We start from the raw sequence: 56,686 nt of genomic DNA, 5'->3' as shown, positions 1-56,686 counted from the left end.
CGCTGTCCGGCGAGTACGGCATCGGCGTCCGTGACGGGAAGTTCTGCGCGCACCCCTTCGTCCGGCACCTGCTGGGCACCTCCGATGGAGGTTGCGAGGACGGCACCGCCTCGGCGGTCCGCGCCTCCATCGGCATCGGCAGCACGCAGGAGCACGTCGACCGCCTGATCGAGGCCCTGCGCGACCTGGTCAGCCGCTGAGCTCAGCGGTTGGGCGGCTTCTGCTGGTGCGGCTCGTCGGACACCAGGGCGTCGATGTCCCTCATGTCCTCGTCGTTGAGGTGCCCGGGACGCGGCGCGTTGGGCTGCCTCGGCACGTTGGGCTGCTCGGCCTCGCCCTCGGGCCGGGCCGGCGTCGTCGGGCCGCCCTCCGGCCCGACCTGCGTGGCCGGTCCCTCGGTGACGACCGTCGTCGGCTCGGCGCGGCGGGCCGGCCGGTGCGCGGCGAGGTCGTCCTCGGCGATCTGGCGTTCCCTGCGGCGGCGGTACGTCGAGTGGAAGATGCCGTCGAGGCCGATGCGGCCGCCGCCCAGCGCCGCGAGCATCAAGGACAGCGCACCCAGCGCGCCCGGCAGCTCCCATCCCCCGCCTTGCGACAACACCCCGTGGCCCGCGTGCACGAAGACGATCGCGCCGATCATGTCGATGAGCAGCAGCAACGCCACCGGCCGGACCAGCAGGCCGAGGATCAGCAGCGCGCCGCCGACCAGCTCCACGATGGCGGCGAATCCGGCCGACAACTCGGGCAGGGGCACGCCCATCTCCCGGAACTGCCCCGCCGCGGCACCGAGCCCGCCCTGCCACTTCTGCCAGCCGTGCGCCACGAAGATCACCCCGAGTACCACCCGGGAGATCAGGGCCGCCACATCAAACAGGACTCTCTTCACAGTGCTTTCTCCCCCCGTTCCCGGTATTGATCCCCATGTCTGGCTTCGGGATGCGTTGCCATACGATTCCTTGACCATCCCCCACGCTGGATCGCCCCGTGGGACGGTGGCAGCATGGGCCCTATGACGGAACGCGTGGTCGGGATCGGCGCCGGCGCGAAGGAGCTGGCGACCGAGGACATGATCCTCAACATCGGCCCCCAGCATCCCTCCACGCACGGCGTGCTCAGGCTCCGGCTCACCCTCGACGGCGAGCGCATCGAGACGGCCGAGCCGATCATCGGCTACATGCACAGGGGCGCGGAGAAGCTGTTCGAGGTCCGCGACTACCGCCAGATCATCATGCTCGCCAACCGGCACGACTGGCTGTCGGGGTTCGCCAACGAACTGGGCGTCGTGCTGGCCGCCGAACGGCTGCTCGGCATGGAGACGCCGGTCAGGGCCGTGTGGGCGCGTACGCTGCTGGCCGAGCTCAACCGGGTGCTCAACCACCTGATGTTCCTCGGCTCCTACCCCCTCGAACTGGGCGCGATCACCCCGGTCTTCTACGCCTTCAACGAGCGCGAACGCATCCAGGCCGTCATGGAGGAGATCTCCGGCGGGCGCATGCACTACATGTTCAACCGGGTCGGCGGCCTCAAGGAGGACCTGCCGCTCGGCTGGCTCGACCGGGTCGCCGAGGCCGTCGCCGAGACCCGCCGCCGGGTGCCCGACATCGAGGGCCTCATCCTGAACAACGAGATCTTCCTGGCCCGCACCAAGGGCGTCGGCGTGCTGACCCGCGAGCAGATCCTCCAGTACGGCGTCAGCGGGCCCATCGCGCGCGCCTCCGGCGTGGACCTCGACCTGCGGCGCGACGACCCGTACCTGGCCTACGGGGAGCTGCCGGTCACGGTCGTCACCCGGCGCGACGGCGACTGCCATGCCCGGTTCGAGGTGCTGTTCGAGCAGCTCAAGGTCTCGCTCGACCTGGCCGACGCGTGCGTCGCCCGGCTGCGTGAGCTGCCTCCCGGGCCGGTCAACCAGCGCCTGCCGAAGGTGCTCAAGGTGCCCGAGGGCCACACGTACGCGTGGACCGAGAACCCGCTCGGCATCAACGGCTACTACCTGGTCTCCAAGGGCGACAAGACGCCGTGGCGGCTCAAGCTGCGCTCGGCGTCGTTCGGCAACGTCCAGGCGCTGCGCGAGCTGCTGCCCGGGAACCTGGTGGCCGACATGATCGCCATTCTGGGCTCGATGTTCTTCGTCGTGGGTGACATCGACAAGTGAGCACTCCCGAACGCGACAAGTACGTCGACTGGCTGCGCGCCCTCAGCCTCATCGTCGTGGTGGTCTGGCACTGGGCGTTCACGATCCTGGAGTGGAAGCCCAGCGGGCCCGAGCCCACCAGCCCGCTCGGCTTCACCTCCGGGTTGTGGATCCTGACCTGGCTGCTCCAGGTGCTGCCGCTGTTCTTCTACGTCGGCGGTCACGTGCACCTGCTGTCCTGGAACCGGGCCCAGGCGCGTGGCGTCGGCATCGGGGCGTTCGTGTGGCGGCGCATCCGCGCGCTGTCCCTGCCCGCGCTGTTCCTGTGCGGCGTGTGGATCTCCGTCGGGGCGATCGTCACCTGGGCGTTCCACGTGGAGTGGATGTGGCGGGTGGTGCTGCTCGTGCTCAGCCCGCTGTGGTTCCTCGGCGTCTACCTGGTGCTGATCGCGCTGCTGCCGGTGGCCCTGTGGCTGCACAGGCGCTACGACGTGCTGGCCCTCATCTGGCTGGGCGGCTCGGCCCTGGTCGTCGACGTCGTGCGGTTCCGCTACGGCTACGAGTGGGCCGGCTGGCTCAACATGATCATTGTCTGGGGCCTGGCCCACCAGGCGGGCTTCTTCTACGACCGGATCGTCGTCCTGCCCCGGCGGTACGACGTCGGCATCCTGTGGACCGGCCTGTTCGCCCTGATCGGCCTGGTCTACTCGGGTATCTACCCGGGCTCGATGGTGGGCGTGCCGGGCGACAAGTGGTCGAACATGGCGCCGCCCACGTTCGTCATCGTCGCCCTGCTGATCTTCCAGATCGGCCTGGTCGAGGTGCTGCGCCCGGCCATGGAACGCGTGCTCGAACGCCCCCGCTGGGCCCGCGCCAACTCCTTCATCAACCGCTACGCCCTGCCGCTGTTCCTCTTCCACACGACCGGCATGGCGATCGCCTTAGGGCTGTCGTGGTGGTTGTTCGGCAGCCTCGGCACGAAGATCCCGCCCGACCTGAAGTGGTGGCTGGAGCGGCCGATCGCCATCATCGGGCCGCTGATCTGCACGCTGCCGGTCATCTACCTCTTCGGCCGCCGCCGCTAGTCGGAGTTACGGTCGTCGGAGTCCTTCGGGATCCGGCAGCAGTGTTCCAGGTACAGGGCCGCGCAGACGAGCACCACACAGGCCACGAACGACCCGGCCGCCACGAAGAACTCCGAGCGCGGCGTCTCCCGGTCGAAGAGCTCCAGCGTGTACGCGGCGAACCCGGCGAAGATCCCGGCGAACACCGCCCCCGCGTACGCCGACGCCTTGGCCAGCGCCGCCAGCCGGGCCACCGCCAGCGGCTCGACCGGCTTGGTGTCGGGCTTCCTGGCGATCCTGGCCTTGGTCACCCATCCGCTGTAACCCTCGCCGAGGGCGAGCAGCAGCACGGTCGGGATGGCCGTCCAGGGCAGCAGGAACGCGCCGTAGAAGTGCCGGACCGCCGCCCAGAAGATCAGGGCGACGACGACGAGGAGAGCGGCCAGGTGGCCGGGATGCGTCGGCTTCAATCGGGCCTCTGCAGCTTCAGGTCGTCACGCAGGCGCACGCCGTGCCGGTCGAGCCCGGCGAGCAGGTCGGCCACCCGGCCCCTGCCCGGCACCGTGGCCTCGGGGTCGATCACCGACCAGGGCACCAGCACGAACGCCCGCTCGTGGGCCCGGGGATGCGGCAACGTCAGCTCCGGGTCGTCGGACACGGTCTCGCCCACGACGATCAGGTCGACGTCGAGCGTACGCGGCCCCCACCGCTCCGCGCGCACCCGGCCGAAGGCGTTCTCCACGCCCAGCGCCCGCTCCAGCAACGTACGCGGCGGCAGCGCGGTCTCGGCGACGACGACCGCGTTGAGGTACGGCTCCTGCCCTCCCGGCCCCCCGACCGGGTCGGTCTCGTAGACCGGAGACGCCTTGACGAACTCCAGGCCCGGGGCGTCGAACAACGTGTCGATGGCTCCCTGCAACGTCTGGAACCGCTCGCCCAGGTTGCTGCCGAGAGCGAGGACGGCCTTCATGCGCGGCTCCGCTCGATCGTCACGATCACATCGTCGAACGGCAGCGGGATCGGCGCCGCCGGTTTGTGCACACTCACCTCGACCTTGTGCACCAGCTCGCTGCCCAGGCAGACGTCGGCCAGCCGCTGGGCCAGCGTCTCGATCAGCTCGACCGGCTCGCCCTCGACCACCTCGACCAGCGCCTGGGCCAGCTCGCCGTAGTGGACGGTCTTGGTGAGGTCGTCGCCGGCCGCCGCCGGAGCGGTGTCGAGGAACAACGTCGCGTCGATCACGAACTCCTGGCCGAGCTCCCGCTCGGCGGGCAGCACGCCGTGTCTGCCCCTGGCCCGCAGGCCCTTGAGAGCGATGCGGTCAGACCTCAAGCTCGCCCTCCTCGTCCTCGTCGTCGTCTCCCTGGAGCACCGGGGAGCCGTGGTGCATCCACAACCGCCAGCCCTGCGAGGTGCGGATGTAGACGTTGCTCGCCACCACCTTGCCCGCGGCGAAGCTGGACTCACCCTCCTCGCCCGCCGTCAGGATGTTCTCCACGCAGGTGAGCACGGCCACGTCGCCCAGCACGGTGGTGTTGACGTCGGTCAGCACGAACTGGATGTAGGTGGTGTTGGCCATGATCAGCGCCCACGACCGCAGCACCTCCGACCGGCCGCTCAGCAACGTCCAGCCCGGGTGGACGCAGCTCACCTGGTCGTCGGCGGTGTCCTCGGCCCAGATCTCGGTCATCTTGTCGAGATCGGCGCTCTCGATCGCGGTGTAGAACTCCTCGTTGACCGTCTCTATCGCGGCAGTGTCGACGCTCATGTGCCTGCTCCGGCTCTCTTCCATGCGGCCGCCACGCGCACGGCATCGGCATTGGGACCTACCTCGTGCACGCGCACGCACCAGGCCCCCGCCTGAGCCGCCAGCGCGGTGACCGCCAGCGTTGCGTCGTCGCTCCTGCTGAACGGGCGGGGCGCGCCGTCGGGGCCGGCCAGCAGCCGCCCGAGGAACCGCTTGCGCGAGGCCCCGATCAGCAGCGGGAAGCCCAGCTCGGCGAGCTGCGGGATGCCGGCCAGCAACGCCCAGTTGTGCTCGGCGTTCTTGGCGAAGCCGAGGCCGGGGTCGAGCACGATCTGCTCGGGGGACACCCCCTCGGCCAGCACGAGATCGACCCGCTTGCTGAGCTCCTCGCGCACCTCTGTCACGACGTCGGCGTAGACGGCGCGGCTGTCCATGTCATGGCTGTGACCGCGCCAGTGCATCACCACGTAGGGCGCTCCCGTCGCGGCGACCACGCGCGGCATCTCGGGGTCGGCCAGGCCGCCGCTGACGTCGTTGACGAGCCTGGCGCCCGCCTCGACCGCGGCCCTGGCCACCTCGGCGCGCATCGTGTCGACGCTGACGGCCACGCCCTCGGCGTCGAGCGCCCGGATCACCGGGACGACCCTGGCCAGCTCCTCCTCCAGCGACACCCGCGCGGCGCCGGGACGGGTGGACTCACCGCCCACGTCGACGATGTCGGCCCCCTCCCGCACCAGGTCGAGCCCGTGCCGGACGGCGGCCTCCTCGTCGAACCACAGGCCGCCGTCGGAGAAGGAGTCGGGGGTCACGTTGACCACGCCCATGACGAGGCACCGCTCCGTACCGCCCGGCACGTTGATGGGCACGCTAGTCATGGGGCAAGCCTAGGCGTTCCCCCACACCTGCCGACATCTCGGGTCCCCAGTTGTGGATAACGATCGTCACCTGCCGAGAATCAGCGCCATCGCCTCGGAGCGGGTCTTGTCGCTGGTACGGAAGTCGCCGCGGACCGCCGACGTGACCGTCTTGGCCCCCGGCTTGCGCACGCCGCGCATCGTCATGCACAGGTGTTCGGCCTCGACCACCACGATGACCCCGCGCGGCTCCAGCACCCGCATGAGGGCGTCGGCGATCTGCGAGGTCATGCGCTCCTGCACCTGCGGGCGGCGGGCGAAGACGTCGACCAGCCGGGCCAGCTTCGACAGCCCGGTCACCTGGCCACGCTCGTTGGGGATGTAGCCCACGTGGGCCACGCCGTGGAACGGGACCAGATGGTGCTCGCAGGTCGAGTAGACCTCGATGTCCCTGACCAGCACCATCTCGTCGTGGTCGACGTCGAAGACCTTGTTGAGCACGTCTTCGGGGGTCTGGCCGAGCCCGGAGAACTGCTCGGCCATCGCGCGGGCGACCCTGGCGGGCGTCTCGAGCAGGCCGTCGCGGTCGGGATCCTCGCCGATGCCGTAGAGGATCTCGCGTACGGCCTTCTCGATCCGCCCCAGGTCCACCTCGTGCTGGGTCACGCACTGTCTCCGGACTGGAAGGCGTCCTGGTGGCCGGAGGTGAGCGAGCCGTTGGCCGACTGCTCCTTCGGGGTCAGGATCGGCGGGCGGTCGGAGGGGAGCCGCTTGCCGTAGCCCGCGTAGGAGGGCCGGTGCTCCTTGACGACCACCGGGGCGAAGATCTGCAGGACCTGCTCGCGGGAGAGGGTCTCCTTCTCCATGAGCTCCAGCACCAGGTTGTCGAGCACGTCGCGGTATTCGACCAGGATGTCCCAGGCCTGGTCGTGCGCCGTCTCGATCATCCGGCGGACCTCCTCGTCGATGGAGGAGGCGATCTTCTCGGAGTAGTCGCGCTCGTGGCCCATCTCACGGCCGAGGAAGACCTCGGCCTGGCCGGTGCCGAACTTACGGGCGCCGAGCTGCTCGCTCATGCCGTACTCGGTCACCATGCGGCGGGCGACCGCCGTGGCCTTCTCGATGTCGTTGGAGGCGCCGGTGGTGGGCTCGTGGAAGACGAGCTCCTCCGCCGCGCGGCCGCCGAGCAGCATCGCGAGCTGGTCCATCATCTCGGACCTGGTGGCCAGGAACTTGTCCTCCATCGGCAGCGTCATCGTGTAACCGAGCGCGCGACCGCGGGACAGGATGGTGATCTTGTGGACCGGGTCGGAGTTGGGCAGCGCGTGCGCCACCAACGCGTGACCGCCTTCGTGGTAGGCGATCATCTTCTTCTCCTTGTCGGACATGACCCGCGACTTGCGCTCGGGCCCTGCCATGACACGGTCGATCGACTCCTCGAGGACCTCCATCGTGATCAGCTTCTGGTCGGCCCGCGCGGTGAGCAGGGCCGCCTCGTTGATCACGTTGGCCAGGTCGGCGCCGGTGAACCCGGGCGTGCGGCGCGCGATGACATCGAGGTCGACGTCGGGTGCGAACGGCTTGCCGCGGCCGTGGACCTTGAGGATGCCCTTGCGGCCCTCCAGGTCGGGACGGTCGACGGTGACCTGCCGGTCGAACCGGCCAGGACGCAGCAGCGCCGGGTCGAGGATGTCGGGCCGGTTGGTCGCGGCGATGAGGATCACGCCGCCCTTGACGTCGAAGCCGTCCATCTCGACGAGCAGCTGGTTGAGGGTCTGCTCGCGCTCGTCGTGACCGCCGCCCAGGCCGGCGCCGCGGTGGCGGCCGACGGCGTCGATCTCGTCGATGAAGATGATCGCGGGGGCGTTGGCCTTGGCCTGCTCGAACAGGTCGCGCACGCGGGAGGCGCCGACGCCGACGAACATCTCGACGAAGTCGGAGCCGGAGATCGAGTAGAAGGGCACGCCCGCCTCGCCCGCGACCGCGCGGGCCAGCAGGGTCTTGCCGGTGCCGGGCGGGCCGTAGAGCAGCACGCCCTTGGGGATCTTCGCGCCGATCGCCTGGAACTTGGCCGGGGCCTGCAGGAACTCCTTGATCTCCTGGAGCTCCTCGATGGCCTCGTCGGCGCCGGCGACGTCGGCGAACGTGGTCTTGGGGGTGTCTTTGGTGATGAGCTTGGCCTTCGACTTGCCGAAGTTCATCACCCGGGAGCCGCCGCCCTGCATCTGGTTCATGATGAACAGGAAGATCAGCACGATGATGACGATCGGCAGGAAGCTCACCAGGATGCTGAGCAGGAAGTTCTCCTGGGGCACCTCGGTGGTGAAGCTCTTCGTCTTGTTGGCGTCGACCTGGGCCTGCAGCTCGTCGGTCAGCTTCGCGCCGTAACCGCTGACCCAGTTGGCCTGGATCAGCTTCGCCGGGGCGTCACCCGGCCGGACGACGATCGGCTTGATGAGGGTGAGCTCGACCCGATTGTCCTTGTCGACGACCTTGGCGCTGGTGAAATTGCCGGCGCGAATCTGCTGGAGGACCGTGGACGTGTCGGCCTGCTTGAAATTGCCCCCGCCGCTCCAGAGCTGGGTGACGAGCAGGAGCAGCACGACGATGCCCAGGATCCACAGCAGTGGCCCACGTGTAAATCGCTTGAGATCCATCCGATGCGGAACCCCTTGCGGGCCCGTCCCTTCCTGACCATGGCCTGGAACCCCGGGCTGGCCCGGGGCCGCGGCATCCGACACCGCGACTTCTGACTACCCGAAGGGGACTTGCGGTCACCCTTCCGGAGTCTGAAGGTACACCGGCATGGCGCACGGAGGGACCCGCCCGCTACACCGGTCTTGCCCTATCAACGTACGTCACGTTGCGCGATGTTCCCGGCCATGGCCGGGATTACTACTTATAAACGTGCGGCGCGAGCGTTCCGATGAACGGCAAATTGCGGTAGCGCTCCGCGTAGTCGAGCCCGTAGCCGATGACGAACTCGTTGGGAATGTCGAAGCCGACGTATTTCACGTCCATCGGCACCTTCACCGCGTCGGGCTTGCGCAGCGCGGCGCAGATCTCCAACGACGCCGGATTGCGCGACTTCAGGTTTTCCAGCAGCCAGTGGAGGGTCAGGCCCGAGTCGATGATGTCCTCGACGATCAGGACGTGGCGGTTCAAGATGTCGGTGTCGAGGTCCTTCAGCACCCGCACGACGCCGGAGGACTTGGTGCCCGCGCCGTAGGACGACACCGCCATCCAGTCCATCTGCACCGGCACGTGCAGGGCTCTGGCCAGGTCGGCCATCACCATGACCGCACCCTTCAGCACGCCCACGAGCAGGACGTCCTTGCCCGCGTAGTCCTCGTCGATGCGCCCGGCAAGCTCTTTGATCTTGGCCTGGAGGTCGTCCTCGGGGATGAGGACCTTCTCCAGGTCTTTGCCCATGTCGGCAGCGTCCACCTGTGGTTCCTTAAACGATGGGACTGATGGCGAGTATCAGGGTGCCATACCGCCGAACTGCGGACAGACCTCCGGGTAGATCCACCGCCTTCTGCCCGTGCCATTGCGTGACCAGCCGATCGACCGCCAGCACGTGGGTGGCGGAAAGCGCGCCGGACGGCGTGCCCGCCGCGATGGCCGCGCGCCGCAGCACCCTGCGGCGCACCGCGTCGGGCAGTTTCTCCAACTCCGGCACGGACAGGATGACGGACTCTCCGATATCGCTAAGAGCGCAATTCGGGAACGCCGATTCGGCCCACTGGTCGAGGGCGTCGGCGTCCTCCCGCGCCATTCCGGCGGTCCGCGCGAGCGCCTCGGTCACCCCCGGGCCGAGTTCCTCGTCGAGCATCGGCAGGATCCGCTTCCTGACGCGGACGCGGGTGTAGCGGGGGTCGTCGTTGTGCGGGTCGTCCCAGGGGACGAGGGACATGGCCGCGCAGGCGGCGACCGTCGTGGCCCTGGACAGGTCGAGGAAGGGCCGGCGGTAGCGGCCCGCACGGGCGGCCATGCCGGAGATCGAGCGCAGCCCGCTCCCCCTGGCCAGGCCCAGCAAAACGGTCTCGGCCTGGTCGTCACGAGTGTGGCCGAGCAGGACGGCGGCGGCCCGCAGGCGGTCGGCCGCCTCGGCCAGCGCGGTGTACCGGGCCTCGCGGGCGGCGGCCTCGGGACCGCCGTCGGTGCCGACGGTGACGGTGAGCACCTCGGCCGGGGCCAGGCCGAGGCCGGCGGCGATGCCGGCGACCTGCCGGGCGCGGTCGGCCGAGCCCGGCTGGAGCTGGTGGTCCACCGTGACCAGCCCCGCGCGCAGGCCGGCGCGGGGGGCGACGAAGGCCAGTGCCGCCGCCAGGGCCAGCGAGTCGGCGCCGCCGCTGCACGCGGCCAGCACCAGCGCGCCGGTGCCGGCGAGGTCGCTCAGCGCCTCGCGGACGGCCCGGCGCACGTCGGCGACGGCTGGACGGGGACCCACAGGAGCCATTGTCCCGGCCGCCGGAACCGGCCGCACGCCATGCGCCCGGGTTCCGCGGGACGGGAGGGTCAGGCGGGCAGGGCCGGGGTGCCGATGACGCGGTGGATCCAGGCGTCGGGGTCGGCGATCTCGGGGGTCGTGGGCAGGGTCTCCGGGGAGGTCCAGACCTTGTTGAAGCCGTCCATGCCGACCCGGTCGACCACCTTGCGGACGAACGCGGAGCCCTCGGCGTACTGCTTCATCTTGACCTCGATGCCCAGCAGGCGCCGCACCGTGCGGTCGAGCCGGGAGCCGCCCTCGCGGCGCTGGGCGAACTTGGCGCGGATCTCCGAGACCGACGGGACCACCGAGGGGCCCACGGCGTCCATGACGAAGTCGCCATGGCCCTCCACCAGGGTCATCACGGCCGTCAGGCGGTCGAGGATCTCCTTCTGGGCGGGCGACTGGATGGCGTCGATCAGGTTGCCCTCGCCGCCCCTCACCACGTCGGCCACCGTGTCGGCGGCGCTGCGCAGGCGGTCGAGGAGCGTGGGCAGGTCGAGGTCGGAGGCGAGCAGGAACTCGGTCATCTGCGACCTGACGTACTCGCGCAGCCAGGTGACGCCGGTGAACTGCACGCGGTGGGTCTCCTCGTGGAGGCACACCCACAGGCGGAAGTCGCGGGGCACGACGTTCATCTCGCGCTCGGCGTGGACGATGTTGGGCGCCACGAGCGTCAGGCGGCCGGTCGCCTCCTGGCCGGTCGGGTCGGGCGGCAGGAACAGCTCGTACTGGCCGAGCACCCGGGAGGCGAGGAAGGCGAGGACGGCCCCGACCTCGACGCCGGTGATGCGCGAGCCCACCGCGGTGACGATGGCGGGCGGCGGGTTGTCTCCGCCGCCCATGCGCTGGGTCAGCGGTTCGAGGACCACGCGGAAGCCCTCGACGTTGGCCTTGATCCAGCCCGGCCGGTCGACGATGGTCGCGGGCTGCGGCGCGGTCTCGGTGTGGATCTTCGTGAACTCGCGCACGTGGCCCTCGGCCTCACGTGACAGCGTGCGGAGCTCGGCGACGGCCTGCCTGGCCTCCTCCTTGCTCACCTGAGGACCGGGGCGCACCAGGCGCGTGCCGGTCGTGACGGCCAGATCCCAGTCGATCACCTGCATGACGTCCACCGTACGTTGTTCTCGTCACGCCTGCGAAGAAGCGGCGGTCAGGATCGCGCGACGATCGCGGCGAGCCTGTCGAGCACCGGCTCGGCGTTCACCGGCACGTCGTCGGCCAGGAAGGCGAAGGTGACCAGCCGGCCGTCTTTGGTGGTGGCCAGGCCGGCCAGGGTGTTGACGTTGTTGAGCGTGCCGGTCTTGGCGCGTACGAGGCCTACCTGGCCCTTGCTGTCGGCGCGGGTGAAGCGCCTGCCGTTGCCCAGCGTGCCGGAGAAGCCGGCGATCGGCATGCCCGTGTCGACGGCCCGCAGCTCGGGATGCCCGGCCGAGCCGGCGATGGCGATGATCCTGGCCATGGCGTCGGCGCTGACCCGGTTGCGGACGGACAGGCCGCTGCCGTCGGCCACGCTGACGCCCTTGGTCACGCCGAGCCGCCGCATGACCCCGATCACCGCCTCGGCGGCCCCGGCGTACGACGCCTCCTTGCCCTCCTTGATGGCGACGTGCCTGGCCAGGGCCTCGGCCATGTCGTTGTCGCTGTGGGTCAGGGTGTGCTCGACCAGGGCGTACAAGGGGGCGGAGTCGACCTTGCCCAGCTCGGCGGCGCCCGCCGCGGCCCGTTCCTGGCGGATGTCCTTGGAGACGGTGACGCCGTACCTGGGCAGCAGGCGGGCGAAGGCGGCCGCGGCGGTCGCGGCCGGGTCGGACACGCGGGGCCGGGCGCCGGGGCGCTGGCGTCCCTCGTCCATGGCCAGGGCGTGGACGGGGGCCGCCTCGCCGTCGGGCACGTAGTTGGGCTTCCAGCCGGGCGCGATGGCCGGCCCGGTGAACAGGCTGTCGTCGTAGGAGAGCGTGACCTTCCTGACGCCCTTGGCCTTCAGCGCGGCAGCGGTCCGGGAGGCCAGGGTGGCGAGGGAGGCCTGCTTGGGGTAGCCGGGCCTGGCCGACGGTCCGGCGAGCAGCGGGTCGCCGCCGCCCACCAGGACGATCGCGCCGGGCGCGCGGCCCTGGACGACGCGGGTGGAGAAACGGGTGTCGGGGCCCAGCGAGGCGAGCGCCGCGGTGGTCGTGACGATCTTGTTCGTGGAGGCCGGGGTGATGCCCGTGTCGGGGTTGGAGGCGAAGATCCGGCCGCCGGTCGCGGCGTCGAGCACGACCGCGCCCACCCGGCCGCCTAGTGCTTTGTCACCCAGCGCGTCGGTGAGCTGGCGGGTCAAAGTACTCTTAGTCGGGAGAGGTCCGTCTCCTGACGTCGCCGAAAGCTGGGCCAGCACAGGCCCCGAGGTGACCACGGGGGCGGGGGGGATTCCCCGGGGAGACGCCGTCGGCCCGATCGGTGACGGCTGCCTCGTCAGTGCGCTCAGGTTGAAGTCGCTGGTCATGGCGTAGACGCCGATGACGATCGTGACGATCTGGAGCACGGCGAGAGTGGCCAGCATCATCGAACGCTCGTGCCGCGCCACGTCGCCTGACCTCTCTCCTGGTGTTCGCCTACGAGACATTAACGCCCAGCCGGGACTTCCCGGGGGCCTTGAGCGGAGGAACCGCGGTGGAGTTCGACGTTGTCGTTGAGATTCCCAAGGGGCAACGGAACAAGTACGAAGTGGACCACGAGACCGGAAAGATCAGGCTTGACCGGCTCCTGTTCACCTCCACGCAGTACCCCGCCGACTACGGCTTCATCGAGAACACCCTCGGCGAGGACGGTGACCCGCTCGACGCGCTGGTGCTGCTCCAGGAGCCGACGTTCCCGGGGTGCTACATCACCTGCCGCGCGGTCGGCATGTTCCGGATGACCGACGAGAAGGGCGGCGACGACAAGGTCCTGTGCGTGCCCTCGACCGACCCCCGGATGCACCACATCCAGGACATCCACCACGTGTCGGAGTTCGACCGGCTGGAGATCCAGCACTTCTTCGAGGTCTACAAGGACCTTGAGCCCGGCAAGTCCGTCGAGGGCGCCAACTGGGTCGGGCGCATCGAGGCCGAGGCCGAGATCGAGCGCTCGTTCCACCGGGCCAAGGACGCGGGTCACCACTGATCCTCACCGGGGCCTGGTGGCGCCCACCAGGTCCCCTCTCCAGATCGGGGCGACCCGCACCACGTCGCCGGTCTGGGGCGCGTGCACCATCTGGCCCTGGCCGACGTAGATGCCCACGTGGTGGATCGTGCCGGGGTCGTCGGTGATGCGGCCGAAGAAGAGCAGGTCTCCGCGGCGGAGCTGGTCCAGCGGCACGTGCGGGCCGGAGGTCCACTGGGTTCCGGTCCAGTGGTCCAGGCGCACGCCCACCTGTTCCCAGGCGCGCATGACCAGGCCGGAGCAGTCGTAGGTGTCGGGGCCCGCGGCGGCCCACACGTACGGTTTGCCGAGCTGGGTCAGCGCCCAGTTGGCGGCCAGGTTGCCGCCCGCCGACCCCGCCGCCAGGCCGGCCACCGACAGGGCCAGCGCCCGCCGTCTGGCCAGCAGCTCGGCGTGGCTGCGGGCGGCGTTCACCCGGTGCTGGAGCTGCCGCCGCTCCACCCGGAGGGTGCGCGTCTCGCGGCGCTGCCGGGCCACGGCCGCCTCCGCGGCCAGCTTCGCCCGCCGGGCGCGCTCCGAGGCGGCCTGCCGGGCGTCGTAGGCGTTCTGCGCCTGGGCCCGGAGGATGGCGGCGACCTCCTGGGCGTCGCTCATCCTGCGCAGGATCTGGGCGCGCTCGTCGCCGAGCTGGCCAAGCACGCTCGCCCGGTGCAGGAAGCCGTCGACGCCGCCCTCGTCGATGAGCATGCCGACGATCGGGTCCATCGGCGTCATCCCGCCGTAGCTCTGCGCCGCGAGCAGCGCGACGGCCTGCCGGGCGCGCTCGGCCTCGGCGTCGGCCGCCGCCTGACGCGCCTGGGCCTGTGCGTACGACTGCTCGGCCTGTCGGGCCCGGACCAGCTCGCCGTTGTACGCCTCCACCTGCCGTTCCACGGCCGCCGCCAGCTCGTCGAGCCTGGACTGGGCCGCGGCCAGCCCGGCGCTGGCCACCCCCAGCTCCTTCGAGCGGACGCGGGCGGCCTCGCGCGCCTTCTTCACGTCCTTGGCCGACGGCATGGGGTCGGCCAGCACCGGCGGGCCCGGAGCGAGCGGACACAGAGTGGCCAGCAGGACGCACGCCAGGAGCCCAGCCCGAAATACGCGCATAGGTCCCCCCGGAAACAGATGGTTACTCTATGCACACAGTTCCCATCGGTTTCCTGCACGTAACGTCATCACCGCAGGCGGAAGAGCCGTTCTATCCACGGACGGATGCCGGTGACCACCGGCCGGGCGGCCCGCGGGTAGGTGAAGACGGGGGTCTGGACGCCGTACGCGGCGTGCAACTCGGCGGCCTTGCACCAGTCGGTGGTCACGCGGGCCGCGGCCCACGCCGCCGCGATGGCCGGTCTGGCCTCCGGATGGCGGTCGTAGGTCTGGAAGAGGGTCATCGCGGCGTCGGCGGCGGCGTGACCGTCGCGCGGATAGGCGGTGCCCGCCAGGTAGGGGGCGGTGACCCGGCCGCCGTGGCAGGTGTCGAGCACCCAGGTCCAGTTGGCCGTCACCAGCCCGAGCACGGGCTCGGGGACGTCGGCGGCGGCGCCGTACATGCGTTCCTGGCGGGGGCCGGTCAGGCGGCGGGCGTCCCACATCCACTCGAGCTCGTCCGGCTGCGGGCCGCCGGCCAGCCAGGACAGCACCGCCAGGCCGCGCGCGGTGCGCAGGCGGCACAGGTCGAGCACGTGGCGCAGCATGCGGGGGCCGCGGTCGAGCCAGGTCGGCCAGTCGACGCGGTGACCTCTCGGCACCAGCTCGGCCACCCGCCCCGGGACGGGCAGCGGGCAGACCCGGCGCCCCAGGTGCGGATCCTGGCGCACCTCGAACGCCTCCAGGGCCCGCTCGGCGAGCCGGTCCTGGTGCGGCTTCCACGCCTCCACGGGGTGCTCAGCCGCTCTCGACGGGGGTGACGGGCTGCTCGGTGGGGGTGTGCGTGGGGGCGGGCGTGGCCGTCTCCGAGGGCGTGGTGGTGGGCGCGGGCGTCTCGGTGGGCGTCGGGGCGGGGGTGGGGGTCGGCACCGGCGGGGTCCGGGTGGGCGGGCGCGTGCCCGGGTCGCCGTGCGGCGGACGGCCCGGCTCACCGTGCGGCGGGTGACCCGGATGGCCGGTACGGCCGGGCTGACCGGGCTGGCCGGGCTGGCCGTACGTCGGGTCGCCGGGGTTCTCGCCCGGCGGTTCGGCCTGCGGCGGGCCGTCGGGCGTCGGCCGCGGCTCGCCGGGCGCGGACTCGGCGGGCGGCGAGCTCGCGTACGTCGGCACGAGCACGGCCGGCGGCACCGGCGTCGTCGAGCCGAGCATGCCGAACGGCTCGGGCGCGGCGCTGTCGAGGATGGGTTCTACGGTCAACTGGGCGTCCTGCGGGTCGGGTTGCCAGGGCAGTCTGATGCCGGGCGGCTCGCCGGTGGCGGGGAACGCGGCCGTCGCCACCCCGGCGAGACCGCCGTTGTCCTTGCCGAACTGGTTGAAGATCACTGCTATCGCCACCACGGTCGCGACCGCCGCCAGCGCGCCCGCCACCGCCTGAGGCCACCTTCGAGCCGCCGTCTGCGTGGGAACGGGAAATCCGGCGGCGTCCAGGGAGGCCGTGCGCCGGGCGACGTAGCGGCGGTAGGGCAGCAGCTCGGGGTCGGCGAAGCAGCTCATGACCCTGATGCGCAGCGCCTCGGGGAGCGCGGCGACGGGCAGCAGGCCGAAGACCTTGGCGGCCGAGGCCTGGCGGGCGCGGTGGGGGGCGCAGACCTCGCAGCGGGCGACGTGCCCGACCAGGTGCTCGCGCATCTCCCTGGTGAGGTCGCCGGTGAAGCCGGCCAGGATCCGGGCCCGGCGCGGGCAGTCGTAGGGGCCCTTGCGGGCCAGGATCTCGGCGGTGACGGCGTCGGTGAGATGATCGCGCGCCTGCTCCCTGGCCTGCTCGACCTGGCGCGGCGGGATCGCGAGCACCTGGGACAGCTCGGCGGCGTCCAGCGCGTGCCTGGTCGCCAGCTCCAGCACCTCCCGGTCGGCGACGGGCAGGCTCACGACGGCGTACCAGGCCATGAGCCGCAGGTCGGCGTCGGCCGGGTCGTCGAGCGGCGGGGCCTCGGCCAGGGCCTCGTCGGCGCCGGGCGGCGCCGCCATCCGGCGGCGCAGGCATTCCTGCCTGGCCAGGGCGAGCAGCCAGACCCGGAACCTGTCGGGCTGGGCCAGCGCGCCCGCGTGCGCCTCGGCGGCGATCAGCGTGTCGCGCAGGGCCACCTGGGCGCTGTCGGTGTCGAGGAGGAGGGACCAGCAGTAGCGGTAGACACTCTCCGCGTGCGTGTCGTAGAGCGCGGCGAGGGCTCCCGGGTCACGGGTGCGGAGTGCCTCCACCAGGACGCGGTCATTCATGTGACCGAAGGTAATGGATCGGTAACTAGTAGTTCTACCGGTTCCGCCGCTTGTCTACCGCGACCCCGCCAATTTCTCAACCTATTTGTTCGGACTAATACCGATTATTGCTTTACCTGCCCCATGGCTTCACTCCCCCGGTCCACCGCGAACGGCTCGGAGGTGGGCTTGACCGTGTGCACCGGGATCGCGCCGCCCATCGCCAGGTCCTCGTAGGGACGGCCGGTCGAGCCCCAGGTCCGGGCGGTGACGTCGGTCTTGGCGACTTTGCTGCCCTTGGGCAGTCCGGCCACGGTGAGGATGAACCTGGGCGGGCTGCCGGCCTTCACGTCGTCCACGAACGTGCTGCCGCCGCCGAGCAGTTTGCCTGCCGCGTCACGCAGCAACGCGTTCACCACCAGGCTGCTTGCCGGCAATTGATACGGATTCCCGACATAGCCGGTAATAAGGTAAGAGCCGTCTTTTTGGCGCATTGTCTGGACGCGCGTGATCGGGAACGACTGGAACGACGACGGGATGCGCGCGGCGGACCGCCACTGCGCCGGACGGTACTGGATGGTCACCTTCACCGGCTTCTCGGCGGAGGACGCCTGGCCGGTGAAGGCCAGGGAGCCGCCCGGCGGCACGGCGTCGAGCGGCTGGTCCATGCGCACCACCTCGGTGCCGGCGGCGTCGCGGCCCACGATGGTGGCCACCACGTGCTCACCGAAGTGCCACGGGTTGGCGTTGCTGAGCACACCCGCCCAGTTGACGGCGTAACCGTCGGTGGACTTGGCGATGTTCGAGACCTGCTCCTTGAGAACGAGCGGCTTGAGCGATTGGGCTGGCTGGTCCTCACTTGAACAACCGGCGAGGCAGATCGCCCCGAGTGCGAGGAGGCTGACGGTTCGGCTACGCGGGATCACTTTGCCGTGATAACCCGTGCATGGGCACGGCTGGCAGATGACACGCGCCGGGCGTACCAACTCTTTAACGCCTGCGGACGACCCTCGTCTCGTCCCACACCGGCTCGGACGACTCATAGACCGTCCCGTCGGAGCCGAAGACCAGGAAACGGTCGAAGTCGGCGGCGAACCAGCGGTCGTGGGTGACCGCCATGACCGTGCCGTCGAACGCGTCGAGGCCCACCTGGAGCGCCTCGGCGCTGGCCAGGTCGAGGTTGTCGGTCGGCTCGTCGAGCAGGAGCAGCGTGGCGCCCGACAGCTCCAGCAGCAGGATCTGCAGCCGCGCCTGCTGGCCTCCGGACAGCGTGTCGAACCGCTGCTCGGCGATCAGCCCGGCCAGCTCGTAGCGGGCCAGCGTCTTCATGGCCTCGTTCTTGAGCTTGGCGTGCTCGCTCATCACGATCTCGACCGGGGTGCGGCCGAGCAGGTCGGGCCTGGAGTGGGTCTGCGCGAAGTGCCCCGGGACGACCCGGGCGCCGAGCCTGGCCACGCCGGTGTGCGCGACGGGCTCGCCGGCCACCAGGCGCAGGAAGTGCGACTTGCCCGAGCCGTTGGAGCCGAGGACGGCGACCCGCTCGCCGTACCAGATCTCCAGGTCGAACGGGCGCATCAGGCCGGTCAGCTCAAGGCCCTCGCAGATGACCGCGCGCTTGCCGGTGCGGCCGCCGCGCAGGCGCATCTTGATGTTCTGGTCGGCCGGGGCCTGCTCGGGCGGGCCCGCCTCGACGAACCTGCGCAGCCGGGTCTGGGCCGCGTGGTAGGGGGCGGCCATGCCGTCGTTGTACCTGGCCTTGTTCTTCAGCATGTTGACCAGGGCCTTGAGCTTGGCGTGCTCTTCGTCCCAGCGCCTGCGCAGCTCGTCGAGCCGCTCGTTGCGGGCCTTGCGGGCCTCGGCGTAACCGGCGAAGCCGCCGCCGTGGATCCAGATGTTGCCCGACTCGACCGTGACGATGCGGTCGGCGGCGTTGGCGAGGAGCTGGCGGTCGTGGCTGACCAGCAGCACGGTCTTGGACGTCTCGCGGAGCTGCTGCTCCAGCCACTCCTTGCCGGGCACGTCGAGGTAGTTGTCGGGCTCGTCGAGCAGCAGGGTCTGGTCGGGGCCGCGCAGCAGCGCCTCCAGGACGAGCCGCTTCTGCTCGCCGCCGGACAGGGTGGCCACGTCGCGGTACTTCACCCGGTCGAACGGGACGCCGAGGGCCGAGACCGTGCAGGTGTCCCAGAGCACCTCGATCTCGTAGCCGCCGGCGTCGGTGTAGTCGCTGATGGCCTGCGCGTAGCGCATCTGCGCCTTCTCGTCGTCGCGCTCCATCATCACCAGCTCGGCCGCGTCGAGCCGCTCGGCCGCCTGCCGCACGGCCGGCGGGGCGACGCCGAGCAGCAGGTCGCGGACGTTGCTCCCGTCGCGCACGTTGCCGATGAACTGGCGCATCACGCCCAGCCCGCCGGAGCTGGTCACGCTGCCCTCGACGGGCTCCAGGTCGCCCGCGACCAGGCGCATGAGCGTGGTCTTGCCCGCGCCGTTGGGCCCGACGAGCGCGGCCTTGACACCGTCGCCGATCCGGAAGGAGACGTCGTTGAGCAGGGGCCTGCCGTCGGGCAGCACGTACGTCAGATGTCCTACTTCAACGTGGCCCATCCGGGCAGGCTACCGGCCGCCGGCGACCACGGGCACCCGGTTTTCGGCCGGTGATCCGGGGGCCCTGGACAGCAAGTGATCTAATGACTAGAACTGTACGGGACTCCCCCAGCCCCTAGGAACCGGTGATGACGCGATTCCGCTCCTCCCTCGTCCCCCTCGCCGTCGCCGTGCTCGGCCTGGTCGCCGTCCCGCAGCAGGCGTGGGCCGCGCCGCCCAAGCCCGTGCCTCCCTCGGCCGCCGTGGCGCGGGAACCGTCCGGGCCGGTGTCGGCGTGCGCGCCCACCGTGCGCGGCGCGTCCGTGGACGCCCGGCTGACCAGCCTGTTCACCTCGTACGGCAACGACAACAGCCGCCTGGACGACTGGACGGGAGCCGACGGCACCTACTCGCTCCGGCTGCCCAACGGCCGTGAGCTGTGGGTGTTCTCCGACACCTTCCTCGGCCAGGTCAACGCCGACGGCTCCAGGCCGCCCGTCGTCGAGGAGGGCGGCAGCACCGTCTTCCTGAACAACTCCTTCGCCGTCGAGCGGGACGGGCGGCTGTCCACCGTCCACGACGGCACGGCCGCGAAGCCCGAAGCCGTGATGCCGCCGCGCGACGACAAGCACTGGTTCTGGGCCGGGGACGCCACGCTGGCGGGCGGCCTGGTCGAGGTCACCTACCAGGAGTACGAGCGGTTCGGCTCCGGCGCGTGGGACTGGCGCTGGCACCGCAACGTGGTGGCCAGGTTCGCGCCCGGCCGGCTCGACCAGCCGATCAGCGTGCACGACCTGCCCTCTGGCCACGGCGTCTCCTGGGCCTCCGGCCTGCTGAAGGACGGCGGCTACACCTACGTGTACGGCGTCGAGGACCTCGGCTCGGCCAAGTACATGCACCTCGCCCGGGTCAGGGGCCAGAGCCTGCTGGGCACGTGGGAGTTCCGCACTGCCGACGGCTCGTGGTCACCGGACGAGACCGACTCGGCCCGGATCATGGGCGGGGTGGCGAACGAGTACAGCGTCACCCGGGTCGGATCCGGATATGTCCTGATCACGCATGACACCACCGAGGTGCTCAGCCCCAACATCGTGGCCTACTCCTCCTGCTCGCCCACCGGCCCCTTCACCGGCAAGCAGCACGTCTACACCACCCCCGAGACCAGCGGGAACGTCTTCACCTACAACGCCCACGCCCATCCCGACGTCGCCGGGAACGGCCTGGTGGTCTCCTACAACGTCAACAGCTTCGTCAACACCGACCACTACCGGGACGTGTCCATCTACCGGCCCAGGTTCCTGGATGTGACGTTCGGGTGAGGCGCAACTGGGCGGCGCGCCTGCGGCACCTCACCCTCGACGGGCTGCGGGCGGTCACGCTGGAGAACGAGCGGCTGCGCGTGACCGTCCTGCCGGACAAGGGCGGCGACGTGGTGGAGTTCCTGCACAAACCCACCGACACCGACTTCGTCTGGCTCTCCCCGCAGGGCCTGCGCGACCCGCGCGACCACCGTCACGGCGCGGCCGACGACGTCGCCCAGTTCGTCGACCACTACCAGGGCGGCTGGCAGGAGGTCTTCCCCAACGGCGGCGCGCCGAGCGAGTACCGGGGCGCGCGCCTGGCCCAGCACGGCGAGGTCGCCGGGCTGCCGTGGTCGTGCGAGGTGGTGGCCGACTGCGAGGAGGAGGTCGCGGTACGGCTCGCCGTGCGGACACGGCGGCTGCCGTACCAGGTGGAGAAGGTGTTCCGGCTCCGGGCGGGGACCGCCGCGCTGGAGGTCGAGGGGCGGGTGACCAACGAGGCGGACCTCGCGCTGCACGCCATGTGGGGCCAGCACATCGTCTTCGGGGCGCCGTTCCTGCGGGCGGGCGCGCGGATCCGGCTGCCCGAAGGCGTGCGGGTGATCCCGCACGCGGCGCCGATCGGCCCGGCCGGGCGCCGGGTGCGGGCCGGCGGGCCGTGGCGGTGGCCGGTGGTGCCCGCCGACGGGGGCGGGGAGACGGATCTGAGCGTGGTGCCGGAGCGGGGCGGGCCGAGCGACATCGTCTACCTCACGGGTTTCCCGGAGGGTTGGTACGAAATTTCAGGGGATATCGGTATCCGGGTGGAGTGGGATGCGACGCTCCTCCCCTACCTGTGGATGTGGCAGGAGCTCGGCGCGTCCACCGGCTATCCCTGGTGGGGGCGGGCCTACACGCTGGGGCTCGAACCGTTCGCCGGCATGCCGACCGACGGCCTGGCCGCCGCCGTGGCCAACGGGAGCGCCCTGTCGCTCGGACCGCAGGAGACCAAGGTGTCGAGATGGCGCGCGGAGGTGCTGGCGTGAGTGAGTTTTCCGGCAAGGTGGCGCTGGTCACCGGCGGGTCGATGGGCATCGGGCGGGCGGTGGTCGACCGGCTGGCCGACGGCGGCGCGAACGTGGTGTTCTGCGGCGTGGACGAGACCGCGGCGCTCGACAGCGAGCACGTCACCGGCGTCGTCGCCGACGTGCGCCGGGCCGGCGACATGCGCGACCTCGTGGAGCTGGCCGTGACCAGGTACGGCGGCCTCGACGTCGTCGTCACCTGCGCCGGCGTCCAGCGGTACGGCACGGTCGAGGACACCCCGGAGGAGGTGTGGGACGAGGTCATGGACGTCAACCTCAAGGGCGTCTACCTCACCTGCAAGGCCGCCGTGCCGAGGCTCAGGGAACGCGGCGGCGGCTCGATCGTGGTCATGTCGTCGGTGCAGGCGTTCTCGTCGCAGGCGCAGGTGGCCGCCTACACCGCGAGCAAGGCCGCCCTGAACGGCCTGACCAGGGCCATGGCGCTCGACCACGCGGCCGACGGCATCCGGGTCAACGTGGTCTGCCCCGGCTCGGTGGACACCCCCATGCTGCGCTGGGCGGCCGACCTGTGGCGGGGCGACCTGTCGCAGGAGGAGCAGGTCGAGCAGTGGGGCAAGGCCCATCCGCTGGGCCGCGTGGGCCGTCCCGAGGAGGTGGCCGAGCTGGTGGCGTTCCTGGCGGGGCCGCGTTCGTCGTTCATCACCGGGGCCGAGCACCGTGTGGACGGCGGCCTGCTGGCCCGGAACCCGGCGGCGCTCCCCGACTAGGTCGAGTAAGTCCCCAGTCGCCTCCCGAACCTGGCAATCGTTGCGTCAATGCGGCGAAGTGCCAGGTGGTGAGCCTGGTAACCAAGTTCTCTGCGTGTATTCGAGGGCGGGTCCCGAGCCCCCTCACAGCACGCTTGGTACGGGTTCCGAAACGACTCACCGATCTAGGAGAGACCTGTGAGGCTCACCAAGAAGGCCGTCGGCTTCATCGCCGCGGCCGCGCTGTTCACCGTGGTCGTCCCGGCTGCCGCGGCGGAGGCCAGCCCACGCTCGACGTGCTACGGCGGCCGCGTCTGCCTGTACGCCGGTTTCGACTACAACCGTGGCCAGAGCGACCACTGGCGCGACTTCACGGCCGACGACTCCGACCTGGCCGACAACAACTGGCTGAACTGGGACTTCAGCAACACCTGGCACAGCATGGACAACGAGACCAGCTCCGTCAGGAACCGGGTCGGCTGCAGCGCCACCCTCTGGCAGCACGCCGACTACACCGGTGCCCACAGCACCTTCACCCACAACTCCAACGACGGTTACCTGTCGAACAACGCCATCGGCAACAACCGCACCAGCTCGATCGACATCTGGTGCCGCTGAGAAATAACGGGAGTGCCGGTTTCCGGGCTTGGCCGCCGGAAACCGGCTGTCGCGGCCTCCTCGCGGGCGCGCTGCTGCTGTCCGTCGCGGCCTGCGCCGCCGGCGAGCCCGTACGCGAACGGCCCCCGGCGGGCGTGACCTCGGTGTCGCAGCTCGTGTTGCCGTTCGACGCCTACAAGCCGACTCCCGAGCAGCGGGCCGTCCTGGGCAATGCCCACAACCACCTGGTCGCGCGGTGCATGAGCCGCCGCGGCCTCACCGTCACCCCACCCGCGGAGGACGCCGCCGAGCTGGCGGCGATCGACCCGGGCAACTCCCGCCGCTATGGCGTCGTGGACACCTCGGCCGCCCAGCGGTACGGCTACCACCTGGCCAGGCCCCCGTCCCCGGACACCACCGGCTCCTGGGTCAACAAACTGCCCAAGCACACCCGCCACCGCCTGTACGGCACCGCCGCCGACCGCGGCTGCCTCGACCGCGCCTCCGCGGAGCTGGAGGGCGGCACCCGCCAGGCGGACTGGCCCTGGCTGGGCCTGCAGGACTCGCTCACCCTGGAACAGGCCGCCAAGCACGGCGGCGTGGCCGCGGCGACCAGGCGCTGGCAGTCGTGCATGACCCAGGCGGGACACCCCTACCCGGACCCGGAGTCGGCCATCGCCGACTCCCGCTGGAACCTGGAGAAACCGGACGTCAGCGAGGAGGAGAAGCTGACAGCCGTCGCCGACACGACCTGCAAGTGGGCTTCGGGCCTGGTCGCCGCCTGGTTCTCGGCCGACGCCGAGCTTCAGCGCGCGGTCATCCGGGACAACCGGGAACGCTTCGACGCGCTCGCGGCCAGCCTGCGGCAACGGCTGGAGCGCGCCTCACGCCTGCTGTCCGAGCACGAAGGCCGCCAGGTCGGCTGACTGGCGCAGCCTGCTGGGCTCGTGCGCGTACATCATGTGGCCGGCCTCGTAGTACTTGAACTCGACGTTGGCGGCCAGCTCGGCGGGCACGGGCAGGTGGGCGAAGGCGTGCTCGGCCGCGTAGTACGGCGTGGCGCCGTCGTGGTAGCCGCAGGCCACGTGCACGCGCAGGTGCGGGTTGGTCCGCATGGCGGCGCCCAGCCGGTCGGTCACGCTGACGTGCACGCCCTCGAACTCCTTGTACGACCACGGGTGCACCCGCGAGCTGAGGATCTCGTAGGGCAGGTCGTTGGCGTACTCCAGCTCGGTCCGCAGGTAGTGGTTGAGCGCGGCGCTGTAGGGGCCGGTGATGGCGTTCATGCTCGGGTCGGAGACGAAGTGCTCGCGCCCGCCGTCGGGGTCCCAGCCGGTGAAGCGGCCGTCGAGCCTGCCGACGGTCAGCCGGCGCTCGCGCAGCAGCTCGGTGAAGAAGCGGATGTGCTCGATGCGCAGGTCCACGCGGTCGACGTAGTCCTCGGAGAGGCCGGACAGGGCCGCGACCCTGGAGACGGCGGCGGCGCGCTCGCCGGCCGTGAGGCGGTTGCCGCGGGCCAGGGCCCACGGGTAGTCGCGGGAGGCGTACTCCTCGGCCTCGCGCAGCACGTCGGCCAGCGGGCGGTCGCCGTGCAGCCCGTGATAGTGCGCGATGGCGGCATAGGTCGGTAGATAGAGGGCGTAGGCCACGTCGTTGCCCTCGTTGAACTCCACGGTCGCGTAGTCGAGCACCGAGGAGATCAGCATCACGCCGTTGAGGTACATGCCGTACCGCGACTGGAGGTGGTCGGCCAGCCCGGCCGCCCTGACCGTGCCGTACGACTCGCCGGCCAGGAACTTCGGCGACATCCACCGCGCGTTCCTGGTCGTCCAGAGCCGGATCACCTCGCCGACCGACTCCACGTCGCCGCTGAACCCGTGGTACGGCTGGGCCTTCTCGCCCTCGGCCGCCCGCGAGTAGCCGGTGGACATCGGGTCGATGACGACCAGGTCGCTGACCTTGAGCAGGGTCTCGTCGTTGTCGGCCAGCGCGTACGGCGGTGGGAGGAGCGCGCCCGCGTCCCCCATCACGACCCGGCGCGGGCCCAGGATGCCGAGGTGCAGCCACACGCTCGACGACCCGGGCCCGCCGTTGAAGGCGAACGTGACCGGCCTGGTCAGCGGGTCGGCGTCGTCGAGCGTGTAGGAGGTGAGGAACACCTCGGCCTTCGGGCGGTGGCCGTCGAACGTGCCGTCCGTGAACACCTCCTCGCGCACCACCATGGTTCCGGTCGTGGCGGTGTATCCCTGGCCGGTCGGCAGGGCGTGCCGGGTGGTGACCAGGTTGTCGGCGGGCTGCTTCGTCTGTACTTCGTCGGACATAGCGGCCAATTATGGGGCAACGTCCACCGAGATCGCGGGGTCGGCGAAGCGCTCGTTCGGGACGGTGGCGTACCAGCCGGGACGTCCCGGGTCGCGGTCGTAGGGATAGCCGCCGGTCTCCCGGTACAGCTCGGCGTAGCGGGCCACGCGATCCGGGTCGAGGCGCACCCCGAGCCCCGGCCCGGAGGGCACGGCGATGGCGCCGTCCGCGTACGGCAGCCGGCCGCCCTCGATCACGTCGTCGCGCAACTGGTGGTAGTGGGCGTCGGCGGCGTAGGTGAGGTTCGGCAGCACCGCGCCGAGGTGCAGCATGGTCGCGAGCTGGATGCCGAGCTCGCCCGAGGAGTGCACGGCCACCCCGACCTGGAACGTGTCGCACACCCCCGCCGCCTTCACGCACGGCCGGACCCCGCCCCAGAACGTCGTGTCCAGCAGCACCACGTCGGCGGACCTGCGCAGCACGTTGGAGGCGAGCTGCTCGAAGTTGACGACCACCGTGTTGGTGGCGATGGGCACCCTGACCTGCTCCCGGACGGCCCTGAGCCCTTCCATCCCCCAGACGGGGTCCTCCAGGTAGTCGTTGTTCAGCCCCTCGATGGCCCGGCCGAACCGCAGCCCCTCGGCCACCGACAACACGGCGTTGGGGTCGTACCTGAGACGGTCGCCCGGGAACGCCTCGGCCAGGGCCCGGTAGCACTCCAGCTCGTAGTCCGGCGGGAACACGCCGCCCTTGAGCTTGTGCACGGTGAACCCGTGCGCCTCCTTGAGCCGGGCGGCGTGCTCGACGAGCTGGCCGGGGGTGCGGATCTCCGGGTGGCCGTCGGCGGCGTACCGGAAGAACAGGTAGGAGGCGAACGGGACCGTGTCCCGCAGCCGCCCGCCCAGCAGGTCGTGGACGGGCACGCCGAGGTGCTGGCCGACGAGGTCGAGGCAGGCGAACTCGACGGCGGCGAGGAGCTGGGTGCGGTTGTTGTAGAGCGAGGCGGTCGGATTGGCGATCTTGAAGCGCAGCGCCTCCAGCTCGAACGGGTTGTGCCCCTTCAGGTACGGGACGAGCGCCCGGAAGGCCGACTCCGCGCTCTCGCCGCCGCCGCCCATCTCCCCCAGGCCGACCAGCCCGTTGTCGGCCTCGACCTCGACGATCGTGCGCACGAACCGGCCCCAGTGGGCGCCGTTGCTGTGCCGCAGCGGCGCCTCCAGCGGGACGGCGACCGTCGTGGCCCGGATGTCAACGATCTTCACGCGCGCTTCCCTCCGACGACGGCGACCCCGCAGGCGGGCAGCCGGACCTCGACCGGATCCCGTCCGGGGACCGTGACCGTCGCCGTCACCGGCTCGGCGGCCAGCGACTGCAGCCGGACCACCTGCTCCCCGTCCACCCGGCCGATCGAGGTGATCAGCACGTCGGGGTGGTCCACCGAGGCGTAGGTCTCGGTGACCCCGGGACCGCCGGTGATCAGCGCGCCGACGAACGGCTCGGTCAGCCCCGAGGCCGCCGCCGCGCCCAGCCTGCTGCCCTTGACGCCGGCCGCCGACGTGACGGCGTACCGGAAGGTGGTCTCGCCCTGCTGCTGGGCCGGGAAGTTGGTGTCCCAGATGTTGTTGAGCGCCCAGGAGTAGACCGTGCCGTCCTCCTGGTCGAGCGTGGGCGGGAACGGCGCGTACGGCATGTGGATGGTGCCGAGCTGCACCAGCGGCGCTTCCAGGGTGGCCCAGGCGACGGTCAGCTCGGGGTCCTCGAAGGCGATCCAGTGCCTGATCGGCAACATGTACTCGGCCGAGCCTGGCACGCGCGGCACGCCGGGGCCGCCGACCCCGCCGGTCAGCTCCCAGGCCGTGGCCGGGCCCGTCGCGAACGGGAACGCCAGGAACACCGCCTCCTTGGCCGGGGTGCCCTGCTTGGCGAGCTGGTAGGTCAGGTCGAGCCTGGGGACGCCCCGGTGCAGCTCGATCGTGGTGCGCAGCCAGTCGACGCCCTTGCCCTGGAGCTCGACGACCAGCTTCTCGCCGACCGCCGTGCGCAGGGCCCTGACGATCGTCGCGTTGCGGGCGACGGCCCGGTCGCCGAGGAGCGTCCTGTCGTGCGCCCCGACGTGGCCCGACAGGTGGTTGAAGTGCGGGGCGGTGGCGTAGCGGTCGTAGACGTACTGGCCGAAGCCGGCGGCGGCGTCGCCGTTGACCAGCTCACGGCCGGCGGACTTGTCGAAGATCGAGCTGATGTAGCCCTCGCGCACGTCGTAGGCGACCCGGTAGAACTCGTTCTCGATCACGCCGTCCAGGTCCGGCTCGACCGGGTCGGGGGCCTGGCCCGGCCCGCGGACGACGTCCAGCCGCGCGTAGCCGAAGCCGGGGACGTCCGGCACGACCGCGTGGACGTGCCGGCCGATCGGGCGGGTCGGCCAGTCGTCGGGGTCGACGTACTCCTCGTGGTGCGGCAGGGTCTCGCCGGTCCTGGCGTCGACCAGCGCGATCGGCACGTCCACGGCCACCACGTCGCGCGGCAGGAACGCGCGCACCACGTCGGTCCGCGCCCTGGTGCCGGGGTTGAAGACGGCGAAGGAGGCCAGGGCCCGGCCATCCGCGTCCGCGCCCGGCAGGGCGGCGGCTTCCGCGTCCGGGGTCGAGAGGGCGGCGCCTTCCTCGTCCGGGGTCGAGAGGGCGGCGGCGAAGCGGCGGGTCGCGGCGTGCAGCAGGTCGGAGGCGTCGTCCTGGGCCTGGTAGGCGCCCGATGACTTGCGGGTCCACTGCAGGCCGCCGGAGTCGCCCGCCTCCTCGGCGTCCTCCCACGGGTTGGCCGCGCCCCAGGTGTGCTCGTTGAACAGGGCGACCTTGTCGTACGCCTCGTCGATCTGGTCCGTGGCGTCCGCGCCCGCGATCGTGTGCAGGGTCTCGGCGACGCGCAGGGCCGACTGGGCGCGGCGCACGTAGCCGAGCGGGCGGGCGCCCGAGCCGAGCCCGTCGGCCCACCAGTCGGTCCAGTCGCCCTCGTGCACGGCCAGGCGGTCGTGGTAGCGCTCCTCGACGTGCTCGAAGAAGTCGCTGTTGACCGCCGAGCGCAGGCGCGGCCAGGCCCACGTCTCGTTCCACCGGCGGGCGATGGAGGCGGGCACGATCGACGGCCCGGCGTTGTCGGCGTGCGCGCCCTGGACCCGCAGGTGCAGCACGTCCAGCTCGTACGGCTCGCGCGGCGCGTCCGGCCCCTGCCACCCGAACGTCCCCGGCCCGTACGGGTAGCCCCGCGTGGCCAGCGCCGACAGGTAACGCGGCAGCAGGTCGTGGGCCAGCTCGTAGGAGTCGGTCAGCCCGACCGTGTTGCCCTCCATGTACGCCATCCCGTGCGGCGTGTCGGTGAACCAGACGAGCAGCTCGTTACCGCTCGGCGCCCGCCACCGGAACGGCCTGGTCAGCTTGTCGCCGCCGTGCAGGTACGGCACCGACCGCCCGGCCCAGTTGTGCGCGGCGGCCAGGTAACGCACGCCGGCGGCGTTGAGCGCGTCCACCAGCCCCACGACCGCGCCCGGCACGTCGGTGTGCATGGCGGACCTGGTGGCGAAGCCGTACCGGTCCTGGAGCTGTGCGGGGAAGCGGAGCTGGCGGTAGAGCTCCTCGGTCGAGCACGCCTCGGTGTGGAGCTGGAACGGCAGCGCGGTCACCTCGATCGCGCCCGCCCTGGCCAGCGCGGCGAACGACTCGACCTGCTCAGCGGGCCGGGCGTCGAGCCATCTGAGCGCGGGCATCGACGACTCGACCGTCCAGCGGAACCTGGCGTCGTCCGGCCAGGAGGCGGTCTCCTCGGCCAGCCGCAGCGCCGCGTCGAGATAGTCGAGGTGGTGGCGGAGCACGGTGCCCTGGGGGTCGGTGTAGCCGATGTCCAGGTGCGAGTGGTGCACGACGAACACGCTCCACTTGCGCTGCGGGGTGACCGTGACCTGCGCGCTGCCGACCACGCCGGCGTCGTCGCGGCACTCCAGGGTGAGCGTGCGCGGCGCGTCCACCTCGGGCACCAGCAGCGTCACGTCCGTGCCGGAGGCGCTGTCGACGCCCACCAGCACGTGGGTCAGGGGTTGCGTGCTCGACACCCTGACCGCCTGGCGGCCGTCGTGCGTGAACAGCGGCAGCACCGCGACCCGCACCTCCAGCCCGCGCGCGCTGATCACCGGCGTCGAGGTGTCGTTGCGCAGCGCCTGCCTGATCCCGTCGTAGTCGGGGCTACCCAGGCTCCGCTGCAGCAACCGGCTCGTCATCTAAACACTCCCTAGGGACAGGCCCCGTGCGAAGAGGCGCTGGGTTGCCAGGAACAGCACGACCGTCGGCAGCGAGACCACCAGGCCCGCCGCCAGGCCGACGGGGACCGGGGTGCCTGCGTAGACGTCGGTCATCAGCCCGGCCAGGGCGGTCATGACCGGCCGCACGCTCTCGCTCTGGGTCAGCGTCAGGCCGAAGATGAGGTCGTTCCAGATGAAGGTGAACTCCAGGATGAACACCGCCGTCAGCGCGCTGAGCGAGATCGGCAGGTAGATGCGCCAGAAGATGCGCCACGTGGACGCGCCGTCCATGCGGGCCGCCTCGAAGATCGAGAACGCGACCCCCGTGTAGAAGTTGCGCAGCACGAACGCGGCCAGCGGCACGTTGATCGCGGTGTAGATGAGGATCATGCCGAGCCTGCTGTCGTACAGGCCGGCGTCGCTGTAGCCGACGAAAAGCGGCACGAGCAACATCTGCGACGGGAACACGGTGCCGCCGAAGATCAGCAGGAACCACCAGAACCCGTGGCGCAGCCGCAGCACCACGATCGTGTAACCGGCCAGCGCCCCGATCACCACGCCGAGCAGCGGCGAGACGACCGCGTAGAGTGCGGTGCTGGCCAGGCTGCCGGTCAGGTCGGCGCTGTCCAGGGCGCGGCCGAAGTTGTCCAGCAGCGCGAAGTCGCCGGACGGCACCCACGCGCCGCCCGGGTCGTACGAGGCCGCCGGCCTGGAGGCGTTGACCACGAGCAGGTAGGTCGGGCCGAGCCAGATCAGCCCGAGCACGATGAGCACGATGCGCCGGATCATCGCACCTGCCTCCTCAGGTAGAGGTAGGAGGCCAGCCCGGTGACCACGGTGAGCAGCACCGCGACCGCCGAGCCGTAGCCGTAGTCACTGGCCACGAACGTGTCGCGGTACATGGTCACCGCCAGCGTCTCGGAGTTGCGTCCCGGGCCGCCCTGCGTCAGCACCCACACGATGTCGAACGTCTTCAGGCTCGCCACCAGGGCCAGCCCGACCACGACCGCGGTCAGCGGGCGCATCAGCGGCCAGATCACGTGCCGGAACAGCCGCCAGCCGGAGGCGCCGTCCAGGCGGGCGGCCTCGATCGGCTCCTTGGGGATGGACTGCAGGCCCACGACGAACAGCAGCGTGTTCACGCCGAGCTGCTGCCAGGTCCACACCAGCAGCATGGCCAGCGTGTTGTCCGGCGCGACCTGTAAGAACGCGGTGTCCACGCCGAGCAGCCGGTTGGCGATCCCGTCGTGGGACAACACCGGGCTCCACACCATGGCCAGGCCCGCGCCGCTCAGCGCGTACGGCAACATGAACGGCACCCGGTACCAGGCGCCCCCCTTGATGTCGTAGGACAGCACCGCGACCAGCAGGCCGAGCCCGACCGGCAGCACCATCGTGCCGGCCACCCAGATGAGCGTGTTGCGGGTCGAGGTGAGCAGTGCGGGGTCGTCCAGCAGCTTGACGAAGTTGTGCACGCCGACCCACGCCGGGGGCTCCAGGCCGTCGTAGCGGGTGAGACTCAGGTAGGCCGTCCACAGGAACGGCGCGTAGAGCAGCCCCGCGACCAGCACGGCCGCGGGCGCCACGTAACCGTGCCTGAACCGGCCCAACATCGGGGTCCGCGAGCTCATCACTGATGCGTGGCCCAGTACTCGTCGGCGGCCTTCTGGATGGTGTCCAGCACTTCCTTGTACGTGCCCGGCTCGGTGACGAACTTGCCGAAGCCGTCCAGCGCGGCGGTCAGCACCGGCGGCGGCGTGGCCTCGAAGTAGCGGTTGACCAGGCGGTACTTGCCGCCGCCCGCGTCCTTGGTGACCGCGCCGAGCGCTTCGTCGGCGATCTCGACCTTCGGGTTGGCGCTCACGTCGCCCCTGGTGGTGGCCCACTTCTTCTGGGCGTCGGCGCTGGTCCACCACTTGAGGTACTTCATGCTGGAGTCGGGGTCGGCCCCCTTGGCGAGCGAGCACAGCGGCCCGCTCTCGAAGATCATCGAGGTCTTCGGCAGCGCGGGGTTGACGTTGGGGATGACGAAGAATCCGTAGTCGGTGCCGGACTTCAGGTCGCGCTGCGTCATGCTGGTGCTGAACCAGGTGCCGAAGGAGACCATGGCCGCCTTGCCGGTCTTCATGACGTCCCCGGGGTCGGTCTTGTCACCCGGGTTCATGAAATATCCGGCGTCGATGAGCGACTTCCACTTCTCCATCACCTGCACCACACCCGGGTCGGTGTACTTGGCCTGGCCCGTGGACAGCCGGTCGTACAGGTCGGGGTCGGAGCCGGCCAGGAGCTGCTCGAACCAGACGAAGGAGAACAGCACGCTGGTGTGGTAGAAGGCCTTGACGCCGTTCTTCTTCAGGGTCTCGGCGGCCTGGACCAGCTCGCCCCACGTCTGCGGGGGCTTCAGGCCGTACTTGTCGAAGATCTTCTTGTTGTAGAACATGCCCCAGTAGGCGACGTTCATCGGCACGCAGTACTGCTTGCCGCCGATGGTGTAGTACGGGGCGAGGTCCTGCGACAGGTCGCCCGCCTTGATCGCCTCCTGCCAGACGGCCGTGGTGTCGGCCACCTGCTTCTGCTTGACGATCTCCGCCAGCATCCCCCCGGTCTGCCAGGTGAACAGGTCGGGCTTCACGTCCGTGCGGAACGACGCCTTGATGAAGGCCTGGTACTGCGCGGAGTCGGTGTATCCCGTCGGCTTCATGCCCAGGCCGATCTGCTGCTTGGACAGCGCGCCCATCTCATCGAAGTATTTCGTCCAGGCGCCCTTGTCGTTGTAGAGCGTCAGTTCGGTCTTCTTCTTCGGCGCCTCGGCGCTGTTGCCGCCGCAGGCGGTCAGGACCAGCGCCGCCACGCCGAGCGTGGCCACACGTGACCGGAACATGGCCGGCCTCCTTGCTCTTTCGGGGGGACTTGCTCTATCTGGGTGGCAACCTCTGTTCGACGACGGTCCGGACGTCGACCAGATGGGCCCGCATGCGCGCCTGCGCCTCGGCGGCGTCACGCGCTTCGATGGCCTCCAGGATGGCCAGGTGCTCCTCGTAGTCGCGGCGCCGGTCGTCGAAGATCTGCAGGATCTCCCGCTGCTCCGGCCCGTGGACGGTGAGCAGCGAGTCGACGACCTCGTGCAGCACGCTGTTGCCCGCCATCCGCGCGGTCGCCCGGTGGAAGGACATGTTGGCCTCGTGCAGCTCGGCGTCCTCGCCGCGCAGGTGCCGGCCGGCCTGGTCGAGCACCCGCTTGAGCGCGGCCAGCTCCGCGCCCTCGGCGTGCTCGGCGGCCATGGCGGCCAGCGGCGGCTCGATCACGATCCGTGCCCCGAGCAGTTCGAGGAGCTGGGCGGCGTGCATCTCGCGCATGTTGGGGTTGGGCAGCACGAGCCGCTCGATGTCGGCGCCGACGTAGATGCCCGAGCCGTGCCGCAGCTCGATGGCTCCGGTGGCCTCCAGCCTGCGCAACGCTTCGCGCAGCGTCGGGGTGGTGACGGCGAAACGCTGGGAGAGCTCCCTGGTGGAGGGCAGCCTGTCGCCCGGCCGGTGCCCTCCACTACGGATGAGCTCCAGCATGCGCTCGGTCAGAGCGTCGGAAAGCGTCGGCCGCGCAACCTCGGACATATCAAGTGATCTAATCACTTATTCCGACGCACGTCTACGCCGACCGGGGATCTCCCCCGATCAGCGCTTGAGCAGGTCCTTCATCAGGTCGATCTGCGCCTTGCGGGACGCCTGCACCTGTGCCGCCCACTCCTTGACCGCCGGGTCCGCGCCGGAGGCCACCTCGGTGTCCGCCATCCTGATCGCGTCGCCCTGGTGTGTGATCAGCAGGGTCATCAGGTCGTGCTCGAAGGACTTCGACTTCTTCAGCGCCCTGATCTGCTTGCGGTCGGTCTCCGGCATGCCGCCGTGGTGGTCGTGGGCGCCGGAGGCGGCGGTGAGCGGCTGTTCCCAGGCGTACAGCCAGCGCAGCATCATCTCGACCTCGTCCTGCTGCGTGCTGGCCACGGCGGCCACCAGGATCCGGAGCTGGTCGTCGATGGCCCGTTGACTGCCGAGCTTGGCGATCTCTATGCCCTGGCGGTGGTGCTGCACCATCATCTGCACGAACATCACGTCCTGGGCGTTCACCGGAGGAGCCTGGGCCCCGGCCGCCCCGCAGGCGGTGGCCAGCAGGAGGCCCAGGGCCGCCAGGACGAGCTTCAGGGCGCCGGATCGGGGGGTAGCGGCCACTCTGCGCGCCTTCCATTAAAAAGGAAACCTTCCTAAGAGTTAGACGATTTCCCCCAGGCGCGCAAGGGCCCCTGTCAAGGGGGCGGAACGTCGGCGCGGCGGGTCGGCATCAGGCCGACCCGCCGCCGTCCGCTCCGGTCTTCAGGACGCCGCCCCGTCCCGGCCGGCCGCTCCGCCGAAGACCTCCTTGACCAGCCGCTGCACGACCTCCTGGAACGCCGCCGCCTGGGACATCGCGGCGTCGTCCACGTAGGTCACCGAGGCGGTCAGGGTCTTGCGGCCGTCGGGCGTGCTGAACATCAGCGCCGCCGAGCCCGAGATGCCGCCGTTGTGCGTGATGAGCGTGCCGCTGTCGGGGTCCGCGTCCTGCACGAACACGCCCAGGCCGTAGCCGACCTTGGGGTGCGCGTCGCGCATCTCGGCCAGCAGCGAGGGCGGCAGGAGCCGGCCGCCCATCAGCCCGGAGATGAACGTGTGCAGGTCGCGGGTGGTCGAGATCATGTCGCCGCCGGTGGAGATCCAGGAGGGGTTCTGGCGGGTGACGTCGACCGTCCTGTCCTGGCCGTCCTCCTCGTAGCGGTAGTAGGCGTGGGCGTGCGGCCCGGCGATCTCCGTGTCGGTGTCCGGCACGACGGTGTCCGGCAGCCCGAGCGGCTCCAGGACGCGCAGCCGCATCTCCTCGGCCAGCGGACGGCCGGTGACCTTCTCGATCAGCAGCCTGGCCAGGACGTAGTTGGTGTTGGAGTAGCTCCAGTCCGTCCCCGGCTCGAAGCGGGCGGGCTTGGACAGCGCGAGCCGTACCAGCTCCTGCGGCTGGTAGGTCCTGAAGCGGTTCTCCACCCACTCCCTGCCCGACCAGACGATCCCCGGCACGACGGTGCCGTCCTCGTAGTACTCGCCGGTGAAGTTGAACACGCCGCTGGTGTGCTGCAGCAACATCCGTACGGTGATCCGCCGGTCCAGCCCGAACTCGGGCAGGTGGTCGTCCACGACATCGTCCAGGCCGATCACGCCGTCGGCCACGAGGCTCAGGACGAGGGCCGCGGTGAAGGTCTTGGTGACGCTGCCGACCCGGAAGCGCCCGTCCGTCGGCGGCTCGGCGAGGCCGCCCAGCTCGCGCACCCCGGCGCTGCCGACCCACTCGCCCCGCTCGTCGTTCACCCGCAGCTGCACGCCGACGAAACCGGCGTCCACGATCTCCTGGAGGATCTTCTGCAGCTCCGGACGCTCGGCCACGTCGTTCACGGAAACGCTGTCGTTCATCATGATTCATACGCCTTTCAGAGCCTTCGGGCCGCATCCCCCGAACCGGTGATGGTTCAACCATCCCCGGCCGCGCTGACACCGGACCGTCGCCGTCCTGACGCGCCCGCTGACGCGGCGTCCCCCGTACGGCTACCGATGGCTCCCGTGCACGGTCTCCGGCCCCACCACGCGCAGCAGCTCCAGCGCCTCGAACGTCTTCGACCCGGGCGGCGGCGTGAAGATCAGCAGCCGCTGGTCCTCGGCCGGGGCCAGCAGCACCTCGTAGTCGAACTCCATCGCGCCGATGGCCGGATGCCGGACCCGCATGCGGCTGCCGCGGCGTACCGCGACCTCGTGCCGTTCCCACAGCGAGACGAACTCCGGGCTGGCCCGACGCAGGCGCTCGACCAGGGTCCGGGCCGGCTCGTCGTTGCCGCGACGGACCACCGCCGCGCGCAGGTCGGCCACGTGCAGGCGGGACCGTTCGGCGCGCTCCTCCTCCGGATAGGCCTCCCGCCTGAACGGGTCGGTGAACCAGCGCCACACGATGTTGCGATCGGGCGCCTCGGTCGTGCAGCTGCACCCGAACAGGGACTCGGCCATGGCGTTCTGCGCCAGCACGTCGCCCAGGTCGCTCAGCACCTGCGCGGGCGTCCCGACGAGGCGGTCGAGCAGGTAGAGCAGGCTCGGCTTGACGTGCTCGCCCGACCGCGGCCCGGCCGGCGGCCGGTGCCCGGCCAGCAGGTAGAGGTGGTCGCGTTCGTCGCGCGTCAGGCGCAGCGCCCGCGCCAGCGCGCCCAGCAGCTGGGTGGACGGCTGCGGGCTGCGTGCCTGCTCCAACCGCATCAGGTAGTCGGCCGACATGCCCGCGAGCTGAGCCACCTCCTCCCGCCTCAGCCCCGGGGTACGGCGACGCGGCCCCGACGGCAGCCCCACCTCGCCGGGCAGCAGCCGCTCCCGCGAGCGGCGAAGGAAGTCGGCAAGCTCCGTACGATCCATGAGCCCATCCTGCAATACCGCGAAATATCGCAGTCCAGGACTGTCTGTCCTAGGGAATCCGGTCCGCTCCTCATCCGCACCCCCGGCTGGCACGGTGGCGCCCATGACCCGACACCTGACCGTCTCCGGGACCCGCCTCGCCTACCGCACCGTCGGCGACGGCCCCGGCCTGGTGCTCCTGCACGGCACCGGCCCGGGATCGTCGACCTGGGACGGCGTCGCCGAGCGCTTCGCCGACCGCAACACCGTGATCCTGCCCGACCTCGGCGGCAGCGACCTCGCCGAGGACGACGGCGCCCCTCTGACCGTCGAGGGCCTGACCCGGCAGCTCGCGGCCGTCATCGAGGACTCCGGCAAGGCCCCCGTGGACCTGCTCGGCTTCTCCCTGGGCGCGGTGGTCGCCCTGTCCCTCGCCGCCACCCGCCCCGAACTCGTCCGCCGCCTGATCCCGCTCTCAGGCTGGGCCCACACCGAGGACGCCTACCTGCGCACCGCCCTGCAGACCTGGCTCGGCCTGGCCGGCAACCCGGACGCCTTCGCCCGCTTCGCCATGCTGACCGCCTTCAGCCGCCGCTACCTCAACTCCCTCGCCCCCGAGGATCTGGAGAACCGGGCGACGTACTTCCGGCCGCACCCCGGCCGCCTGCGCCAGATCGACCTCGGCCGCCGCGTCGACCTCCGCCATCTGCTGCCCGGCATCCAGGCGCCCACGCTGGTCGTCGGCGCCGCCCATGACGGCCTGATCCCGGTGGAGAACGCCCGCGAGCTCCACGCCGCCATCCCCGGCAGCTCCTACCTCGAACTCGACACCGGCCACGTCTCCAGCGTCGAACGCCCCGACGACTTCGTCACCCTCGTCCGCGACTTCACCGCCTGACCCCGGCTCCACCGCCTGACCCTGGCTTCACCGCCTGGCCCTGGCTTCACCGGCTGGCCCTGGCCTCACCGGCGTGCGGCAAAGGACAGCGGGGGCCGGTCCGTCACCGCGGACCAAGCCCCCGCCACCGACCCGCCGACTCAGACCAGCGTGTCCTTGATCTTGATCTGACCCGCGTCGATCACGAACTTCTGATTGTTGTTGTTGCTCTGACACTCCCACTGATAGATCCGGACCCCGTTACCGCGGTCGTTGGTGACATCGACACACATCGGCCGCGACGTCCCCAGAGTGTCCCTGATCTTGATCTGACCCGCGTCGATCACGAACTTCTGATTGTTGTTGTTGGCCTGACACTCCCACTGATAGATCCGGACCCCGTTGCCACGGTCGTTGGTGACATCGACACACATCGGCCGCGACGTCCCCAGAGTGTCCTTGATCTTGATCTGACCCGCGTCGATCACGAACTTCTGATTGTTGTTGTTGCTCTGGCACTGCCACTGGTAGATCCGGACCCCGTTGCCACGGTCGTTGGTGACGTCGATGCACATGGGGTTCGGAGCGGAAGCCGCAGCGGGCAGGACGAGGCCCGCACTGACGGTGGCGACGAGGACGGCTCCAGACAGAAGGCGACGAACCAGCATGAGTGTCCCTCCGAGGGTGCGTTGAACAGGGCTCATGCACCATGTCGCAACTCACGGTGTTCGATCAATCACCATCTGTTTACAGTCCCCTTCCCCCCGGCATGCACAAGGAGGCGCTCACTCCGGCCGGCCGCCGATGGCTAGACCGACGAGCCTGGCGAGGAAACGATCGACCTGCTCCTCCAGCGGCGGCCACGGCAGGTCGGGCTGGTTGACCCGCATCGACACGGCCCCGTGCACCGCCGCCCGCAGATCCAGCGAGACCACAGCGGCGTCGTCGTCCGGGGCGAGCCCGGCGTCGATGCACCGCTGCACCGCGGCGGTGGTGCGCTCGGCCAGCTCCTGCTTGAACGACATGGCCACCCGCTGGTTGAGCGTGCTCTCGTGCAGCACCTTGTACAGGCCGGGGTGCTGCTGGACCCACCTGCCCAGCAGCAGCACGCGGGCGCGCAACTTCCCCGCCGGATCGGCGGCCCCGGTCTCGGCCTCATCGATGGCCGCCACGAGCTCGCCATGGAACCTCTCCAGGGCGGCCAGCACGAGCGCGTCCCGGTCGGCGAAGTGGATGTACACCGAGGTCGCGGCGACGCCGACCTCACGTGCCACCGCGCGCATGGACAGGGCCTGGTCGTCGCCGAGCTCGTTCAGCAGGCGCAGAGCGGCGCCGATGACGTCGTCCCGCAGGCGCTCGCCCTGGCCTCGCGGATTGCGTCCCTGCCTGCCGCCGCGAGGGCCGGCCGGGGCGGAGGTGGTCTCGTCCATGAAGGTCCATTGTAGGCGGACGCCCGTTGCACTACAGTCGTAGCGCTACAGTCGTTCACATATGGAGGAGATCCATGGAGAACCAGGTGAAGGCGCTGGACTCGGTGTTCGCCGAGATGAGCGCCGCCACCGACCGCCTGCTCTGGGACGAGATCCCGGAGCTCACCAGGCGCGAGAAGCTCCTGCTGTGCCTCACCGCCGACGTCTGCCAGCAGACCCTCGGCCTGCCCTTCGAACAGCACGTGACGATGGCCGCCGGCTGCGGTCTGCCGGCCGACGACCTGCGCGAGATGCTGCGCTTCGTCGCCTACGACAGCGGATACCCCGCCGCCCTGACGGCCCTCGCCCGCCTGACCGAACTGGAACGGGAACACGCCCTGCCCACCCCCACCAGCCAGGGTCACGAGGTGAACGCCGACGGCACGGGCAGCCCGCTCCCGGAGGCGATGCGACAGGCCGTAGCCGCCCTGGACCGGCCGTTCAGCACCTACATGGACCTGCAGTCCCGCATGCGCGCCGGCATGCGGCGGGTGTCGACCAGGGAGCGCGCGTTCATCACGATGACCGTCGACGTGCTCTTCCAGACCCTGGAGGAGAGCTTCCGCGCCCACCTGACACGCGCCCTCGGCGCCGGCGCCACACCGGAGGAGGCCCGTGCCGTCGTACGGTTCTCCGCGCAGTTCGGCATGACCAAGGCCTGGCGCGCCATGCACGTGCTCGACGCCCTGCTCACCGAACTCGGCACCCCCGACCCCGCCCCGCAGGAGAGCCGCTCCCGCGCCTGACCGGTCGTTGCACACACAGGAGCCCTCCGCGATCCCGCGGAGGGCTTCTGCCCGGGGGTGTCACGGAAGGGCCGGAGAACGAACGCGTAGGCTCGCCGCTGATCCGGCAGCATGCAGGGAGAGGTGCGATGACTTCTGGCTTCGCGGCAGGCGAGGAAGAGTGGCGAGCTCGTCTGGGGACACTCCGGCAGATCGTCCGCCAGGAGCTGGTGGCCCGGCACTTGGCGGCCCACCTGCCCGACGCGGTGCCGCGGCGTGTTCTGGACGTGGGATGCGGCCAGGGAACCCAGCTGCTGCGGCTGGCGCGACGCGGACACGATGTGACAGGGCTGGACTCCTCGGCCGCACTGCTTGGTGATCTTCAGCGTGCTCTGGCCGACGAGCCGGGGGATGTCCGGGAGCGAGTGCGGCTGCTCCACGGCGACGTAGCGGATATCGCCACCTTGTTCCGGCCTGAGAGCTTCGATGTCGTGCTGTGCCACGGGGTTCTGATGTACTTCGCCGACCCCGGGCCGTTGCTGGACGATCTGGCGCGGCTGTTGCCCCCAGGGGGCATGCTGTCCCTGCTGGTCCGCAACGGCGATGCCTTGGCGATGCGGCCAGGTCTGCTCGGCGACTGGGCGACCGCGCAGCGAGCATTCCAGGACCTGTCGTACGACAACCGCATCGGCGTCACGGCTCGCGCCGACCGCTTGGACGTCCTGACTGCCGCGCTCGCTGACCGGCGGCTGAAGGTGCGCGCCTGGTATGGCGTACGCGTGTTCACCGACACCGCGCCGGCCGACGCGGAGATCCCCGACGACCAGGTTCTGGCCGCGTTGCTGGACTGCGAGCAACAAGCCGGCGCCACAGATCCTTATCGACGCGTTGCGGCTTTGACCCACGTTTTCGCCGAGCGGGACTAGAGCCGATCGAGCGTCCTGGGATCGACGCTCAAGCCTTCACAGTCTTCGGCGATCAGTGAGCCTGTGCCGCGGTGCGCCGGCGCCCCTGCCTCAGTCTCCGATCCCTGATCACCGCACGCACAAGGAGGTCGGCCAACAGGCCGATGCCCACAATCAGTCCTCCGACCTGGAACGCAGGCGTCGCGAGTTCACCGGACAGGGACTTGAAGGTCAAGGCGAACCCCAGGCAGAGCTGGGTCCCGCTCCCAACGCGTGCTCGAACCCAGGGAATACTCTGCAGAACAGCCACCGCCGAGATGGCATAAGCAAAGATCAGGAAGGACGCTGCAAGATTGCTGGGAGGATCCGTCAGCAACAGCGCCGTCCCGCCCACGAGGCCCACCGCTGATGTTGCGGCCACGATCACGCGCTGCGGCATGGTCAGGGCATCGAACCACGACCTCTTCTGATCAACTGGCTCCACGGGCTCACTGTCCCACAAGGGGCCATAAGCGACCACCCACATCGCGACGCCGTCCTGCGATGGGATCCTTGGTCGCCCGGTCAGAAACGCAGAAGCCCCCCGCGATCTTGCGGAGGGCTTCTGACCTGGAGCCGCCTTGGGGATTCGAACCCCAGACCCCTTCATTACGAGTGAAGTGCTCTGGCCGACTGAGCTAAGGCGGCGTGCCTGTACGGCTTGCAAGAGTCTACAGGAGATCGAAGGGTTCTTGCTCCTCCCGATCACCGGATCCCCGGACAGATCGCGCCATCCTTCGGCGGCACCCCCTCCACGAGATACCGGTCCACGGCGTCGTCCACACACGGGGAGCCGTTCCCGTACGCGGTGTGCCCGTCGCCGTCGTAGCTCAGCAGCACGCCGGACCGCAGTTCCCCCGCCAGCGCCCGGGCCCACCCGTACGGCGTCGCCGGGTCCCGTTTCGTACCGATGACCAGGATCGGAGGAGCCCCGGCGGCGGTCAGGCGATGCGGCGCGAAGGTGGGCCGGGCCGGCCAGAACGCACACGGCAGGGACGACCACACGATGTACGGCCCGAACCGGGGCGCCTTCCTGGACGCCTCCGCCGCATCCTCCGCGAAGGCCGCAGTCGTCGCCGGATACGGACCGTCGACGCAGTTCACCGCCAGATTGGCCGCCAGCTGGTTGGAGTACGTGCCGTCGTCCTGCCTACCCGCGAGCTGGTCGGCGTTGCGCAGCAGCATTGAGCCGTCGCCGTTCAGCGCCCGGCGTAGCGCCTCGGTGAGTTCCGGCCAGGAGGCACGGTCGTAGAGCGGCGTCAGCGCTCCGAGGGTGGCCAGCGCCTCGGTGACCCGCCGGCCGCCGCCGCCTTCCAGGGGCCGGGCGTCCGCATGGTGGATCAGGGCCCCGACCTCGTCCATCGCCTGCTCGGCGGTCCGGCCGGCGAACGGGCAGTCGCGATCGCCCAGGCAGTCCTCGACGTACGCGCGCAGCGCCTCCTCGAACCCCACGGCCTGCTCGGTGTTCAACAGCACCCGCGAGTCGGCCGGGTCGAGGGCACCGTCCAGCGCGAGCGTACGCACCTTGCCGGGAAACAGGTCGGCATAGACGGCCCCGAGAAAGGTGCCGTACGACTTGCCGAGATAGGTCAGCTTCTGGTCGCCCAGGGCCTGGCGCAGCAGGTCCAGGTCGCGGGCCACGTCCACGGTGCCCAGGTGGGGCAGGAGCCGGCCGGAGCGCTTCTGGCAGCCGGCCGCGAACCGCCGCGCCGCGGCCTCCAGAGCACTCCGTTCCTCAAGGGTGTCGGGGGTGGTGTCCATGGCGACGAACGCGTCGAGCCCTTCGTCGTCGAGGCAGTCGACCGGCGCCGACCGGCTCACCCCGCGGGGATCGAAGCCGACGATGTCGAACCGCTCCCGCACCTTCTCGCCCACGACCAGCCGGGCGGCCCTGGCGTACTCGACCCCGGACGCCCCCGGCCCACCCGGGTTCACCACCAGCGAGCCGATCCGGTCGCCCGTCGCGGGCAGCCGGACGACCGCCAGCTCAAGCCGCTCGCCGTCGGGCCTGCCGTGGTCGAGCGGCACCCGCAACATCCCGCACTGGAACCCGTCCCCACAGTCGGACCAGCCGAGCCCCCGCACCACCCGCTCCTCCGGACGGCCACACCCGCCGGCGAGAAGCAGCACCGGCACCGCGGCCCCGGCCACGACGCGACGCAGCCACCGCACCCGCATCCCCGCGGCCCCGTACCGCGAGAGACCCGGCACGGTCAGCGGGGCTCCCCACGAGCGATGGTTGCGCACCACACCAGCCAACCACCTCCGGCGCGGACACACCCTTGGATGCCATCCGGCGTTGGCGGGACACACGGCGTCACCCCAGGTGACTTCCCGCGATACCAGGAGTTAGCCTGAAAAGGCTGCTCCGTCCCCCCGGTGACGGTCGCTCAGTCGACACGTCCGGAGGCAGTCGTCCGGTATGTCCGGCGAACAACGGAGGCATCGATGAACGGCTACCCGCACATCGCGGACCACGGCATGATCGGAGACCTGCAGACCGCCGCGCTCGTCTCCAGCGACGGCACCATCGACTGGTGGTGCACGCCCCGGTTCGACTCGCCGAGCCTGTTCGCGTCCATCCTCGACAGCGGGCGCGGGGGCCACTGCCGGCTGGCCGCCGACATGGAGGGAAGCGACGAGGCGACCGTACGGCAGCTCTACCTGCCGGACACCGCCATCCTCGTCACGCGGTTCATGGCTCCCGGCGGCGTCGGCGAGGTCGCCGACTTCATGGAACCGAACACCTCCAGCACTCCTTCCGGCCGGCACCGCCTGGTGCGGCTCGCCCGGGTGGTCCGCGGGAGCCTGCCCTTCGTCTTCGCCTGCCGTCCCCGCTTCGACTACGGGCGAGCACCGCACACCCTCGCCCTCGGCGACGCCGGATCGGCGATCTTCCAGGGCCCCGGCACGAACCTCCACCTGCAGGCCGTCGGCCCTGTCGCCCTGCGCCCTGACGACGAGGACGTCGTCGCGGATTTCACCCTCCAGGCCGGCCAGATAGCCGCGATCGTCCTGACCAGCTGCAGCGGCGACGACCAGGCCGTGCCGCCCGTGACCGCCGACGGGATACGCGACAGCTTCGAGGCCTGCCGCACCTTCTGGCACGATTGGCTGCGCGCGTCCCGGTACCGGGGTCGCTGGCGTGACATGGTGAACCGTTCGGCGATCACTCTCAAGCTGCTCACGTACGCACCCACCGGCGCCCCGATCGCCGCGGCCACGATGGGGCTGCCGGAGCAGATCGGCGGCGAGCGCAACTGGGACTACCGCTACACCTGGGTCCGCGACGCCTCGCTGTCCGTCCGGGCCCTGATCGACCTCGGCTTCGTCGAGGAGGCCCAGGCTTTCCGTACCTGGCTGCGTGAACGGCTCGCCGCCGGCCGCGCCTCCGGTGAACCGCTGCAGATCATGTACCGGATCGACGGGGATCCCCATCTGACCGAGGAAGTACTCGGCCATCTGGAGGGATACCGACAGTCCCGACCGGTACGGGCCGGAAACGCCGCCTCCGACCAGCTCCAGCTCGACATCTACGGTGAAGCCGCCGACGCCCTGGCCCAGGCCCAGGAGATCGGCGGCATCCGCGGCTGGCGAGCCTTCGCCGAGCTGCTCGACTGGCTGGCCGACTCCTGGGACCGTCCGGACGAAGGCATCTGGGAGACCCGCGGCGGGCGTCAGGAGTTCACCTACAGCCGGCTGATGACCTGGGTCGCCTTCGATCGGGGCATCCGGATGGCCACCACCTACTCGCGTCCCGCTGACCTGGTCCGCTGGATGAGTGTCCGGGACGCCGTCTTCAACCAGATCGTCGACCGCGGCTGGAGCCCTGATCGGCGGGCCTTCGTCCAGCACTACGGCACCGACGTGCTGGACGCCTCGCTGCTGCTCATGCCCCGGGTCGGGTTCATCTCCCCCCGCGACCCGGCCTGGCTGAGCACCCTGGACGCCATCGACGAGGAGCTGGTCAGCGACAGCCTCGTCTACCGTTACGACCCCGCCGCGTCCCCCGACGGCCTGCGCGGATCGGAGGGAACGTTCAACCTGTGCAGTTTTCTCTACGTCGAGGCCCTGGCCCGCGCCGGACGGCTGCAGCAGGCCCGTTACGCCTTCGACAAGATGCTCACCTACGCCAACCACGTCGGCCTGTTCGCCGAGGAGATCGGCCCGTCAGGCACGCAGCTCGGCAATTTCCCGCAGGCGTTCACCCATCTGGCGCTCATCGCCGCGGCCATCGCCCTCGACGAACAACTCGACCGCGCCGAACCGGACGGGCGGTAGACCGCACACGGCGTCCCGGGTCACCGGGGGTCGGCGGGGAGCCGGATCGAGGCGCCCAGCCCCACCAGGGCGAAGATCGCGAGAGCGATCATGGCGAGAGCATAGGACCGGTTCCCCTCGGCCAGCCCGGAGATGAGGATCGTGCCTGCGATCGCCGTGCCGAACGACGAGCCGAGATTGGACACGCTGCGCGACAACCCGGAGATCTCGCCCTGCTGTTCCTCGGGAAAGCTGGACTGCACGACGTTGACCGACGGCGTGAGCATCACGCCCACGCCCAGCCCGATCAGCAACAGCCCCGGCACGAAGGCGACGACCCGCGAAGACGCTCCGACCAGGGCGAGCAGGACGGCGATCCCGGTCACGGTCATGGCGAAACCCGCCGAGATCAGGTTCTTCTGGGAGTGCTTCTTGGTGAGCCGCTCCGCCGCCAGGGACGTCACCAGAACGCCCACGGTCGCCGCGGTGAAGACGACACCCGTCTGGATGGCGTTGTACCCGCGGACCTTCTGCAGGAAGACCGCGACGACGAAGGACGTCCCCATGAGGACCAGCCACTGCATGTTCTGGGTGACGAGGCCGAGATTGGACGTACGGTTGCGGAAGAGACGCGTCGTGAGCAACGGCTCCTTCCCGGCGCGTTCCCGGGCGCGGATGTGCAGGAAGAACCAGACCAGGAAGCCCGCTCCGACGACGAGGAACGCCGTCATCAGCGCGGCGTTCCTGCTGGCCTGGAGAATCCCGAACACCACGAAGAACATGCCGGCGGCCGACAGGACCGCGCCGGCGGTGTCGAAGGGCCGGGTCGGATCCGGCGGCACCGGGTCGGCGATCCGGCGGCTGAGAAAGACGATCACCGCGACCACCACCGCCTGGAAGACGAACGCGGCCCGCCAGGTGATCGCCGTCGCGATGAAACCGCCGATCAGCGGGCCCGCGGCCGCGCCGACACCCCCAAGCCCGCTGATCAGGCCGTAGGCCCGGGCACGCGACCGCAGATCGTCGAAGGCCATCGTCGCGAGGATGTAGACGGGCGGAATCAGCAAGGCGGTCCCCACCCCTTCGAGAACCGAGTTGCCGAGGATCAGTACCGCGAGGCTTGGCGAGAACGCGCTGGTCAGCGCACCGATCCCGTACAGGATGAGCCCTGCGAGGAAGCATCTCTTGCGACCCCAGCGATCAGTCAGCTTGCTGCACGGGATCATGAGCACCGCCATGATCAACAGGAACAGCGTGATCGTGCTCTGCACGCCCTCCACCGTGGTGTTCAGGTCCCGGCCGATGTCGTTGATCATCACGTTCATGTTCGAGCCGGCGAAGCTGCAGATGAACTGGGCGAGGGCCAGCGGGGCCAGCGGGCTCTTCGAGAAGGCGGCCGAGCTCCCGGGGGCTGCGGGTCCGGTCATGGTCCACCCCGCCGTCGCGCTCGCGGAGCTCGATCGGTGGCGACGGGGTCGGCGCCTTCGCCGTACGAACCGGCGCCGCCCCTCTCAAGGACGGGATCGCCGCGGCACATCATCCACCTGCGCATGACCACCTCGATGTGAATCCGGCATGATTGCTCACCCTTCTCAGCCAGGCCGCCCCCACGTACTCAGCCAGGCTGCCCCACGTATTCAGCCAGGTCGCTCCCACGAGCGAGCGGTCGCGTCGGTGATCGGGGCGGGCGTCCCGGCGGGCGTCCCGGCGGGCGTCCCGTCAATGGTGGAACGCGGCCTTCAGCACCACGATCACCAGTCCGAGCAGCAGATTGATCACGCTGGTGACCAGGACCATGCGAGAAGAGGCGCCGATCCCCACGGCCGCCGCCGCCGACCAGCCGACCTGCCCGGCCACCGCGACCCCGAGCGCCAGCCAGGCGGTGCCCTGCGGTTCGAGGCCCAGCAGCGGCCCGACGGCCACGGCGACGGCCGGCGGAACGGCCGCCGTGACGATCGGCCACTCCTCGGCACAGGCCCGGCGGATATCGGCCACGCTCATGCTCTGGAAGACCGTACGGGCGCCGAACAGGCGGGCGTGGACGTGAGCGGCCCAGAACACCGTGCTGGTCCCCAGCAGCAAGATGATCATCTCCAGACGCGGGAAGCTGCCGAGCGACGCGGCGCCGGCCACCACCGAGGCGGCGAGCAGTGATCCGTAGACGGCACCGGCGTAGTCCCTGTGGGCACCATCGGCCGGCGACCGATGACCGTCGGCCGGATCGGGCACCTTCCCCATGACGACCTCTCTTGGTGGTGACCGGACCATCCCTGGACAAAGGCTGCTCAACCCTCACACCCGCAACGAAGCGGACGCGCTGCGCTCACGCAGCGGGGCAGGTGCGCCGTGCTCAGACAACGAGGCGGGTGCGCCGTGCTCACGCGGCGGGACTGGGCGCATGGTCGCCATGCCGTCCGCGAGGCGCAGCCGTGCGCGCCGCAGATCCGTGGCGGTGGTGTGCGGCATTCCGTTCACCGGGCGCCGATCCCCTCCATCATCTCGCGCAGCTGCGCCTCCTCCTCACGGTTGAGCGAGGTCTGGACGACATGCCCGCCGTACGACTGGATCTCCGGGATGACCTTGTCCGGCGTACTCTGCACGACCAGGACGAACAGCGCGGCGGTGCCGGGTTCGAGCTTGCCGGCGAGTTCCCTCATGAACTCGTCGTTGACGCCCGCGTCGGTCATGGCTGCGGCGGCCGCTCCGGTGGCGGCACCCATCGCCATGCCGAACAGCGGCACGAAGAACAACATCCCGATCAGGCCACCCCACAGCGCTCCACCGGCCGCCCCCATACCCGTCGTACCGCTGGTCTGGTGGAGCTTGATCGTCCCGTCGGCCCGGCGTTCGACGATGGCCACGTCCTCCATCGTGATCAGGTTCTGCCGTTGCAGGTCGGCCAGGCGGTCACGGACGGCGATGGCGGTGGGGAGGTCCGGATAGGAGATCGCGATGAGGTTGCTCATTGGGTTTCTTCCTCCTGATCGTTTGCATCGACGAGCAGATGCGGACGGCCCGGAAGCAGTGCGGGCCGTCCGCCGGAACAGGTCTGCGACCGGCTTTCCAGGCAGACAGGCCCACAAACCTGGGACTCCCCGCAGAACACCCGCAACGGCCGCATCACGGCACATCTGACGACATCTGACGACATCGCCCTGCCAGGCCGCCGTCCATCTTCTGATCCCCTCTTCCCGATCGGGCGGCCACCGCGAGAAGGCAAAAGATTTCCCTGGGGCAAATCCGCACATTTCTCGAAACCAGACCTCGGCGCGCCGAGAAAGCACCCGGCAGGCAAATCGAAGCAGGGACTCTCTATGCACAACGTCGAGGGTGAGCAGCCTCGGCTGTGGGGACCATCCACTTCGCCTACCTTCCGGCGAGGCGTGATGGAGGGACGTGGGCTGCCATGGGATGTTTGTTCGCGGTCTTCGCGGGCCTCTTTCCGCGACTTGCCGTCTTCATCATCTGGGTGGCGCGGCCCGCTCTGGTCAGCGCCGCTTTCGACACGTGGATCTGGCCTCTCCTCGGGCTGATCTTCCTGCCGTTCACCACGTTGATGTACGTGATCCTGTACGTCCCCGGCGTCGGGCTGCATGGCGCGGACTGGTTCTGGATCGCCGTATCGGTCGCGCTGGACCTCTTCCACTGGGTCGGCACCGCGACCCAACGTCGCCAGATCCCCGGCTATCCCCGCGGCTGACCGGCCACCGCCCGTACCGTCGCACATGACACCGCCCGGACGGCCCGCATCGGCCTCCGCTCGACACCGCTGCCAGAACGATCGTCCGTCGGGTCCACGTCACTTCGGCGGCGGCGAGCCGGGGCCGCCCTTCGAAGACGCTCCCCCGTCTCCGCCCTTCGGTGGCGCCGATTCGGTGGCCATGGCCTCTCGCAGCTCCTGACGGGTGGCGAACGTGTCGATCAGCGACAGCAGCATGGCCACGATGGGGATGGCCAGCAGCGCGCCCATCGCACCGAACAGCGACGCCCCCGCGATCACGGCGGCGAAGGACACCCCGGGATGGATGTCCACCGCCCGCGAGCTGATCTTCGGCTCCAGCGTCAGGTTCTCCACCTGCTGGTACACGATGCCCCACGCCAGAGCGGCCAGACCGATCCAGGGACGTGACGAGACCAGTCCCACCACCACCGGCAGGGCAATGGAGATATAGGTGCCGATGGTGGGCACGAGCTGGGCGACCAGCCCCGTCCACGCTCCGAGCGCCAGCCAGGAGGGCATGTCCAGTAGCCGGAACACCAGGGCCGACGCCGTGCCGTTGATGGCGGCCAGGATGAGCCGGGAGGAGACGTATCCACCGGTCTTGATCGTGGAGACGTCCCAGACGCTGATGAAGACCTGCTGGAGCCGTCCGGGCAGCAACTGCGCGAGCCAGCGGCGCAGCCTGGGCCCGTCGGCCGAGAAGTAGAACGTCAGCAGTGCCAGGGTGAACAGGTTGAACACCGTTCCGGTCACCGTGCCCAGCAGACCCAGCACCCCGCCGAGCGCGCCCTGCGCGTACTCGGCCGCCTGCTGCGGGGTGAGTTTGATGGACTTGAGAATGTCGGAGATCTCATAGCGGGTGCCGAGACGGGCGTTGACCCACTCGACGACGCTGCCGATCACTTCGGGCAGAGCCTTCAGCAGCACCGCGACCTGCTGCACGAACATGCTGCCGAACAGGATCATGAAGATCACGAAAGCCAGGATGAACAGCGTCATCACCAGCAGCGTCGCTCTGCCTCGGCGCATGTGCCGCGACATACGCCGCACGGCGGGCTCCATGGCCAGAGAGAGGAACCACGACATCACCAGCATGGCGATCAACGCACCCGCGTCCGTGATCACGAACCGGACGAAGAACGCCACGGCGACGACGGCCGCCATGGCAAGCCCGGCACGCCAGACGTTGGCAGGTGAAAGCATCACCTGCACTGCGGGCCCGCCGTAGCTCGACTGCACCGGCTTCTTCATGACTCTCCAGAGATCTAGATCCCACCTCCGATGACCACGGTGAACGACGAGACCGCAGCGGACGACGAATCCGACCCTCAATCCGGGCGCACGGACCTCAACCCTCCGCGCGTTCGTCCCATGTAGCCTGCGGCCCGAGCTGCGTCATGCCTGGAAGTGACGCACCCAACGTACGACGACCAGCCGCTCCAGCCCTGCATCTACCACCCGACCGGCTTGTCCACCACCTCGCCCCCTGCTGAACGGCGCACCACACCAAACCCCCCGCCCACACCACCCCACCCAAAGCCCCCCACAACAGCCCCACCAAGGACGCACCTTCCCGAGCCCCCCGAGCCGAGCTCCCCGAGATACCAGCCCGCACCAGCCCGCCCGGAAGCACCAACTCGCTGCAACCCCACCGGCGAGCCAGCCCCGACCAGCTCCAGCGACGCATCAGCCAACAACAACCCCGCCTGAGCAGCCCGCCGCAGGCCCCCGTGCGAAGCACCAGCCACGAAGCCCACGCGAAACGCCAGCCCTCCGACACCCACCCGAGACACCGGCCCGCAGTAGCCCGGCCAGCGGCGCCAGCCTCGAACAACCAGCGAGGCATCAGCCCACAGCAGCCCGCCCGAAGCGCCGCCTTTCGGCGCCTATCTGAGGCGTCAGCTTTCGGGTCCGCCCGAGGTGCGGAAGCCAGCCATCCGCCCCGCCTGCGCCCCCCTTGCTCCGGGCCGCCCCGGCATGGCCCGGGCCACCACAGTGAGCCTCATCGATGCGCCCGAGGCCGCACGAGGGCCGGAACGGAGCACCACAAGCCGTGCCTCTCGCGCTGTAGCCCCCACACGGCCTCTACGTGCCTTCGGGAAGGCAGACAGCCTGTTACCGGTCGCCCATGAGCACCAGAACGGGATGAGTGTCTAGACGTCCTCCCCGCCGGAAGGCTCGTGGTCGGGCGATTCTTCCCGGCTGCCGTACATCGTGTCGTGCTGGATACGTGGCGAACACACCGACGCGGAAGGGCACGCACAGCGCCGTCCACCGTCGTCCAGGCGCACCGTCACCGTGTCGGCGGGGACGTTGTGCCCGGTCACGACCCCATCGCCCTGAGGCGTGCTCACCCGGCTTCCCGCGCGAGGCATCCTGTTCCGGCTCTCGACGTACAACGGGTGCTCGTACTTCAGGCAGCACATGAGCCGCCCACAAGCCCCCGCGATGCGCAACGGGTTGACCGGCAGGTCCTGGTCTTTGGCCATGCGCACGGACACGGGCTCGAAGTCCTTCAGGAACGTGGCGCAGCACAGGTCACGGCCGCAGGGACCGATGCCGCCCTGCAGCCGCGCCTCGTCCCTGGGACCGATCTGCCGCAGCTCGACCCTGGCCCGCAGGTTACGGGCCAGGTCGCGGACCAGGGCCCGGAAGTCGACCCGGTGAGGGGCCGAGAAGTAGACGGTGTAGACGTTGTCCTGGTCGAGATAGTCGATGCCGACGACCTTCATCGGCAGCGTGTGTCGTTTGATCAGCTTCTTGGACACGCTGCGGGCCTCGGCCCTGCGGCGTTTGTTGGACTCGTCACGCGAGAGGTGTTCCTCGCCCGCCGGCCCCTCGCACACGGGCAGGCCGTCGATGTCCTCGCTCGTGTACTGCGGCGCCCACACACACTCCGCCACCTCGGGGCCCGAGTCGGTCGGCACCAGCACCTTGTCGCCGACCTTGAAGGTGTGCCCGCCCGGATCGAGGTAGTAGAGCCTCCCGTAGCGTGTGAAGCTCACGGCCATGATCATTCCCATGGGCTCGAGCTCGCCTCCCTGACGGCCTCGGGGGTTGTTACGGCCTACCGTTGCCACACTACGTGTGTCCGCCCGGTGAAAGTGAGGGGCGCCGAGCCCGATCTTGAATCAACCGCTCGTCTGGCAGTCCTGGCCCTTCGGCAGCGAGACCCGGTAGCGGGCCATGGCCAGAGCCGCGTCGACCACACAACGGCGGTCGACGACGGATGCGACACCCCGTTGCTTCCTCAGGGTCTTGAGCAGCGCGCTCCAGTCACCGCGCTCCGAGCTCATCTGCAACCGGTACGACTCCGGCATGTCCTCGACCCTGGTGGCGGCGAGCAGTGTCTTGTTGTCCTTGTAGCTGCGCTTGAAGTTCTCGTACGCCGTCGACCGATCCTCGAAGAAGAAGGACTTGACCTGCTTGGACGCGCGCAGGAGTGCGTCGATCTCGTCCTTCTGTCTGGTCGTGGCCCCCTTGCCCTCCTTCACGATCTTCTCGCCGTCCGCCGCGCGTTCGGCACCGCAGGCGGGCAGCACCGAACCGTCGGCGCAGAGGAAGACGCTGATCTGAGCGTCGGATGCCGGAAGGGAAGCGGCGGAGGGCACCAAGTCGATGTCCTCGATCCCAGGGGTTGGTGCGAGTGCCTGCTTCACCCGCACTGGATCCGTGCCGGGCTCAAGCTGCAGCCGGAACGAAGCACGCAGGTCGTCGACCGTCACCGCGTCGAGCAACCGCTGATTGTGCGCGAAATCGCGCCGGAAGTTCTCGAAGGCTTCGGCTTGGTCCACATACATGAGCGAGGTGAGGCCGGGGACCTCCTCCGCCGCCTTTTGGATCGACTTCACCTGATCAAGCGTGACGCCATGCCCTTGACAGGACGGCGCCTTCCCGCTCGCCGACCTCGAACAGAGGAAGATCGACATCTCCAGCGCGTCGGCCTGACCGCCGGTGGGGCCGGTCAGCGTCGCCACATGCTCGTCACCTCGCACGCCCAGCCAGACGGCGGTCGTCGCCCCCGCGAGCACCACCGCCACGGCCGCGCTCACCAGCCGGAGATCCACCCGGCTCCGGTGCCGCTCGGGCGTGCGCAGCGGCTTGAGCGCGCCGGTGTCCACGGTCGCGCCGGCCTCGACGAGCGCGGCACGAAGTCTGTCTTCCATCGGGCTGTTCATGATTCCTCCCCAAGCGCCCGGCCGAGGGCAGCGAGCCCTCGCGCGATCGTGGACCTGGCCGTGCTCGCGTTGACGCCCATGGTCGCGGCGACCTCCTGGTCGGACAGGTCGAAGTAGTAGCGCAGGGTCAGCGCCTCACGCTGCCTGCGCGGCAGCTCCCGCAGGGCGAGCAGCACCTCCCGCCGCTCCTCGCCCAGCAGCGCGGCGCTCTCCGCCGACCAGACCGGCGGCTCGTAGGGCACCGCCCGCCGGAACACCGTCGCCCGTCTGCGCAGGACGGAACGGCACCCGTTGAGCACGGCGGAACGCACGTAGGCCAGCGCCTTGTCGGCATCGCGCAGACGGGCCCGGCCCGCGTGCGTCCGCGCGAACGCCTCCTGTACGACGTCTTCGGCGGTGGCCTGATCGCCGACCATGATCAGGGCAAGCCGCACGAGGCCCACATGATGCTCGGCGAAGATCGATGCCACATCGACCCGTTGCCGCGCCAGGGCCTGTTGTTGGGAGAGCAGTTCGACTTCCACGCTACAGAGACGCTTCGCGGGCTCACTTGCTGCTCCGGTCACCCAGCTGTCTTTTCGCTCTCCTGAAATGCGAGAAGGCGGAAGCCGCACACCGTCCGCACAGCCTCTCCCACCAGGTCACCCCTCGGACGGCGCCGAACCCCGCACACCGCCACCAGCACAACGACGGCCCCACCGGCCCCGCATCGAGCCACCCAACAGGCGACCCACCGACCTGATCGCCAGGCTCGACGCCACCACTACCGCAGGCCGCCCCCGAACGCAGGCCACCGCAGCCAGGCCCCTGAGGCAAGCCACCCCAGGCGAAGCCTCAAGCAGCCACCACAGGCAGTGGCCGGGATCGGCTCAGGCCGCCTCGCGCAGCGACAACATCATCGCCTCCACCGCCATCTGCGGATTGACGTTGGCCCCCAGCCGCTCCCGGCACCGCATGATCGCGTCGATCCGCCGCAGCGTCTCCTCCGGCGTGGACGACCTGGCGAGCTGGTCGAGATCGAACCGGATGTCGTCGTTGGCCAGCTCCACCCCCGCCCCGAACTGCATGGCCAGCACGTCGCGGTAGAACGACACCAGCTCCAGCAGCGCGGCGTCGAGCGAATCGCGTTTGATGCGGGTGGCCCGGGACTTCTGCCGGTCCTCCAGCTCCTTGAGCGCGCCCGCCCCGCCGCGCACCAGCCCCCGGTTGAGCCCCTTGCCCGTGGACCCCTCGCCGTAGAGCTTGCGCAGCTCGGCCGTCTCGTTCTCGTTGAGCGCGGCCGTGGCCGCCGCGGCCTCTTCCTCTGCCGTCTTGACGAGGCGTTCGGCGGCGGACACGCACTCGCCCACCCCGGTCAGCGAGCGCGGGATGCCGAGCACGGCCTCCCGCCGGTGGCGGGCGCCCTCGTCGAGGGCCAGTGACCGCGCCCTGCTGATGTGTCCCTGCGCGGCACGGGCGGCGAACGCGGCGGTCTCCCACGGCACGCTGTCGCGCGTGGCCAGTACGTGCGCGACGGCCTCGGTGGACGGCGTGGTCAGCGTGACCTGGCGGCAGCGCGACCTGATGGTGATCATGAGGTCGTCGGGGGCCGGCGCGCACAGCAGCCAGACCGTGCGCGGCGGCGGCTCCTCGATGGCCTTGAGCAGGGCGTTGGCCGCCGACTCCGTGGCGCGGTCGGCGTCTTCGAACAGGATGACCCGCCAGCGGCCCTGGGTGGGGGCGCCCGCGGCCCGCAGGATGAGCTCGCGGGTCTGCTTGACGCTGTAGGACAGCCCCTCAGGACGTACGGACTCCAGGTCGGGGTGGGAGCCGATCAGCACCTGGTGGCACTGGTCGCAGTGGCCGCAACCGGCGTCGGGGCACAGCAGCGCGGCGGCGAAGGCGCGCGCGGCCTGCTCCCGGCCCGAGCCGGGCGGGCCGGTGAACAGCCAGGCGTGCGTCATGCCGGCGCCGCGACCGCCCTTGACGGCCTCGCCGGCCGCCGCAGCGGCCCGCGACAGCACGGAGATCGCCTGGTCCTGCCCGACGAGGTCATCGAAAACTGTCACGGCGTAAGGCTAGTCGCGGATGGCGGGCATCGTGCCCGTGGCGTCTTCGGACTCCCGGGGCACCGGGTCGGGCAGGATCTCGCGGATGCGGTCCTGGATCTGGCGGGTCAGCACCTCGGGCGGCATCGTGCCGTCGACCACGAGGTAGCGGCCGGGATCGGCGGCGGCCAGCGCGCGGAACTCCTTGCGCACCCGCTGGTGGAACTCCAAAGGCTCGGACTCGATGCGGTCGGCCGCCCCGCCCAGCCGGGTCAGCCCCACCTCGGGTGGCGTGTCGATGAGCACGGTCAGATGCGGCACGAGGCCGCCCGTCGCCCAAGCGTTGATCTTGGACACGTCTTCGGGATCGAGCGCCCGGCCGGCGCCCTGGTAGGCCAGTGACGAGTCGACGTAGCGGTCGCTGATCACCAGCGAGCCCCGGTAGAGCGCCGGGCGGATCACCTTCTCGACGTGCTCGGCCCGGTCGGCCGCGTAGAGCAGGGCCTCCGAACGGGCCGACAGGCCTCGCTCGGCAGCGTCGAGCAGGATGGCCCGCAGCCGCATGCCGATCTTGGTGGAGCCGGGCTCCCGCGTCTGGACCACGTCGTAGCCCTGGTCGCGCAGCCAGATGGCGATCAGCCGCGACTGGGTCGTCTTGCCCGAGCCCTCGCCGCCCTCGAACGCCATGAACAGCCCCGGCACGTGCTCGGCCGGCTCGGCGGGGTAACGCTCGCCGCGCACCGCCGCGATCAGGTCGGCCGACAGCGAGACGCCCTGCCTGTCGTCCATGTGGCGCAACGCCAGGATCCCGACGGCCATCGCGAGCCCGCCGCCGATGACCAGCACCAGGTTGGTGCCGTCGAAGCGGTAGGCGATGGCGCCGAGGCCGAACTGGTGGGCGCCGAAGAGCGCCGCCAGCGGGTTGGCCACCGCCACCACGAGCAGCAGGGTGACCCGCGCCGTGGACTGCAGGAACGAGAACGTGCGCCCGCGCAGCGCGTCTTCGACCTCCAGCCCGATCAGGGTGTAGCCGATGATCCACGCGATGCCCGCGCACGCCCCGAGCAGCACGGTCAGCATGACCACGATCGGCAGGTTGTGGATCAGCGCGATGGCCACGAGCACCACCCCGGCCACGGTGATGGCCAGGCCGAACAGCCGCCGCCGCGACAACCCGTGCAGCAGCCTGAGGCCGACGAACATGCCCAGCGCCATGCCGACGAAGACCGCGCCGAACACGACGCCGTAGGCCGCGTCGCCGCCGCCGAGGGCCACCACGTAAATCTTGGCCACGCCGACCACGGCCCCACCCGCGGCGAACGCGCCGAGCATGCCGATGATCAGGCCGCGCACGAGCCGGTTGCCGCCCACGAACCGCCAGCCCTCGACGACCTGCTTGAGCACCGAGGGCGTCGAGATCGCGCCGTCGCGCTTGGGGATGCCGCGCAACGTGAAGATCAGGAAGGCCGACACCAGGTAGGCCAGGGAGTTGACGATCAGCGCCGGAGCGGTCGGGTCCATGCCGTTCAGCAGCGGCAGGACGCTGCGCCCCATGTCGCCGACCAGGGACAGCGCGGCGAACAGCAGGGCCGCGATCGGCGCGCTGCCGTAGGTGACCAGCAGGTTGAGCCGGTTGGCGGATTCGAGCTGGTCCTTGGGCACCAGGTTGGGCACCGTGGCGTCCTTGGCCGGGACCCAGAACAGGTTGACGCACTCGACCAGGACGGTCGCGACGATCACCCACTGGTAGGTGCCGATGAGGGGGATCGACAACACGACCGCGAACCTGGCCAGGTCCGCGGTGAACATGGTCAGCCGCCGGTCGAACCGGTCGGCGAACACCCCGGCCAGCGGCCCGAGCAGCACCGCGGGCAACATCTTGGCGATGAACACGCCGCCCACGGCCAGCGACTGCATGCGGTAGTCGCCCTGGTTGAGGTTTCCGGCGAGGGCGGTCAGGGCCAGGAGGTTGAGCCAGTCGCCCAGACTGCACACCGACATGGCCGTCCAGAGACGGCGGAACGGCGCATGGGCCAGCACATGTGCAGCGCGCCTAGGGGCAGTCATGATTTCAGCGTATCCAGGTGTCGGCCGGACATGGGAAGGCAGGAGACAACGCGGAATTACCCGCTTGTCCGTGGCTGAGGGTATTACGTTCGCGGGTCGGCGTGCAGGTTACCCGTGTGGAATATGCCACCGAAAACATCGTCAATTCATTACTCCGGCCTCCTGCCTGATCTCCTCCACCAGAGGGAACCAGGCAGCGCGGACGGCGGCCGGCAGGGCCAGCTCGCCCCAGAGCTCGACGAGCAGCGCACCGTCGACGTGGTCGAGCAGGTCGGCGGGGCCGCCCTCGATCAGCAGCGCCGAGTAGGCCGCCCGGCGCTGGTCGCGGTAGGCCAGGTC

Annotated in this window: 55 protein-coding genes and 1 tRNA gene (2 of these 56 cut by a window edge); 14 read left to right on the top strand and 42 right to left on the bottom strand. The window is 70.2% G+C overall.

Features of this window, described 5'->3' with window-relative positions:
* Nucleotides 1–200 carry the final stretch of an aminotransferase class V-fold PLP-dependent enzyme gene (locus tag ACNF49_RS05885; RefSeq protein WP_482943027.1) on the top strand. Its footprint begins 1,096 nt before the window's first position, so only the last 200 of its 1,296 coding nucleotides appear in the window; its start codon lies beyond the left edge, outside the window; its stop codon occupies nt 198–200.
* A 2-nt stretch (nt 201–202) separates the two neighbouring features.
* Here the strand turns inward: ACNF49_RS05885 and ACNF49_RS05880 are convergent, their stop codons facing one another.
* Nucleotides 203–886, bottom strand: a complete 684-nt coding sequence (locus tag ACNF49_RS05880; protein WP_482943026.1) for a DoxX family protein — start codon at nt 884–886, stop codon at nt 203–205.
* 123 nt (nt 887–1,009) lie between these two features.
* Between ACNF49_RS05880 and ACNF49_RS05875 the strand changes: the two genes are divergently transcribed.
* Nucleotides 1,010–2,155: an NADH-quinone oxidoreductase subunit D gene (locus tag ACNF49_RS05875; protein WP_482943025.1), complete on the top strand. Its 1,146-nt coding sequence runs from the start codon at nt 1,010–1,012 to the stop codon at nt 2,153–2,155.
* Nucleotides 2,152–3,219, top strand: a complete 1,068-nt coding sequence (locus ACNF49_RS05870; RefSeq protein WP_482943024.1) for an acyltransferase family protein — start codon at nt 2,152–2,154, stop codon at nt 3,217–3,219. Before ACNF49_RS05875 ends, ACNF49_RS05870 begins: the two co-directional genes overlap by 4 nt.
* On the opposite strand, the gene ACNF49_RS05865 is transcribed toward ACNF49_RS05870, so the two are convergent.
* The 11 genes from ACNF49_RS05865 to dacB form a co-directional block, all read right to left on the bottom strand.
* The gene (locus tag ACNF49_RS05865; protein WP_357975367.1) at nt 3,216–3,668 is read right to left on the bottom strand and encodes a DUF3180 domain-containing protein; all 453 of its coding nucleotides are present in this window, start codon (nt 3,666–3,668) and stop codon (nt 3,216–3,218) included. The two genes, ACNF49_RS05870 and ACNF49_RS05865, sit on opposite strands and share 4 nt — an antisense overlap.
* A complete protein-coding gene (gene folK, locus ACNF49_RS05860; protein WP_357975370.1) occupies nt 3,665–4,168 on the bottom strand; it encodes a 2-amino-4-hydroxy-6-hydroxymethyldihydropteridine diphosphokinase in 504 nt (167 codons plus the stop codon). The genes ACNF49_RS05865 and folK overlap by 4 nt, the downstream gene beginning before the upstream one ends.
* Nucleotides 4,165–4,530, bottom strand: coding sequence for a dihydroneopterin aldolase (gene folB / locus ACNF49_RS05855; RefSeq protein ID WP_482943023.1), 366 nt, complete (start codon nt 4,528–4,530; stop codon nt 4,165–4,167). The genes folK and folB overlap by 4 nt, the downstream gene beginning before the upstream one ends.
* A complete protein-coding gene (locus tag ACNF49_RS05850) occupies nt 4,520–4,966 on the bottom strand; it encodes a nuclear transport factor 2 family protein (protein WP_357975377.1) in 447 nt (148 codons plus the stop codon). The genes folB and ACNF49_RS05850 overlap by 11 nt, the downstream gene beginning before the upstream one ends.
* On the bottom strand, nt 4,963–5,820 hold the full coding sequence (folP, locus tag ACNF49_RS05845; protein WP_449922192.1) for a dihydropteroate synthase: 858 nt from the start codon (nt 5,818–5,820) through the stop codon (nt 4,963–4,965). The genes ACNF49_RS05850 and folP overlap by 4 nt, the downstream gene beginning before the upstream one ends.
* A gap of 66 nt (nt 5,821–5,886) precedes the next feature.
* Entirely contained in the window at nt 5,887–6,465 is a 579-nt protein-coding gene (folE, locus tag ACNF49_RS05840) for a GTP cyclohydrolase I FolE (RefSeq protein ID WP_352318609.1), read from the bottom strand.
* Nucleotides 6,462–8,456, bottom strand: coding sequence for an ATP-dependent zinc metalloprotease FtsH (gene ftsH, locus ACNF49_RS05835; RefSeq protein ID WP_357975381.1), 1,995 nt, complete (start codon nt 8,454–8,456; stop codon nt 6,462–6,464). The genes folE and ftsH overlap by 4 nt, the downstream gene beginning before the upstream one ends.
* Before the next feature lie 238 nt (nt 8,457–8,694).
* Nucleotides 8,695–9,246, bottom strand: a complete 552-nt coding sequence (hpt, locus tag ACNF49_RS05830; RefSeq protein WP_357702217.1) for a hypoxanthine phosphoribosyltransferase — start codon at nt 9,244–9,246, stop codon at nt 8,695–8,697.
* 10 nt (nt 9,247–9,256) lie between these two features.
* Nucleotides 9,257–10,261 (bottom strand): tRNA lysidine(34) synthetase TilS, encoded by a 1,005-nt coding sequence (gene tilS, locus ACNF49_RS05825; RefSeq protein ID WP_357975384.1) that lies wholly within the window; start codon nt 10,259–10,261, stop codon nt 9,257–9,259.
* Nucleotides 10,262–10,320: 59 nt separating this feature from the next.
* The gene (locus ACNF49_RS05820; protein ID WP_357975387.1) at nt 10,321–11,397 is read right to left on the bottom strand and encodes a zinc-dependent metalloprotease; all 1,077 of its coding nucleotides are present in this window, start codon (nt 11,395–11,397) and stop codon (nt 10,321–10,323) included.
* 47 nt (nt 11,398–11,444) lie between these two features.
* Nucleotides 11,445–12,860 (bottom strand): D-alanyl-D-alanine carboxypeptidase/D-alanyl-D-alanine endopeptidase, encoded by a 1,416-nt coding sequence (gene dacB, locus ACNF49_RS05815; RefSeq protein WP_357975390.1) that lies wholly within the window; start codon nt 12,858–12,860, stop codon nt 11,445–11,447.
* An 86-nt stretch (nt 12,861–12,946) separates the two neighbouring features.
* Between dacB and ACNF49_RS05810 the strand changes: the two genes are divergently transcribed.
* Nucleotides 12,947–13,438, top strand: a complete 492-nt coding sequence (locus ACNF49_RS05810; RefSeq protein ID WP_352318598.1) for an inorganic diphosphatase — start codon at nt 12,947–12,949, stop codon at nt 13,436–13,438.
* A gap of 3 nt (nt 13,439–13,441) precedes the next feature.
* On the opposite strand, the gene ACNF49_RS05805 is transcribed toward ACNF49_RS05810, so the two are convergent.
* From ACNF49_RS05805 to ACNF49_RS05785, 5 genes are all read right to left on the bottom strand, one after another.
* Nucleotides 13,442–14,563, bottom strand: coding sequence for a C40 family peptidase (locus ACNF49_RS05805; RefSeq protein ID WP_482943022.1), 1,122 nt, complete (start codon nt 14,561–14,563; stop codon nt 13,442–13,444).
* 68 nt (nt 14,564–14,631) lie between these two features.
* Complete coding sequence (locus tag ACNF49_RS05800) at nt 14,632–15,333, bottom strand: hypothetical protein (RefSeq protein ID WP_482943021.1); 702 nt, start codon at nt 15,331–15,333, stop codon at nt 14,632–14,634.
* Nucleotides 15,334–15,340: 7 nt separating this feature from the next.
* Nucleotides 15,341–16,819, bottom strand: a complete 1,479-nt coding sequence (locus ACNF49_RS05795; RefSeq protein ID WP_482943020.1) for an RNA polymerase sigma factor — start codon at nt 16,817–16,819, stop codon at nt 15,341–15,343.
* A gap of 104 nt (nt 16,820–16,923) precedes the next feature.
* Nucleotides 16,924–17,724, bottom strand: coding sequence for a hypothetical protein (locus ACNF49_RS05790; protein ID WP_482943019.1), 801 nt, complete (start codon nt 17,722–17,724; stop codon nt 16,924–16,926).
* Nucleotides 17,725–17,788: 64 nt separating this feature from the next.
* Nucleotides 17,789–19,399 carry an ABC-F family ATP-binding cassette domain-containing protein gene (locus tag ACNF49_RS05785; protein ID WP_357975405.1) on the bottom strand — a complete coding sequence of 537 codons (1,611 nt, stop codon included), beginning with the start codon at nt 19,397–19,399 and terminating at the stop codon, nt 17,789–17,791.
* 128 nt (nt 19,400–19,527) lie between these two features.
* On the opposite strand from ACNF49_RS05785, the gene ACNF49_RS05780 reads away from it, so the two are divergent.
* From ACNF49_RS05780 to ACNF49_RS05760, 5 genes are all read left to right on the top strand, one after another.
* On the top strand, nt 19,528–20,697 hold the full coding sequence (locus ACNF49_RS05780) for a DUF5005 domain-containing protein (RefSeq protein WP_482943018.1): 1,170 nt from the start codon (nt 19,528–19,530) through the stop codon (nt 20,695–20,697).
* Complete coding sequence (locus ACNF49_RS05775; protein WP_482943017.1) at nt 20,694–21,704, top strand: DUF4432 family protein; 1,011 nt, start codon at nt 20,694–20,696, stop codon at nt 21,702–21,704. The genes ACNF49_RS05780 and ACNF49_RS05775 overlap by 4 nt, the downstream gene beginning before the upstream one ends.
* Nucleotides 21,701–22,471 carry an SDR family NAD(P)-dependent oxidoreductase gene (locus ACNF49_RS05770; protein WP_357975414.1) on the top strand — a complete coding sequence of 257 codons (771 nt, stop codon included), beginning with the start codon at nt 21,701–21,703 and terminating at the stop codon, nt 22,469–22,471. The genes ACNF49_RS05775 and ACNF49_RS05770 overlap by 4 nt, the downstream gene beginning before the upstream one ends.
* A gap of 177 nt (nt 22,472–22,648) precedes the next feature.
* Nucleotides 22,649–23,068, top strand: a complete 420-nt coding sequence (locus ACNF49_RS05765; RefSeq protein ID WP_357975417.1) for a peptidase inhibitor family I36 protein — start codon at nt 22,649–22,651, stop codon at nt 23,066–23,068.
* Nucleotides 23,059–23,973 carry a hypothetical protein gene (locus ACNF49_RS05760; protein ID WP_357975420.1) on the top strand — a complete coding sequence of 305 codons (915 nt, stop codon included), beginning with the start codon at nt 23,059–23,061 and terminating at the stop codon, nt 23,971–23,973. The genes ACNF49_RS05765 and ACNF49_RS05760 overlap by 10 nt, the downstream gene beginning before the upstream one ends.
* Here ACNF49_RS05760 and ACNF49_RS05755 read toward each other — a convergent pair.
* From ACNF49_RS05755 to ACNF49_RS05710, 10 genes are all read right to left on the bottom strand, one after another.
* Nucleotides 23,932–25,368: a S10 family peptidase gene (locus ACNF49_RS05755; RefSeq protein WP_482943016.1), complete on the bottom strand. Its 1,437-nt coding sequence runs from the start codon at nt 25,366–25,368 to the stop codon at nt 23,932–23,934. The genes ACNF49_RS05760 and ACNF49_RS05755 overlap by 42 nt on opposite strands.
* Before the next feature lie 9 nt (nt 25,369–25,377).
* Complete coding sequence (locus ACNF49_RS05750; protein ID WP_482943015.1) at nt 25,378–26,610, bottom strand: enolase C-terminal domain-like protein; 1,233 nt, start codon at nt 26,608–26,610, stop codon at nt 25,378–25,380.
* The gene (locus tag ACNF49_RS05745) at nt 26,607–29,612 is read right to left on the bottom strand and encodes a glycoside hydrolase family 38 N-terminal domain-containing protein (RefSeq protein WP_482943014.1); all 3,006 of its coding nucleotides are present in this window, start codon (nt 29,610–29,612) and stop codon (nt 26,607–26,609) included. Before ACNF49_RS05745 ends, ACNF49_RS05750 begins: the two co-directional genes overlap by 4 nt.
* The gene (locus ACNF49_RS05740) at nt 29,613–30,422 is read right to left on the bottom strand and encodes a carbohydrate ABC transporter permease (protein WP_482943013.1); all 810 of its coding nucleotides are present in this window, start codon (nt 30,420–30,422) and stop codon (nt 29,613–29,615) included. It abuts the gene before it with no gap.
* Nucleotides 30,419–31,264, bottom strand: coding sequence for a carbohydrate ABC transporter permease (locus ACNF49_RS05735; RefSeq protein WP_482943012.1), 846 nt, complete (start codon nt 31,262–31,264; stop codon nt 30,419–30,421). Before ACNF49_RS05735 ends, ACNF49_RS05740 begins: the two co-directional genes overlap by 4 nt.
* Nucleotides 31,264–32,514: an ABC transporter substrate-binding protein gene (locus ACNF49_RS05730; protein WP_482943011.1), complete on the bottom strand. Its 1,251-nt coding sequence runs from the start codon at nt 32,512–32,514 to the stop codon at nt 31,264–31,266. Before ACNF49_RS05730 ends, ACNF49_RS05735 begins: the two co-directional genes overlap by 1 nt.
* 34 nt (nt 32,515–32,548) lie before the next feature.
* Complete coding sequence (locus ACNF49_RS05725; RefSeq protein ID WP_352318565.1) at nt 32,549–33,244, bottom strand: FadR/GntR family transcriptional regulator; 696 nt, start codon at nt 33,242–33,244, stop codon at nt 32,549–32,551.
* Between the two features lie 60 nt (nt 33,245–33,304).
* Complete coding sequence (locus ACNF49_RS05720) at nt 33,305–33,856, bottom strand: DUF305 domain-containing protein (RefSeq protein WP_482943010.1); 552 nt, start codon at nt 33,854–33,856, stop codon at nt 33,305–33,307.
* A gap of 141 nt (nt 33,857–33,997) precedes the next feature.
* Complete coding sequence (locus tag ACNF49_RS05715; RefSeq protein WP_482943009.1) at nt 33,998–35,122, bottom strand: serine hydrolase domain-containing protein; 1,125 nt, start codon at nt 35,120–35,122, stop codon at nt 33,998–34,000.
* Nucleotides 35,123–35,251: 129 nt separating this feature from the next.
* A complete protein-coding gene (locus tag ACNF49_RS05710; RefSeq protein ID WP_482943008.1) occupies nt 35,252–36,100 on the bottom strand; it encodes a helix-turn-helix transcriptional regulator in 849 nt (282 codons plus the stop codon).
* 103 nt (nt 36,101–36,203) lie between these two features.
* Between ACNF49_RS05710 and ACNF49_RS05705 the strand changes: the two genes are divergently transcribed.
* Nucleotides 36,204–36,977 (top strand): alpha/beta fold hydrolase, encoded by a 774-nt coding sequence (locus ACNF49_RS05705; protein WP_357975448.1) that lies wholly within the window; start codon nt 36,204–36,206, stop codon nt 36,975–36,977.
* Nucleotides 36,978–37,117: 140 nt separating this feature from the next.
* On the opposite strand, the gene ACNF49_RS05700 is transcribed toward ACNF49_RS05705, so the two are convergent.
* Nucleotides 37,118–37,624, bottom strand: a complete 507-nt coding sequence (locus ACNF49_RS05700) for an RICIN domain-containing protein (RefSeq protein ID WP_482943007.1) — start codon at nt 37,622–37,624, stop codon at nt 37,118–37,120.
* A 117-nt stretch (nt 37,625–37,741) separates the two neighbouring features.
* The gene (locus ACNF49_RS05695; protein WP_482943006.1) at nt 37,742–38,386 is read right to left on the bottom strand and encodes a TetR/AcrR family transcriptional regulator; all 645 of its coding nucleotides are present in this window, start codon (nt 38,384–38,386) and stop codon (nt 37,742–37,744) included.
* Nucleotides 38,387–38,460: 74 nt separating this feature from the next.
* Here ACNF49_RS05695 and ACNF49_RS05690 point away from each other — a divergent pair, with 74 nt between their 5' ends.
* Both ACNF49_RS05690 and ACNF49_RS05685 read left to right on the top strand, forming a co-directional pair.
* Nucleotides 38,461–39,171, top strand: coding sequence for a carboxymuconolactone decarboxylase family protein (locus tag ACNF49_RS05690; protein WP_482943005.1), 711 nt, complete (start codon nt 38,461–38,463; stop codon nt 39,169–39,171).
* 128 nt (nt 39,172–39,299) lie between these two features.
* Nucleotides 39,300–40,076 (top strand): class I SAM-dependent methyltransferase, encoded by a 777-nt coding sequence (locus tag ACNF49_RS05685; RefSeq protein WP_482943004.1) that lies wholly within the window; start codon nt 39,300–39,302, stop codon nt 40,074–40,076.
* 52 nt (nt 40,077–40,128) lie between these two features.
* Here the strand turns inward: ACNF49_RS05685 and ACNF49_RS05680 are convergent, their stop codons facing one another.
* The 3 genes from ACNF49_RS05680 to ACNF49_RS05670 form a co-directional block, all read right to left on the bottom strand.
* The gene (locus ACNF49_RS05680) at nt 40,129–40,539 is read right to left on the bottom strand and encodes a hypothetical protein (RefSeq protein WP_482943003.1); all 411 of its coding nucleotides are present in this window, start codon (nt 40,537–40,539) and stop codon (nt 40,129–40,131) included.
* Nucleotides 40,540–40,665: 126 nt separating this feature from the next.
* Nucleotides 40,666–40,742 (bottom strand) — tRNA-Thr (locus ACNF49_RS05675).
* Nucleotides 40,743–40,799: 57 nt separating this feature from the next.
* On the bottom strand, nt 40,800–42,344 hold the full coding sequence (locus ACNF49_RS05670) for an alpha/beta hydrolase (RefSeq protein ID WP_482943002.1): 1,545 nt from the start codon (nt 42,342–42,344) through the stop codon (nt 40,800–40,802).
* 198 nt (nt 42,345–42,542) lie between these two features.
* On the opposite strand from ACNF49_RS05670, the gene ACNF49_RS05665 reads away from it, so the two are divergent.
* The gene (locus tag ACNF49_RS05665) at nt 42,543–44,375 is read left to right on the top strand and encodes a glycoside hydrolase family 15 protein (protein WP_357973542.1); all 1,833 of its coding nucleotides are present in this window, start codon (nt 42,543–42,545) and stop codon (nt 44,373–44,375) included.
* Nucleotides 44,376–44,395: 20 nt separating this feature from the next.
* On the opposite strand, the gene ACNF49_RS05660 is transcribed toward ACNF49_RS05665, so the two are convergent.
* The 3 genes from ACNF49_RS05660 to ACNF49_RS05650 form a co-directional block, all read right to left on the bottom strand.
* The gene (locus ACNF49_RS05660) at nt 44,396–45,781 is read right to left on the bottom strand and encodes an MFS transporter (protein ID WP_482943001.1); all 1,386 of its coding nucleotides are present in this window, start codon (nt 45,779–45,781) and stop codon (nt 44,396–44,398) included.
* Nucleotides 45,782–46,073: 292 nt separating this feature from the next.
* Complete coding sequence (locus tag ACNF49_RS05655; RefSeq protein ID WP_482943000.1) at nt 46,074–46,592, bottom strand: hypothetical protein; 519 nt, start codon at nt 46,590–46,592, stop codon at nt 46,074–46,076.
* A gap of 233 nt (nt 46,593–46,825) precedes the next feature.
* Nucleotides 46,826–47,320 (bottom strand): DUF1269 domain-containing protein, encoded by a 495-nt coding sequence (locus tag ACNF49_RS05650; protein ID WP_482942999.1) that lies wholly within the window; start codon nt 47,318–47,320, stop codon nt 46,826–46,828.
* 449 nt (nt 47,321–47,769) lie between these two features.
* Here ACNF49_RS05650 and ACNF49_RS05645 point away from each other — a divergent pair, with 449 nt between their 5' ends.
* Nucleotides 47,770–48,054 carry a hypothetical protein gene (locus ACNF49_RS05645; protein ID WP_357973553.1) on the top strand — a complete coding sequence of 95 codons (285 nt, stop codon included), beginning with the start codon at nt 47,770–47,772 and terminating at the stop codon, nt 48,052–48,054.
* 99 nt (nt 48,055–48,153) lie between these two features.
* On the opposite strand, the gene ACNF49_RS05640 is transcribed toward ACNF49_RS05645, so the two are convergent.
* From ACNF49_RS05640 to ACNF49_RS05610, 7 genes are all read right to left on the bottom strand, one after another.
* The gene (locus ACNF49_RS05640) at nt 48,154–49,326 is read right to left on the bottom strand and encodes an AI-2E family transporter (protein ID WP_482942998.1); all 1,173 of its coding nucleotides are present in this window, start codon (nt 49,324–49,326) and stop codon (nt 48,154–48,156) included.
* A gap of 902 nt (nt 49,327–50,228) precedes the next feature.
* Nucleotides 50,229–51,086 (bottom strand): PSP1 domain-containing protein, encoded by an 858-nt coding sequence (locus ACNF49_RS05635; RefSeq protein WP_482942997.1) that lies wholly within the window; start codon nt 51,084–51,086, stop codon nt 50,229–50,231.
* Nucleotides 51,087–51,206: 120 nt separating this feature from the next.
* Nucleotides 51,207–52,253: a permease-like cell division protein FtsX gene (locus tag ACNF49_RS05630; protein ID WP_482942996.1), complete on the bottom strand. Its 1,047-nt coding sequence runs from the start codon at nt 52,251–52,253 to the stop codon at nt 51,207–51,209.
* Nucleotides 52,250–52,723, bottom strand: a complete 474-nt coding sequence (locus tag ACNF49_RS05625) for a SigE family RNA polymerase sigma factor (protein ID WP_357994979.1) — start codon at nt 52,721–52,723, stop codon at nt 52,250–52,252. Before ACNF49_RS05625 ends, ACNF49_RS05630 begins: the two co-directional genes overlap by 4 nt.
* A 399-nt stretch (nt 52,724–53,122) precedes the next feature.
* Complete coding sequence (locus ACNF49_RS05620; protein WP_482942994.1) at nt 53,123–54,301, bottom strand: DNA polymerase III subunit delta'; 1,179 nt, start codon at nt 54,299–54,301, stop codon at nt 53,123–53,125.
* Between the two features lie 9 nt (nt 54,302–54,310).
* A complete protein-coding gene (gene tmk, locus ACNF49_RS05615; protein WP_357973571.1) occupies nt 54,311–56,347 on the bottom strand; it encodes a dTMP kinase in 2,037 nt (678 codons plus the stop codon).
* 141 nt (nt 56,348–56,488) lie between these two features.
* Nucleotides 56,489–56,686, bottom strand: partial view of a helix-turn-helix transcriptional regulator gene (locus tag ACNF49_RS05610; protein ID WP_482942993.1) — the end only. 375 nt of this gene lie beyond the right edge of the window; 198 of the gene's 573 nt are visible here — the last part of the coding sequence; its start codon lies off the right edge, out of view; it ends in the stop codon at nt 56,489–56,491.

The organism is Actinomadura sp. ATCC 39365, assembly GCF_054392275.1.
Note: the sequence above shows the minus strand (reverse complement) of the source record. Positions and strands in the feature narration are given on the sequence as shown.

Excerpts from the sequence above, each read along its gene's own strand:
- ACNF49_RS05740 (WP_482943013.1), bottom strand. The coding sequence starts at position 30,422 with ATGATCCGGCGCATCGTGCTCATCGTGCTCGGGCTGATCTGGCTCGGC.
- ACNF49_RS05635 (WP_482942997.1), bottom strand. The coding sequence starts at position 51,086 with ATGGCCGTGAGCTTCACACGCTACGGGAGGCTCTACTACCTCGATCCG.
- ACNF49_RS05690 (WP_482943005.1), top strand. The coding sequence starts at position 38,461 with ATGGAGAACCAGGTGAAGGCGCTGGACTCGGTGTTCGCCGAGATGAGC.
- ACNF49_RS05665 (WP_357973542.1), top strand. The coding sequence starts at position 42,543 with ATGAACGGCTACCCGCACATCGCGGACCACGGCATGATCGGAGACCTG.
- ACNF49_RS05785 (WP_357975405.1), bottom strand. The coding sequence starts at position 19,399 with ATGGGCCACGTTGAAGTAGGACATCTGACGTACGTGCTGCCCGACGGC.
- ACNF49_RS05755 (WP_482943016.1), bottom strand. The coding sequence starts at position 25,368 with ATGTCCGACGAAGTACAGACGAAGCAGCCCGCCGACAACCTGGTCACC.
- ACNF49_RS05850 (WP_357975377.1), bottom strand. The coding sequence starts at position 4,966 with ATGAGCGTCGACACTGCCGCGATAGAGACGGTCAACGAGGAGTTCTAC.
- ACNF49_RS05745 (WP_482943014.1), bottom strand. The coding sequence starts at position 29,612 with ATGACGAGCCGGTTGCTGCAGCGGAGCCTGGGTAGCCCCGACTACGAC.
- ACNF49_RS05730 (WP_482943011.1), bottom strand. The coding sequence starts at position 32,514 with ATGTTCCGGTCACGTGTGGCCACGCTCGGCGTGGCGGCGCTGGTCCTG.
- ACNF49_RS05660 (WP_482943001.1), bottom strand. The coding sequence starts at position 45,781 with ATGACCGGACCCGCAGCCCCCGGGAGCTCGGCCGCCTTCTCGAAGAGC.
- ACNF49_RS05630 (WP_482942996.1), bottom strand. The coding sequence starts at position 52,253 with ATGAACAGCCCGATGGAAGACAGACTTCGTGCCGCGCTCGTCGAGGCC.
- ACNF49_RS05650 (WP_482942999.1), bottom strand. The coding sequence starts at position 47,320 with ATGAGCAACCTCATCGCGATCTCCTATCCGGACCTCCCCACCGCCATC.
- ACNF49_RS05780 (WP_482943018.1), top strand. The coding sequence starts at position 19,528 with ATGACGCGATTCCGCTCCTCCCTCGTCCCCCTCGCCGTCGCCGTGCTC.
- ftsH (WP_357975381.1), bottom strand. The coding sequence starts at position 8,456 with ATGGATCTCAAGCGATTTACACGTGGGCCACTGCTGTGGATCCTGGGC.
- ACNF49_RS05640 (WP_482942998.1), bottom strand. The coding sequence starts at position 49,326 with ATGAAGAAGCCGGTGCAGTCGAGCTACGGCGGGCCCGCAGTGCAGGTG.
- folK (WP_357975370.1), bottom strand. The coding sequence starts at position 4,168 with ATGAAGGCCGTCCTCGCTCTCGGCAGCAACCTGGGCGAGCGGTTCCAG.
- ACNF49_RS05725 (WP_352318565.1), bottom strand. The coding sequence starts at position 33,244 with ATGTCCGAGGTTGCGCGGCCGACGCTTTCCGACGCTCTGACCGAGCGC.
- ACNF49_RS05820 (WP_357975387.1), bottom strand. The coding sequence starts at position 11,397 with ATGCAGGTGATCGACTGGGATCTGGCCGTCACGACCGGCACGCGCCTG.
- ACNF49_RS05715 (WP_482943009.1), bottom strand. The coding sequence starts at position 35,122 with ATGATGAACGACAGCGTTTCCGTGAACGACGTGGCCGAGCGTCCGGAG.
- ACNF49_RS05705 (WP_357975448.1), top strand. The coding sequence starts at position 36,204 with ATGACCCGACACCTGACCGTCTCCGGGACCCGCCTCGCCTACCGCACC.
- tilS (WP_357975384.1), bottom strand. The coding sequence starts at position 10,261 with ATGGCTCCTGTGGGTCCCCGTCCAGCCGTCGCCGACGTGCGCCGGGCC.
- ACNF49_RS05695 (WP_482943006.1), bottom strand. The coding sequence starts at position 38,386 with ATGGACGAGACCACCTCCGCCCCGGCCGGCCCTCGCGGCGGCAGGCAG.
- ACNF49_RS05805 (WP_482943022.1), bottom strand. The coding sequence starts at position 14,563 with ATGCGCGTATTTCGGGCTGGGCTCCTGGCGTGCGTCCTGCTGGCCACT.
- ACNF49_RS05875 (WP_482943025.1), top strand. The coding sequence starts at position 1,010 with ATGACGGAACGCGTGGTCGGGATCGGCGCCGGCGCGAAGGAGCTGGCG.
- ACNF49_RS05685 (WP_482943004.1), top strand. The coding sequence starts at position 39,300 with ATGACTTCTGGCTTCGCGGCAGGCGAGGAAGAGTGGCGAGCTCGTCTG.
- ACNF49_RS05655 (WP_482943000.1), bottom strand. The coding sequence starts at position 46,592 with ATGGGGAAGGTGCCCGATCCGGCCGACGGTCATCGGTCGCCGGCCGAT.
- ACNF49_RS05710 (WP_482943008.1), bottom strand. The coding sequence starts at position 36,100 with ATGGATCGTACGGAGCTTGCCGACTTCCTTCGCCGCTCGCGGGAGCGG.
- ACNF49_RS05700 (WP_482943007.1), bottom strand. The coding sequence starts at position 37,624 with ATGCTGGTTCGTCGCCTTCTGTCTGGAGCCGTCCTCGTCGCCACCGTC.
- folP (WP_449922192.1), bottom strand. The coding sequence starts at position 5,820 with ATGACTAGCGTGCCCATCAACGTGCCGGGCGGTACGGAGCGGTGCCTC.
- ACNF49_RS05735 (WP_482943012.1), bottom strand. The coding sequence starts at position 31,264 with ATGAGCTCGCGGACCCCGATGTTGGGCCGGTTCAGGCACGGTTACGTG.
- tmk (WP_357973571.1), bottom strand. The coding sequence starts at position 56,347 with ATGACTGCCCCTAGGCGCGCTGCACATGTGCTGGCCCATGCGCCGTTC.
- ACNF49_RS05795 (WP_482943020.1), bottom strand. The coding sequence starts at position 16,819 with ATGAATGACCGCGTCCTGGTGGAGGCACTCCGCACCCGTGACCCGGGA.